Genomic DNA, 57671 nt, shown 5'->3' with positions numbered 1-57671 from the left:
CTTTCTCGAAATTTCCATTGTTATATGAGGATTGGACCAGATCACGATATCGGCGTAGCCAACAGGCTGGGCTTGCCGCAACTGCAGATCATGATGACGGTTGTTGGCTCCATACATCAGCAAGGGCTTTAAACCGAAGCCACTATCTATACGTTTGGCATCAAACAAGGCAAACAGTTGCTCTGCACTGTTAATATCGACAGAAACGCTATGCTGATCCTGATCCGTCTTATAGCCATGCATGACATCCAGAGGGCGATTGGTCAGTTCCAGCTCAATAGGGCTGTCCTCCCGCAGGCTCAGGGCTAATATTTCAACAGACTCAAGAAGCTTCACTGGATTCATGTAATGATGGATACGCCCATCGTCCAGGGCAATGGCAATATCCAACTGACCCTTTTCGGCCATATAGTTGAGACGTTTGCTTGGAAGGACCAGAATTTTGTGCTTAATCTGAAGCTGATTGAATAGCTGTCTGGCGTAAAGGACTAGAGATCCTTTCGGGGTGTAGGAAGAGCCTTCAAGATAAGCCCAGGGTGCGGCTTCTATAATACCGATCTTCAGGGGGCTGGAATCCAAAGACTTGGAATCCAAAGGCTTGGAGTCCAGAGGATCGGACACTGCATTTCCGGCAATCATCATGAACAGAAATACCAGGCAGTATTTGATGGTGCGTACATCTGGGCTTTTCATTGTTTTTATACTTCTCAATTTGACTACGCTCCTGCCAGAAATGGCAAGCTGGCATAGCTTGCCAAATTGGAGGAGGGGTTAACAATTAGCCTAAAAGCTATATTTAGCGGAAAATTGCAGATAATCGTCGTCGCCTGATTCTGTTTCGTAGTTCCCGAACTCCCCCCCTACAGTGAAGCCGGGCCTGATATCCTGCAGCAGGTTAACTGCCCAATGAGACCTGTCGACGCTTGTGTCGTCAATCTCAATGTGGCCGTAGTATAAACTGCTGCGCAAGGAATCAGTCCAGAAATGGCGGTAAGCGGCCGTGTAGGCTTCTGTATCGAGAATATCTCCATGGGCGTCTGCGGTATCCGCAATATTGGCACCGGGGCCAGTATAACGTCCCTGAGCTCCGCCGTTGTAGGAAAAGCGAAAATCATCTTTTCCGAAGGTACTGATTTTTCCGTGGAGGTTGTATCCGAGCTGTAAACCGTCTGCGCCACCATCGTTATTTGAATCTTCCATACTGCGGAGCAGGGCGGCTACACCTATCTGCCCCCAGGTTCCTTTGAAGGTATATCTGGCGACTGCATCTGGAATAGTCTGGCTTTCACCGCTGAAAGTGGAAGGATTTTCCAGGGCAAGTTCCAGGCTGTCCCGGGAATATCTGATCTGTGATTGACGCACAAAGGTTTGGGCAACATGCGGCCCACCAAAATCCAGGGCCTCTGGAATACTGGCCAAAGGCATAAATGTGGACCATGTCTGTCCCAGCAGCCAGTCTTCGTATTTGAAAAATGCATGTCTGAGTCTGAGAGAATGTCCGCCTGTTACACTCTCCGTTGCGCCAACAGGTTGCTGATCATCATAGAAGTCCCACTCGAGAGTTCCTTGGAGGTCCCCTTGATCATAGTGAATATTGAAACGTGATTCTCTGATATTCAGCCGGGTCTCTTCGGTATCTTCTGCCGGGGCGTTGTTACTGATCCAGAAGTCCCGGTATGCCAGGTCACCATTGACATGACGAAGATCGAGTTTGAAATAGCCTCCAAAACTCAGTTTGGCATCGTTGGGCAGATCAACGACCAGTGTGGAGTGAGCGGAGGTTGCACAGGCCATGCTGCCCAGAAGAAAAATGGCAGGGATATTATTCATGTTTTGTTCCTGTCAGAGAGTTATGCTTGTGCCGGCTACCAGAGATGGTCGCCAGTCAGTCAAAGCTTCCGGCAATCAGTCATCGGTCGACTGTGCCGGGAGCTTTTTTTAGGTTGATCCGACATGGGGCTGCTCAGGCATCCGTTAATGCACGCAAACCTAATCAGGGTTTGCACTTAGGCCAGGGGGGGAGATTCGAACTGAGTTATGAGAGGAAAGGCTGAAAGGGATAGGGATGAGTTGGATTGGACTAAGAGCTAATAGGAGTAGTCTGATGTCATTTGGTAAAAAGTGGTTAGATTGGCAAGCGCTTCTGTGTTTGAATCAGGCTGCTGCTGTTAAAAGCCTTTAAGCTGGTTATTGCTAAAAGCCCCTAAGCTGGCAAAAACTACGTACTGCTGAATTCTTGACATAAGTCCTTCAGGCGCTCGTTGCTCCACAGCTACCTAGGTACAAATACCTACCCTCCCCAAACATCCTTCTAAGTACTTCCTGCGCAAATTTTGGTCATTCATACGGATTGTTCCTGGCTGCTCGAATTGTGACCATGAGCTGCGAATGACAAAAACGTGATTCGACTGAATCTAAAAAATAAATATAAACAGGTAGGTCGTATATGTATCCCGTGCAAGTTGGCAAACTGAATGCGTTAATTCTCTCTGTGTTGATTGCGGTCTTATTATCCGGCTGCAATGATTCCACTTCTAAAGCCATCGCTTCTGATGTGCCTGTCTCTAATAAAGCGCCTGAACCGACGGTATATAAGCTTTCCCTGGCCCAGTCCTGGACGCAGAAAGCCCCAATATTTGCCGAAACAACCGCAAATTTTGCGCAAATGGTGAAAGAGCTGTCGGATGGCCAACTGATCATCGAGATTACTTCTGCTGATCAGCATCACCAGCCATTCGGCATCTTTGATATGGTGAAAGACGGCAAATACGACATGGGGCATTCCGCCTCATACTATTGGAAGGACATTGATCCCAATACCCTCTTTTTTACCACCTTACCTTTTGGGATGCTGGCTCAGGAGCAATATGCCTGGTTCTATCATGGCGGTGGCATGGAGCTGATGCAGAAAGTATACGGTAAACACCATTTGCTTTCTTTCCCTGGAGGAAATACCGGCAATCAGATGGGTGGCTGGTTTCGTAAGGAAATTAATTCACTGGAAGATTTTCAGGGCGTTAGGATGCGAGTGCCGGGCTTTGCCGGTGAGGTGTTGCAGAAGCTTGGTGTCGAGCCGGTGAATATCGCCCCGAACGAGTTATATGCAGCCATGAAGGAAGGACAGATTGATGCGTTGGAGTGGGTCGGACCATCTCTTGATCTGGGGATGAGGTTTCATGAAATTGCCCCCTACTACTACACCGGGTGGCACGAGCCTGGTACTGAGCTGCAGTTTCTCATTAATAATGACAGCTGGAACCGCCTGCCCGGGCATCTGCAGAAGATACTCAAAGTTGCCATGCGTACAGCGGCGTTTGATATGTACGTGCAGTCAACCTATGAAAGTGCTCAGAACTGGTCCACCATCCAGGTGGAATACCCCGGCGTCAAGATCCGTACCTTTCCTCCCAAGGTGATTGAAGCCATGTACGATGTTACGGAAGAATTACTCAAAGTACGGGCTGGACAGGATCCCCTTGCCAAGGAAATTCTGGATTCCCAATCCCGTTTCCAATGGAAGGCCCGCCGGTGGACCCGAATTTCAGATCAGGCATACCTCAATAGTCAACCCAGAGGTTGAATTTCAATCGTTGTGAGTCTGCTTAGACGGCGAATCATTCGAGCACCTTTGATTCAACGTTATCTATAGACACTCACACACCATCTGGCGGTCGCCGATATGCCGAACCATTGGTGGCCGCTACCTATTCATCGAAAAATACGGGGTCACAGGATGATTAAAGTACTTCTTGTTGATCACCACCCTATTTTCCGGGAAGGGCTGGCTGCAAGGATCGATCTGGATCAGGACATATATATTGTTGGAGAAACCGAATCCGGGAGCAGGGCACTTGAACTTATTCGTAGTGCAATGCCGGATATCGTCATTATGGACCCCAGCACCCCGGATAAACCAGGGTTAGCCGTGCTTGAATCCGTCACTGCAAAAATGGATCAGGTACGGTTCATCTTTCTCTGTATCAGCGACGATCCCGAGGGCATATTGGACCTCATTCGCGGTGGAGCAATGGGATACCTGCTGAAAGATATCAATGGCCAGGATCTTATCAGCGCCATTAAGCGTGTCTACCACGGAAAAACAGCCTTTTGTGAGATAGCGCTCTCGGTTCTTCATGAGTTCAGTTGCCATCCCAACGGCCGCTTTCTGACCGATCGTGAAACCAGGATCGTATGCCTGATTGCCAACGGATTAAGTAACAAACACCTGGCAAGGGAGTTGAATATCAGCGTTAGAACCGTGGAAAGCCATAAGCGCAATATCATGCAGAAGATTGGTGCCCAGAGCTCTCTTGGAATTATCCGGTACGCATTCGAAAAGGGATTGGCCAGATAGCTGGATAGAGGACTGTCAGCAAGCCCTGAACACCTGAAGATATTTGAGGTGATGATCATGACTATTAAGACCAAAATTATTACTCTCGCGATCGCGACAATTATGCTGAGTACCTTGGGATTCAGTATTCTCAATTTGATCAGTATGCAGCAGTTGTTTGAGCGTAGTCTGGCTGATACCCGACAAAGCCTCATGGCCGCAAAGAAAGCCGAACTCAAACAATATACCCAGCTCGCCCAATCAGCGATTCAGCAAATGCTGGCAGAAGGGAAAGGGAAAGTAGAAGGAAAAGGGGAAGGCAAAGGAGAAGAGGCGACGTTGGGGGAGCGAATCAGTTCGCTCAGATTCGGCAAGGACGGCTATTTTTTTGCATATTCTGAAGACGGTACGGTGACTGCCCACGCCAAGAAAAATCTTATTGGCAAGAATCTGATCGGGCTGAAGTCGAAAAAGGGCGTGGCCATCATTCAGGAGTTGATAGCAGTCGCGAAAAATGGCGGAGGGTATGTTGAGTATGATTGGCCCAAGCTCAAGCAGGAAGGGCAATTTCCAAAATTAAGTTATGCCGTCTGGTTACCTGATGTTCAATGGATGCTGGGAACCGGTTTTTATATTGATGACATCGATGACACGATTGCTGCGCTTGAGCAGGAGCAACGCCAGCAGCTAGCCTCGATAATCCGGTCTGCACTGGTACTTGGAATTGCGCTGGCGATTGTTTTGGTTGGGCTGTCATTGGCAGTGACCCGAACCATTGTCAAACCCCTGCAGAAAGTCACTGACAGGCTTAACGATATTGCCAGTGAGGATGGTGACCTGACCCAGCGGCTTAATGTGGATTCCAACGATGAGTTGGGATCATTGGCGGCAGCCTTTAACCTGTTTGTCAGCAAGGTTCATGCATTGGTTTGCAAGACCTCAGAGACAGCAATGAAAGTCATCGAGGCGGCTGAAAAAGGCACTGAGCTGTCCGGACAGATATCCCGGTCAGTCAGCCTGCAACGACAGCAGACGGACATGGTATCGACCGCCATGAATCAAATGTCGGCTTCCGCCCTCCAGGTGTCGGGCAATGCTGTTGAAGCAGCCTCAGCGGCAGGCTCTGCCAATGACAACTGTGGCCAGGTCAGGGACGTGGTGGCCAGAGGAGCCGAATCGGTGCAATCACTGGTAGATTCAGTAGGTAAGGCATCAGGAGTGATTGAGCATCTCAAAGGGCATGTGGGGGAAATTGTCTCCGTCCTCGGCGTGATAAGGGGAATTGCCGAACAGACCAATCTTCTGGCTCTCAACGCCGCGATTGAGGCTGCCCGGGCGGGTGACCAAGGGCGCGGGTTTGCTGTTGTGGCTGATGAAGTCAGAACTCTTGCCAGTCGAACCCAAAGTAGTACCGAAGAAATCCAACTCATGATTGAGAGGTTGCAACAAGGGTCCGAAGAAGCCGTTGAAGTTATGTTATCCAGTCAGTATGTGGGCGAAGAGACCGTGTCGCATTCGCAAAGTACCGCAACTTGCCTGGATGATATCCTCCAGGCGGTAGGTCTTATCAATCATCTCAATGCTCAGGTTGCCACCGCTTCAGATGAGCAGTCCCAGGTCAGCGAGAGCATCAATCGAAATCTGGTCAATATTCTGGCCGAAGCCGAAACGACGGCAGAGGCGACGCAGACGAACCAGCAGATCGCTTCGGAGCTTTCAGCCTTGGCGGCTGAATTGAATGTATTGTTGAGGCAGTTTCAGGTCTGAGGGATAGGCAAAGCTTCAGGACTGAGAAATAGCAAAGCCAGGACTGAGAAATAGCAAAGCCAGGACTGAGAAATAGCAAAGCTTCAGGATTGAGGAATAAAAGAGGGACCATCTTGTTTGTCCCTCTAAGGTGGACTTTTAGGAGACGGGGTAGTGATGATCGTGCCAGTGACGGGCAATGTCGACGCGTCGACAGACCCAAACGTCCTGATGCTGACTCACATAGTCCAGGAATCGGGACAATGCTGCCAGCCGTCCCGGACGACCTACCAGGCGACAGTGTAGCCCGACACTCATCATTTTTGGGGCGGTGGCTCCTTCCTCGTAAAGAACATCAAAACTGTCCTTGAGATAGGTGTAGAACTGGTCTCCGCTATTGAATCCCTGGTTAGTGGCAAAACGCATGTCATTGGTGTCCAGGGTGTAGGGAACCACCAGATGAGGTTTTCCAAAGTCATGCAGCCAGTAGGGCAGGTCATCTGCGTATGAGTCAGCATCATACAGAAGTTCACCGGTTTCCACTGCCAGACGGCGGGTATTAGGGCTCATTCTGCCGGTATACCAGCCCAACGGGCGGGAGCCCGTGACCCGTTCATGGATGTCTATCGCCTGCAGGATATGGCTGCGCTCTTCCTCTTCAGACATATATTGATAATCAATCCATTTAAGTCCGTGGCTGGCAATTTCCCAGTCTGCTTCCAACATGGCGTCGACCGCTTCAGGATTTCTCTCTAAAGCCGTGGCCACGCCGAATACGGTCACCGGAAAGTTAAACCGGGTGAATAACCTGTGCAGGCGCCAGAATCCTGCCCGACTGCCGTATTCATAAATGGACTCCATGTTCATATGGCGCACACCCTGGAGGGGCTGTGCTCCGACGATTTCAGACAGGAAGGCTTCCGAGGCTGCATCACCGTGCAAGATACAGTTCTCACCCCCTTCTTCGTAATTAACAACAAACTGTAGTGCCAGCCTGGCATTGCCCGGCCAACGGGGATGGGGCGGCTGATTGCCGTAACCGATCATGTCACGAGGATAGTCCATAAAGCCTCCTTGAATGGGAAAAATATTTGACAGGTTTGTCAGATATTACTCTCATATGGCTGGCAGAAGAAAGTCGTTTGTAACCCTCTACCTGCTGTCGTAGATTAGAGAACAGACCCATTGAATAGATAGGTTGAAAGGACATCTGAATGGAGATTGAACGGACAGGAATCATATTGAGAGTCGAACGATTCGATGAGTGTGTAAACTTCTATCATCAGCTGTTCGGCCTGCCGATTCTGTTTGAATCCCAGGAGGGCGATTTCAGGCTGGCTTGTCTGGACTTTTACGGCGCATACCTGATGATTGAAACTGGCGGTATGACAAAGGATGGAGAAAAAAAAGATGGAGAAAAAACGATGGCAGAAAACCCCACTCGTCTTCGTTTTAACGTCAGAGATATTGAACAGGCAGCGGTGTCATTGAAGAATTGGGGAATTGAACCCAAGATCAATCGTTACCCCTGGGGGACGACCATTAACATCACGGACCCGGATGGTAACAGTGTCGGAATCCGCGATGAGCAAACCTTCCTTAAGCAACTCGAAAACTGATTGACGGGGACTATATAACAATGTCTTCGCATCACCATCATCATTCCCACGTGGACGACGACGCAAGCAGCGGGCGAATTGCCTTGGCGTTCTGGTTGAATGCCACATTTGCCCTGATCGAGTTTGTGGGGGGCTGGTTAACCAACAGTACCGCTATTATGGCTGATGCCGTACATGATCTCGGTGATGCTCTGGCCATCGCGTTTGCCTGGATAATGCAGAAGCTAAGCGGCCGGCAGGCAGATTCCAGATTCAGTTATGGGTACCGGCGATTCTCGCTGCTGGCGGCTTTGGTTAACGGCGGCATTCTTATTATTGGCTCTGTATGGGTATTATCCATGGCCATTCCCCGATTAATGGCTCCGGAAATGCCTCATGCCCAAGGAATGTTCTGGCTGGCCATTCTGGGAGTCGCGGTAAACGGATTCGCCGCGTTGAAAGTCAGTAAAGGCAAAACCCTGAACGAGCAGCTGTTGAACTGGCACTTGCTGGAAGATGTGCTCGGCTGGCTGGCGGTGCTGATTATCAGTGTCGTATTGTTGTTCGCCGATTGGCCGATTCTCGATCCGCTTCTATCGATCGTTTTCACGCTGTTCATCCTGTCCAATGTGGTGCGGCATGTGATTAAAACCCTCTTTCTGTTTCTGCAGGCGGTGCCAGATCGGAAGCTGCGCCAGGAGATCATGGATAAATTGCTGGAAATTGAACATATCAGGGCCATCCACCACCTTCATTTGTGGTCTCTGGATGGCGAAAAGCACGTACTGACCGCCCATCTGGAGCTGGATAAGCCCATATCCACGGAGGTTCAAACGGCGATCAAAGGAGACATAGCAGATACACTAAGCGGCTATGCACTAGCTCACACGACGTTTGAGTTTGAGCAGATCTCCGAGAATTGTCGAGATATAGAGCACCATCATTGAGCTAAAAGGATTCATTCCCGCCCGCGACTCTCGAATTCGTATGAACAAGCGCCTCATTATGACTGTATAGATTTCGTTACCGATTACTTATGTAAGTATGTTTGTGAGTGGTCAAGGTGACCAGGTGTTCAATTTTGCAATATCCGCCGATTTTAAGTGGCCTTATCGAGGTGGGCAGTACGATAATTCAGAGATGAGGTTAGACATCCTCTACATCATGGATCTAACCAAGGGTCTTTGTCGTAATAACGTCCTTCATGAGCTAGCACCATGGGGCGAGAAATTGGATGGCGTTATCACTGAAGAGTAAGTGAAGTACGTTCCGGTTTTGCCTGAACTGGTGAATTATCAGAGGACGATGATGAGTAATCTGCAAACTTTCCGGCTCCCCACTTCTATTTCCACGACATCATCCAATATCAAGCTTGGACGGGACATGATCCAGGCTTGGCGGCAGGATGGCATATTTCAAATCAACACAGAGGCTGAACAGAAGCAGATAACGAAGCGGGCTTTTGAGGCCAGTAAGCGGTTCTTCAGCAGGCCGCTGACGCAAAAAGCGGCCTGTATCAGCCAGTATTCCTTTTCTGGTTACGTCTCTCGTGGCGAAGAGATCACAGCAGGGAAAGTAGACCAATCAGAAATTTTTACCATCTGTCCGGATATTCCGAAAGACGATTGGCGGGCGAAAGCCCAGTGGCCCTGTCATGGACCGGTGCCTTGGCCTGATTCGGAGTATGAACTCGCCATGAAATCGTTTATGGGTGGATTAGGGTCTATAGGTGACAAGCTTCTCAGGTTGATTGCGCTGGGACTGGGGCTAAGTGATCTCAACGCCCTGGCAGATCTTGCCCAAAATGGTTGGCATCATATGAGGGTTCTGCGGTTTGCAGCTGCCGGGACGGATGCGTCCAGTCGGGGAATTGGTGCCCATACTGATTATGGAATGTTGGTTATTGCTGCTCAGGAAGAGGTGCCGGGGCTCTATATCCGTCCACCGGTTGAAGGTGAAAAAAGAAATCGCAACTGGCTGACGACGGAAAGCACTGCCGGGATGTATGGCGACAAACAACCCTGGAATCTGGTGATGCCGATGCCTGGTGTATTGACGGTATTTCCCGGCGACATTCTCCAATTCCTGACTGATAGCTACCTTCTTTCGACACCCCATAAAGTTGAACTTGATGCCGTCAGGGAACGTTATGCACTGGCCTATTTTCATGAACCCGGTTTTGAAACCATCGTCAGGCCTCTGAATGGGAAAAGTGGCGAGTCCATTCATTACGGCACTCATTTTACCAATATGTTTATGAGGTGCTACCCGGAGAGGGAGGCAACCAGGCGGATCATCAGCAACGGTTCTCTCGCTTTGCTGGAAGCAATGCGAAGTGGGGAGAAACAACATCTGGTCGAGTCAGTAGCCGAAATGTTCTGAACGATTGACTAAAAATTAGTAAATTTTTCTTGTAGCGACATTTTCTGTCGTTCCTATCCATAGAATGGCTCCTGTAAACAGAAAAAAACACAGGAGAACGTACTATGTTTCGTATCAACGCATTCACTTCCAAAGGCACCAAATTTCGTTTCCGTATCCAGAGCGAAAGCGTGGCAGACCTGCAAAACGTACTCGATAAAATCTTTGCCGGCCGCAGTATGCGTCTGGTGTTGGTGGAGCCTATTAAGTGATCTGGTGGCTGTATAAGCCGGATGACTATTTAGCTTCACAAGCAAGCCAGGATTCACACACGAGTATTTTTAGTTTCGGTTCAGTAGTTTTTTTGATCTCTTTAATCTGCCGGGACTGTGTTGCATATCGAGAGACGACAATCGGCCATGGAAGGACAGGGATGATTGAAGGAACGTTAGTTGACCATGGAATGTCAATTCAGGACAAAGGGATGGTGATTTGCGGTTAATGGAAGGCGGAAATAATGCCAGGAAGGCTAAATAAATGCTTGGCTTTACAATTTGTGCTATCAATCCAGGTACTGGATCTGTACAATAAGCGACCATTTTTTAACCGCCCGCAGTCACCAGACGATTGTCGTCTCTCGATATGCAGCACAAATCCCTCGCAGGTTTTTTGTTAATGTCCGACGATTCACTAGATTTTGCTACTCTTGGTCTTTCCGCACCTATTTTGTCCGCATTGAAAGATGTGGGCTATGAGCAGCCCTCTCCCATTCAGGCCCAGAGTATTCCCCTTTTGTTACAAGGCGAAAGCATTCTGGGCGTCGCCCAGACCGGTACCGGTAAAACGGCTGCTTTTGCTTTGCCTTTGTTGAATCGTCTGGACCCATCGATCAACTCACCCCAGATTATTGTTCTGGCTCCTACCAGGGAACTGGCCATCCAGGTCGCAGAAGCTTTTAAGAGCTACTCAAAGTATTTGCCTGAATTCAGCGTGTTGCCCATATATGGCGGGCAGGACATGCGCGGACAATTGCGTTCATTGAAACGCGGTGTTCAGGTTGTGGTGGGAACACCTGGCCGGGTTCTGGACCATTTGCAGCGTAAGAGCCTTGATTTGTCAGCAATCAGTGCAGTGGTACTGGATGAGGCTGACGAAATGCTTCGCATGGGCTTCATTGATGACGTGGAAGAGATTCTTTCCAACGCGCCGGGCGATTGTCAGTATGCCTTGTTCTCGGCGACCATGCCGCCGGCAATCAAGCGGGTTGCAGAGCAATATCTCAAGGGCGCTAAAGAAGTCCGTATTGCCGCTAAGACTTCAACCGTAGAACGAATCAGTCAATTTGTATTGATGGTAGACAATTCCCACAAACTGGATGCCCTGACACGGGTTCTTGAAGTGGAAACCTTTGATGGCATGATCATCTTCGTGCGCACCAAGTCTGCTACCGTGGAACTGGCGGAAAAGCTGCAGGCACGTGGCTATGCCGCTGAAGCCCTGAATGGGGATCAGACCCAGAAGATCCGTGAACAGACCATCGACCGTCTGAAGAAAGGTCTGCTGGATATCGTTATCGCCACGGATGTCGCAGCTCGCGGATTGGACGTAGAGCGTATCAGCCTGGTAATGAACTACGATATTCCATACGACACTGAAGCCTACGTACACCGTATCGGTCGTACCGGACGTGCCGGGCGGGAAGGGAAAGCCATACTGTTTGCCGCGCCCAAGGAACGCAGATTGCTGCGCGATATTGAGCGGGCTACCAAGCAGGCGTTGACACCTTACGAAGCGCCTTCTGCTGAGCAGATCAGTACGAACCGGATTCAACAGTTCCAGGATAATCTCCTGTCCACTCTGGAAAACCAGGACTTCAGCCGAATCAAAGACATCGTACTGACATTTGCCCAGGAACACGAAATGACGATGGAAGATGTCGCAGCGGCTCTGGCATTTCAACTGCAGGTTGAACAGCCTCTGTTCCCGATCCTGAGAGAACTGCCCAAGCACGACAAGGATTTCCGACGCGATGGTGGTGACCGTAAATCCCGTCGGCGCGAGCGTGGCGAAAGGGGAGAGCGCGGTGGCCGTGGTCGCGATGAAGTGCCGATGCAATGTTACCGTATTGAAGTTGGCAGAAAGCATCATGTGACTCCGGGCGATATCGTGGGAGCCATTGCGAATGAATCAGGAATCGAATCCCGTCATATCGGCCATATCGCTATTCACGAGAATTTCTCATTGGTAGACCTGCCACAAGGTATGCCGGGCGATGTGCTGCAGCATATGCAAAAGGTCCGGGTGAAACAGCAGCCCATGAAAATGAAGCCGGATACCCGTGGGGGCAGTGGAAGCAGCAGAGGTCGTGGATCGGATCGTCGTCCGCCACGCAAGCCGAAATCCCGTTAATACCCTGCCAACTGCGCTTATAGCGCAGTTCTTTTCTGATGTTCCGGGGGCGTTACTCCAACGCTTTCGGGACATGCAGATGATAACCCTGCATAAAGTCCACTCCTATTTCTTCCAACGCGTTTTGTATCCCCTCGTTTTCAACAAACTCTGCAACGACTGAAAGTTCCATAAGGTGTGCCACCTCGGTAATGGAGCGGACCATGGCGTGATCCACAGGATCTATCAGAATGTCTCTGATAAAACTGCCGTCGATCTTAACAGAGTTGACCGGTAAGGTTTTCAGGTAGGAATAGGATGAAAATCCGCTGCCAAAGTCGTCAAGGGCAAACTGTACCCCACTGGCCTGCAGACGCCGGATAAACTTGGCGGTCTCCACCATATTGGCAATTGCCGTCGTTTCCGTGACTTCAAAACATATCCTGGAAGCCGGTATGCGGTATTGGTCCAGGAGTTTTGTGAGGAAGGGTTCAAAGTCTGCTTCCCCGATGGTCTGGCTGCTGAGGTTGATATTCGCCTGATGCAGCTCAAATAAATGGCCGGGGTGTTCATGCAGCCATTTGAAATAGGATTGGATCACCCAGCGGTCAACGGCCCTGATCATGTTGTAGCGTTCTGCTGCGGGTAGAAAGGCTCCCGGACTGATAATGTCTTCATTCTGTCTCAGGCGTACCAGAATTTCATAGTGGAGCCCTTTCACCTCCGGGCGAGTGGAGACTATGTTCTGATAATATAATTGCAACTGATCAGACTTGATGGCTTCCAACAGGTTGGTGGCTACCTGCATTTCATTTTGCCGCTGTGTCAGATCATGGGCTTTCTGACTATGTACGATGACCCGGTTGCGTCCGGCATCCTTGGCGGCATAGCAGGCGGTATCCGCCAGACTTAACACTTCTTCCACCGATGCAGCCTCTCCGGTGACGGGCACTATGCCGATGCTGGCTCCCACGTTAAATACCTTGCGACCCCAGAAGAAACGATACTCGGATACTTCAGAACGTAGCCGTTGTCCTATTTCGGTGGCCTTATCGATATGGCAGTTTTTCAGTAGCAGGGCAAACTCATCGCCTCCCAGCCTGGCGAGGGCGTCGTCTTCCCTGGTGTGAGAATGAAACAGTGAACCGATCTGCCGCAGCAGCTCGTCTCCGGCCACGTGCCCACTAGTGTCATTAACGATTTTAAACTGATCAAGGTCGACAAATATCAAGGCATGCTCTGAACCTGACTCCCGTGAGGTGGCCAGTGCTCTTCTCAGGCGTTTTTCAAATTCGTTGCGATTGAGAAGATTGGTCAACGGGTCGTGGGCTGCCAGATAACTGAGTTGCAGCTCATTCTCTTTTTTGTCGGTGATATCAACAATAGAGCCTTCAATGATCACATGATGATCCGCATCTTCCAGTTTGTTGGCAAAAATAGCTCCCCAGAATTCAGAGCCGTCCAGCCTTCTGCATTTGGTCTCGAAACCAAAAATATGGCCCTGTTGATTAAGTTGGGTGATTAATTGATAGCCGGCTTCTTCACTCGCAGGAACCAGGCTGACAGTATTTTGTATGGCGGAAAGCAATTCTTCTTCGGTCTCAACTCCGAGCAGTCGTGCAAATGCGGGATTGCAGGCCAGTAGCGTTCCATCGGGCAGAACCCGGAACATGCCTTCCAGGGACTTTTCGTAAATCGCCCGGTATTTCTGCAAATTATCTATCGCACTTTGCTGAGCATTTTCCCGTGTCTGACGTTCGTAATGAATTCGGTCCGCCATAGCAAAGCTGAACAGGACCACGACGCCCACCGCCGACAAATGAATGGAGTACTCGGTAAGGAAGTTGCGCGGAATGATACCACTTTTGCTTAAGGTAAAGACTGCGGCGGAGATCACAAAGAACGTAAAGGCGATGGCATAGTAATAAGCGGGTTTATGGCGCCGAAACGTCATGATCAAACTCAGGACATACCCCAGCACCGGCGACAGTACCACATTGGCAGCGGTAATCTGGATCATGGTTCTGTAGGGCGCAACCAGTGACAGGATGGCCAGGCCATAGCCGACAAGTGCCATCAGGTTGAACCCTTTGTAAAGTCGGGGGAAGGACGCTCTGAGGGCAAGAAAGTCCCGGGAAAACAGCATCAGGGAAGCCAGTGCCATATTACCGAAAAACGTGAGGCTGGTGTCGTTCCAGTAGGGAAGATTGGGCCAGGCATATTGGAAGGCAAATCCCGTCAGAACACCTTCCACTACCGCGTAACTGATGAGGGTGACGGCAAAGTGCAAAAAACTTTTTTCCCTCAGGCTCAGAAATAGAAACAGATTATAGGCGGCCATGACGCCGATCATGCCAATGAGTCCGCCAGTGACGCCGGACAAGGTCTGGTTTTGTTCGGTGAAGCGATCGGGAGTCCATATCCGAATAGGGAACTGCGCCGATGAGGCTGTTTCTATGCGGATGTAAACATTGAAACTTTGACGCGCTTCGAATCTGATTGGGAGGACAAAGTTGGAGGCTTTCAGTGGGCGCATGGAGAAGGGTTTCAAGTCGCCACTGGCAAACTCTGTGACCACGGCACCGGTATTCGGTTGGGTGACCTGGAAATAGACATTGTCCAATCGGTTATATGCAACTTCCAGGTAGTAAGTGCGGCTCAGCTCCTGCTCATTTGTGACGCTGAAGCCGACCCAGAAAGCTGAGCGGGAATACCCGTAACTCGGTGCATCGGCCAGGGTGATCGATTGTTCTTCAAGCCGCTTTCTAATGGTGGTCATCGGTTCCGCAAAGTCAGGATCATTGGGCCTGAGTTCCAGTATTTTTACCTTGGGAATGTAGCCCTGTGACCAAAGGCTCTGAAAGGTGTCGTCCAGACGATTGCTCACTTCGGCGGCTGCCGATAAGGAAAACGTCAATAGTATGATGATCAGATTAACGGGGATAAGTATTTTCAAAGTCCAGTTCTTATCGGGAGTGGAACCATTCACTAACAGGTCTCGACCGGATCAGTTGCCAATTATCAGTATAGACAGAAAAATTTTCTGAGCAGGCACTGCCGGGACTTTCCGCTAGTGCCTGAGGACAAGTGCCTGCGACAACGGCAAGGTGAAGGAGGAGGGGGAATGAAGGGGCGCCAGTGCCAGAGTCGCTGCAAGAACCAGAGCTCTAATAACTAGAGCTATAAGAACTAGAGCTACGGCAAGGCCCCGAGGAACAGGGCTTTCCCCGCTAGAATCGATATTGCCCGGCTTCGATATCCCTGATCAGAGCTGATGTTAACTCCTGATAATGATGGGTGCCGGGAAGATAGACATATACCTGATCACCTTCACGGTTCAATTGGTATCCGGCTTCTTTCAGATCGACTTTTCGGTATTTAAAGGTCCCGGTCTTCTCAATGGATTGCGTAAGTCGGATAAATACCGGAATTGCATAGGCAGGAAGCTCTTGTTGCAGGTAGGTCAGCAGCTTTTCCATGTCCATCTGTTGTGAGCCGTCCCTCGACACAATGGTGGCCATCCCTGCTTTTCCGTTGGTGCCTGGAATTTCAACTCCATAAACGATGGCTTCACTGATATCGCCAAAACGATCAAGCGTGTTTTCTACCTCGGTGGTGGAAACATTTTCTCCCTTCCAGCGAAAGGTATCGCCCATCCGATCGACAAACTGCAGATGGCGGCAGCCGATTTCCCTCAACACATCACCGGTATTGAACCAGGCGTCATTGCGATCAAAGGCCCCGCGCACGATGGCTTTCTCTGTTTCTTCCGTCTGTGTGTAACCCTCAAAGGCCCATTGATCGGTAATTTTCCCGAGTAGCAGGCCGGGTTCCCCTTTAGCCACTTTTTCCAGTTTGCCTTTGGCATTTCGGATCGGCTCACGAGTACCTTCATGGAATTTGACCAGAGCAAAAGGCGCTGTGGAAAAACCGACGGTATTGTCCAGATTCAGAAAATTGCTGAAACCAATATTTCCTTCGCTGGCGCCGTACAATTCGGAAATCTGTTCGATGCCAAAGCGTTGCTTGAACTGCCGCCAGATGGAGGGACGTAAACCATTTCCAACCATTTTCCGGAGCGTATGATGGGGGTCGTCCTTTTGAGGGGGCTGGTTTAACAAATAGCGGCAGAGTTCTCCCACATAGCCGAAGCATGTTGCCTGGTACTTGCGGATGTCTGCCCAGAATTCTGAGGCGGAAAACTTGCGGCGAATAACAATCGAAGCGCCTGTCAGCAGTGTGGCGCCCCAGCACACCACCAGTCCTGTTCCGTGATACAGCGGTAAAGTGATATACATGACGTCATCGGGAGTCAGGGAGAGGGACATGTGACCCAGTCCGCCCATGGCCCGGAACCATTTGAGATGACTGCACGGGGTTGCCTTGGGGAGTCCGGTGGTCCCTGAAGTAAACAAATAGACGGCGGTATCACCGGCTACAGGGCGATCATCGACTACCGGATTGATCTCGGAATAGTGTTCAACGGCTTCGGCTAAGTTGATGAATCCGGCAGGGGCGGTACCCGGATCAACTCGGGTGTCGCGATCTGCAAGATACAGGAGATTATCGGATGTTATAAAGTTGACTTCGTTCCTGGCGGATTCAAAATGGCTAAGCTGTTCCTCTCCAACGACGATCAGCTTGGGTTTAGTGAGCTTCAGGCTATGGGCCAGTACATGTCCTCGTTGAGAGGTGTTGATCATGGCGCAGGCGGCTCCCAGCTTGAGAGCGCCAATGAGAACGGCCAGAAGCTCAGGACGGTTTTCCACCGCCAGAGCAATGACATCTCCTCTTCCGATGCCTCTTGCGGCCAGATAGTGTGCGACCTGGTTGGCCCAGGCATTCAGCTCCCGATAGGTGAGTACGGAATCCTGATAGTAAACCGCAGGCCGGTGCCCGTATTTGTCGGCATTCTGTTCAACGATGTTTCCCACCGCGAGAGGTTTATCGGCCTTCAATAGAGCATAAAAGTAATACCCCTTGGCAATAGAGGGGAGGCGCTTGGTAATAAAAGGCAGCTGTCGGACCACATCCAGCGGGGAAATGCGATCTGACTGCTCCTGTGATATTGCGGCAGTCATGTGTATACCTTTTTTCGCTTTTATATTTATAGGTTGCTTTGTATGCGAAGCTTTTATTATTGGTAGCCGTCATGATTCGTCAGGACAGATTCATTGTCCACCGAACAGTATTATTCATCAACAAACAGGTCTGTCATCAGGGAGTCTGATGAATCCGGCTGATAGCGGTAGTGCTCAAACTCGGTCATGCCATGTTGTCTCAGAATCTCTTCATCAATCAGCCATTCGCCGGAATGTGGCGTTTCTGAAGTGAACAGAGTGTAGGCGGCATCCGCCATCATTTCAGGCTTACGGGCGCGATCCAGCGCCTTTTTATTGCCTGCCTCGAACTCCACTGCTGCAGTGGCTATCAGCGTCCGTGGCCAGAGGGAGTTCACGGAAATACCATATCGTTTGAATTCCTGAGACATGCCCAGTGTCAGCATGGACATGCTGTATTTCGTCATGGTGTAGGGGGAATATTGGGCGAACCATTTTGGATCCAGATTTAGCGGCGGTGACAGGTTGAGAATGTGTGCATCCTCAGACTTTTTCAGCCAGGGCAATGCTGCCTGGGCGGTGGCGATAACCGCTCGGGTATTGATCTGATACATCAGGTCGACGCGCTTTAAGGGCGTATGTTCAACACCGCTTAGCTTGATGGCACCGGCGTTGTTGATTACCACATCAATGCCGCCAAACTTTTCAGCGGCGGCCTGAGCCATGGTTTTCAGACTTTCTTCATCGCGAACATCAATCTGTATTGGCAGTGCCTTACCTCCTGCTGCCTCGACTTCCTCTGCCACGCTGTAAATGGTGCCGGGGAGCTTGGGATGGGGCTCTGCAGATTTAGCTGCCAGAACGATGTTAGCGCCGTCTGCTGCAAACTTCAGAGCCATGGAACGTCCGATGCCGCGGCTGCCGCCAGTAATAATGATGGTTTTGTTTTTCAGGTTTTTCATGGGGTATACAAATCTTTGGGTTATCTGGGGTTGGGAACATTTCCCGGTTCTTTTCGCCTATCCGGCTTTTGATGAACTCTATCCGGACTCTGACAAACTTATATCCTGATTCTGACAAAGCTATATTCGGACTCTGACAGAGCCATATCCGGACTCAGGTAAAGCTATAAAGCCGGCTCTATCTCGATTAACAGCTCTCTGACCCTGACCTGATCGCCGGTTTTAATATTCACCGTACCTATTGTGCCGTCGGTATCAGCTTTCAGGGGATGCTCCATTTTCATGGCTTCCAGAATGACCAGAGTCTCTCCTTTACTGACCGCCTGGCCTTCAGCGACAAGAACATCCACGATGGAACCGTCCATGGAGGCCCGGACTTTGCCGTCACCGGCAACATCACCGGCCTGCGCGGCTTCCAGGGTTAAATCCTGATAGCAATAGGTGCATCCCTGCAGATTCAGGTATACCTTGTCCTGGTCGCATTGGTAGCGGACCTTACGGCGGATATCGTTGGTGACAAAGACCAGCTCATTATTGGTACAGGCAATGACACTCACGGATAGCTCTTCTTCCTGCCGGCGGATAATAAACTCGCGCTCTCCGGTGGATTCCAAAGCTATTTCCACGATCAGATCTCCCAGCCTCAACTCGTAGGGCCAGGGTGCCCGGTTGGCAGTCCACCAGTTGAAATGCCGGTTATCACCATGTTTCCCGTGATAAAGAATGATGGCAGCCAACGCGTGGCTCAGCATCGTTCCCGAGGCTGGCAACATGGAGTCATCCTGCTGCAGATGTTCCTCGATAAAAGCGGTAGTGGCTTCACCGCGAATAAACTCCGGATGAGACAGAATACTGGTCAGAAACTGCTGATTGGTGGTGACACCAAACAACACGGAATCCTCCATGGCTCTCGATAGCCGGCGACGGGCTTCTTCACGGTCCGCACCGTAACTGATGATTTTGGCCAGCATAGGATCATAGTGAGGGCTGACGTATTGACCGTTAACGATGCCGTCATCAATGCGAATACCTTTTGTTTTTGTCGGCTCCCAATGGAGGATTTTTCCTGTCTGCGGCAGGAACTGGTTGGCGGGATCTTCCGCATACAAGCGGACTTCCATGGCATGGCCAGTGAGCTTGATCTGGTCCTGGGATACTGGCAAAGGCTTCCCGCAAGCAACATTTAATTGCCAGTCGACCAGGTCATAGCCGGTCACAAGTTCCGTTACAGGGTGTTCTACCTGTAGTCGGGTGTTCATTTCCAGAAAGTAAAAGTTCTGATCCTGATCGACCAGAAACTCGACAGTGCCAGCGCCCACATACTGACAGGCCAATGCAGCATTGACCGCGGCCTGACCCATGCGTTGGCGAAGAGATTCGTCCACAAAGGGGGAGGGGGCCTCCTCAACGACTTTCTGGTGACGCCGTTGTATCGAACAATCCCGTTCTCCCAGATAAACCGCCTGTCCATGCTGGTCAGCGAACACCTGTATTTCGATATGCCGGGGTTGAATCAGCGCTTTTTCCAGAATCAGCTCGCCGCTTCCAAAGGCACTAAGGGCTTCTGAACGTGCGGTTTTTATCTGCGGGAGGAGCTCGCTTTCTTCAAACACTAGGCGCATGCCGCGCCCGCCGCCGCCTGCGGAGGCTTTGATCATTAAGGGAAATCCGATGTTCCCGGCAGCACTCTGCAGACTCTCGTCATCCTGTGCTTCACCCTCGTAACCGGGAATGCAGGGAACGTCCGCTTTCTGCATAGCAATCTTGGAGAGTCGCTTGCTTCCCATCAGTTCGATTGCGCCGGCAGGCGGGCCGATAAAGGTAATACCAGCCTGTTTACATTGATTGGCAAATTCGGCATTTTCCGACAGAAAACCATAGCCGGGATGAACGGCATCTGCTCCGGTTTTACGGCAGGCTTCCAGTATCTTGTCTGCCACCAGATAGGATTCCCCTACGGCTGGCCCACCAATACAGACGGCCTCATCGGCCAACACCACATGAGGGGCAAACTGGTCCGCACTGCTGTAAACGGCGACAGTACGAAATCCAAGATCTTTGGCCGTACGAATGACCCGAGAGGCAATTTCTCCCCGGTTGGCAATCAGGATTTTGCTGAACTTGGCACTCAGGATTTTGCTGGACATAGTGTGCTATACCTCATTCGGCCCATTTGGGATGACGTTTTTGCATGAAAGCCATGGTGCCTTCCTTGCCTTCCTCACTTTGTATAGCCTGTCCGAACTGGCGTGCTGCCTTATCCAAGAGAGATTCCAGAGGCTCGTGGTCCACCGCCAGAAGCAATGCTTTGGTTGTGGCATTGGCCTGGGGAGCACAACGTTTTACGATGCTCAGGACTTCCTCAACGGCTTCCTGTAGTGCCTCTTCGCTTTCTGCTACGTCGTGGACCAGACCGAGGCGTTCTGCTTCGTCTCCATTGAACCTGATACCTAATAAAGCAAGGCGTCTGGCCTGGGTGAGACCAATCCGTTTGACGACGAAAGGGGCAATCTGTGCAGGGGGAATGCCCAGGCCGGTTTCGGGCAATCCAAACTGAGCATTCTGATGTGCTATGGCCACATCACTGACACAAGCCAGTCCAAACCCACCTCCCAGTACGGCGCCTTCCACGGCGGCGATTACCACTTGGGGTGCTGCGTTGACCATGGTGATCATGCGACCGAAATCCCGATTTAGCAGTGCGAAAGGATCTTCTGAGGATTGTCCGAGAGCGCTTCTGGCATTGGCCATGTCGCCGATGTCACCGCCGGCACAGAAATTTCCATCGGCACCTCTTAAAACCACGGCACGGATAGTGCGGTCAGAGTGAATTTCTTCAAAAACCGTCATCAGTTCATGCACCATTTGAAGAGACATGGCATTGCGGACCTGGGGACGGTTCAGAGTAATGAACAGGGCATGGTCCTGTTGCTCCAGCTTAAGCGTTTCTGTGTTGGGTAATGTCATATCGTTTCCATTAAATTCTTTTTGTTTATTCTTTTTATGTATTCATCTTATTTTTAGGCTTGCCTGAAAAGGTCGCGGAGATGTCGCGGAAACTTATTTCGGTGCGCCATGTCCATCTCAGAATCTGGCGACGCCGAAAGTGATTTCACGTAGGGAGCGCCGCTCCGCTTCATAGCAAACATCCAATACAAAAGCCAAAACCTGCCGGGTGTCACGAGGATCAATCAGACCGTCGTCCCATAGCCGTGCCGTGCCGTAGAGTGCCGTGGATCCCTTGTCCAGTTTCTCCGCGGTGGCCTGTTCAATGGCGTCCAGCATTTTGGGATCCGGCGTCATGCCCATCTTGGCTTGCTTTTCCTCGGTTACGATGCGCAGTACCTTTCCTGCCTGGACTCCGCCCATAACCGCGGTACGGCTGTTGGGCCAGGCGAAAATAAAGCGGGGGTCCAGTCCTCGGCCACACATAGCGTAGTTGCCGGCGCCATAGGAGCCGCCCACGACCATGGTGATGCGCGGCACTTTGGCGTTTGCAACAGCCTGAATCATTTTGGATCCGTGTTTGATGACACCATTTTGTTCTGAGTCGGTTCCCACCATAAAACCAGTGGTGTTATGGAAGAACAGAATGGCCGTGTTGCTTTGTTCACAGAGTTGGATGAACTGCGAGGCTTTGGCAGCTCCGTTAGGGGTGATGGGGCCGTTGTTTCCGATAATGCCGCAGGACATGCCATGAATTTTGATAAAGCCGCAGACTGTTTGCTGATCAAACAAGGGCTTGAAATCCAGGTATTCCGATCCATCCGCAATCCGGGCGATAATCTCCCGCACGTCATAGGGTCTTTTAGGATCATTCGGCACAATGCCCAACAGGTCGGAGACCGGGTAGAGTGGTTCATTCCACTGAAGTGTTGCGTTATTTTGACGGCTTTCATTCCAGGGAATCTGGTGCAGAATTTCCCGGGCGATGCGGATACCGTCAGCATCATCCTCTGCCAAAAACTCTGCTGTTCCGGCGACGGAGGCATGCATCTCTGCGCCGCCCAAATCCTCATCGGTCGCAACTTCCCCGGTGGCAGCCTTCAGCAAGGGTGGACCGGCAAGGAACAGTTTGGACTTGTTTTTCACCACCACACAGTAGTCGGACAAACCGGGCTGGTAGGCTCCACCGGCCGTCGCATTCCCATGTACGACGGTGATCTGGGGAATCCCGGCAGCGGACATTCTTGCCTGATTGGCAAATCCCCGGGCCCCGAGTACGAAAATGTCGGTCGCATAGTTCAGGTTGGCCCCACCGGACTCTGCCAGGGTAACTACCGGAAGCTTGTTCTCCATGGCGATTTGTTGAATCCGCAGGGTTTTGTCCAATCCTGCGGGAGAAATGGTTCCGCCTTTGATTGCACTGTTGCTGGCGACAACCAGACAGCGAACTCCCTGTACATAACCGATCCCGGCGATAACGCCACCACCGGCCATGGAGCCGTCTTTGTCGTCATGCATCTTAAAGCCTGCCAGGGAGCACAATTCCAGAAAGGGGGTTCCCCGATCCAGTAACAGATTCAAACGTTCCCGGGGGAGCAGTTTGCCCTTTTTATGAAATTTCTCTTTGGCTTCCCGGGCCTTGTGCAGCACCTTTTCCTCTATGGTTCGGAACTCTGCCAGGGCCACTTCCATGGATTCCCGGTTTTTGGCGAATTCTTCTGAATTCGGGTTGATGAGCGATTCAATCACCGGCATGGCTGGACTCCGTTACTTCTTTTTACCGGGCAAGGTGCCCATCAGTTTGCAGATAATGCCCAGCATGATTTCATCGGCGCCGCCACCGATGGAAACCAGACGGACATCCCGATAGGCCCTGGAGACATTGTTGTCCCACATGTAGCCCATGCCGCCCCAGTACTGCAGGCAGCAATCGGTCACTTCCCGGCCCAGGCGACCGGCCTTGAGTTTGGCCATGGAGGCGAGATTCGTGACATCTTTGCCGGCCACATACATCTCGCAGGCCCGGTAGGTGAGGGCCCGCAACGCTTCAATTTCGGTCTGCAGTTCGGCCATGCGAAAGTGGATCACCTGATTGTCGATCAAGGGCTGACCGAAGGTCGTGCGTTCCCGGCAATAGCTGATGGTTTCGTTGACACAACGTTCCAGTGCCTTGATGACATTGGCGGCGCCCCACAGGCGTTCTTCCTGGAATTGCATCATCTGCATCATGAATCCCATACCCTCGGCGCCAATACAAAAACGCTGGGGAACCCGCACTTCATCGAGGAATACCTGGGCTGTGAGTGAGCTGCGCATCCCCAGTTTGTCGAGCTTGGGGGCCACTTCAATCCCCGGCAGATTCATGGGAACCACAATGAGGGATTTATTGCTGTGGGGTTTGCCTTCAGAAGTGTTGGCCAGAAGACACATGAAATCGGCTTGTGGTGAATTGGTAATCCACATTTTCGAGCCACTGATCACGTAGTCGTCGCCGTCCTTGCGGGCGACGGTCTTCAGACCGGCCACATCGGAACCGGCAGTGGTTTCGCTGACGCCGATACAGCCGATCATCTCACCTCGAATGGCGGGAGCCAGGAACTGTTCTTTCAGCTCATCAGAGCCGAAGCGGGCGATGGCCGGGGTGCACATATCCGTCTGCACCCCGATGGAAAGAGCAACACCTCCACTGGTACAGGTTCCAAGTTCCTCTGCGGCAATCATGTTGTAGCTGTAATCGAGCCCCATACCGCCAAATGCTTCCGGTTTGTGGATGCCCAGCAGACCGAGATCGCCCAGTTTTTTAAAGATTTCGTGCATGGGAAACTCACCGGCTTTTTCCCACTCTTCGGTATGAGGATTCAACTCGTTTTCGACGAAGTTTTTAATCGTACGACGAATTTCGTTGTGTTCCTGGGTAAACAACATGATGTCAGTGCCTCGTTTTATTATTCTGTTCGGTTTTCTGTTCTGATATTGAGACCCGTCGCGAGGAGGAGGTCTGCAAGTCATTAGTCATCCAATAACATCTATTCATCCACTAAGACCTTATTCATCCAATAACACTTTATTCATCCAATAAGACCTTGGGAGTCGTGGAACGGTGGAACCCGTTGTACTCTTCCACGTGATTGGCTTTTGGCAGTGGCCAATGACGACCTCCCAGCGGAGCCGCACCATCTATACGGATCGTTTCGCCGCTGATGAAGCTGGCGCCGGGGCTCAGTAGGAAACAGATAGTGCTGGAAACTTCAGCTTCAGTCCCGAGTCGTTTCAGGGGAACGGCATTCTGCAGGGATTTGATCATCGGTTTCATGCTGGCATCGTAGTTATCCATCCCGCTGGAGGCGATCCATCCTGGAGCCACGGCATTGACTCTGACACCGGATACCGCCCACTCCACGGCGGCGGTTTTGGTCAGGTTGTCCATCCCGGAGCGGGCTGCCCCGGAATGTCCCATGCCCGGCATGCCGCCCCACATATCCGCTATGATATTGACGATAGCCCCCCCATGTTTGCGCATGGATTGGTTATAGATTTCCCTGGCCATCAGAAAGCCGCCGACCAGATTGGTGCGTACCACTGTCTCAAAGCCTTTTTGATTGATAGCAGCCAGTGGCGACGGATATTGCCCTCCGGCATTATTCACCAGGCCATGGATTTCTCCGTGGCTATTGAGGATTTCCTTGATGGTGGCAGTCACCTTTTCCTCTTCCCGGATGTCACACACGTAAGAGGAGATAAGGCCACCGTCTTCCCGGATTTCCATCTCTACCTGATCAAGCTTTTCCTGTTTGCGGCCGATGATCACCACATCCGCCCCGAGAGAAGCCAGTTCGTGGGCCGTACACCGGCCGATACCACTGCCTCCGCCGGTGACAACCATCGTTTTGCCCTGAAACAGTTTATCTTTGAAAATCGAGTTGTATGTCATGGAGTAGCCTCTGCTATAGCCGGTCAATCATGGATTGGGGAACCTTGACCGGCATATCCAATAGTTGTTGAGCAAATGCTTTACCTTGGGGGTCGATGCGCAGGCTGGCGACACCGCCACCCCCAAGACTGTTCCGAAGCAGGAAGTTCAGCCCGTTGATTTCCGGTAGCTCCCAGCGTTCCACCTTGCTTTCCGGTGCATCAAGTACATGGGCCATATAGCGTTTGACCGCAGACTCGGTGAGAGCTTCGCGAATGTATGGGAGAAATTCAGAACGACGTGCAATAACACCAATGTTGGCGTGGTTGCCCTTGTCGCCGGAACGAGCCCAGGCCAGCTTGATCAGGGGAACTTCGGCATCGGAGGTGTTTCTGTCCGCATCCAGACCCGTATCCATGTCTGTATCAATGTTTGTATCGATGCTTCTATCTAAGGACAGTTGAGGCTGTACCATGTCACTGGTGAATCCTCCATCGGTGGCGACGTTGACCGGGGTTCGGGTATCTCCGGCCACAACGCTGACGTCGATACCGGCTTTGGGAACCAGGCAGGAAAACAGCCGGATCTTGGGCCAGACATCAGGCCGACCACCTACAATGCCGGTGAGGCCTGGAGCCATCCCGGTAGCGGCTTGGGCTATTTCCCGCGAAAAGGTGACCAGGGCATCCTTTTTCGGGTGGGTGCAGGAGATCTTTACCACTACTTCCCGGGTTTGTCCTGCCTGGCTGTGTGAGCCATAAGTGGCTTCTGACCCCAACAGCTCAATGCTGGTATCAGTGAATGGTGGGAGGTCTTTCTCAGCCAGAATACGCTGGGTTCTGGCAATGATGGCGTCGGCTACTGCCTGACCTTTACGGACAGCGTCAATGCCGCCGATCAGAAAAGTGGCTGTGCATTTGAATCCATCCGGGTAAGTGGCCGAGACTTTGTATTGGTCTGTGGGGGGCAGTCCTTTGGCACCAGTGACCTGGACAACATTGTCCATTAACTGCTCAAGCTTCACCCCGGTGAAATCACAGACCACATCCGGCAGGAAGTAAGCGCGGGGGTCGCCAATTTCGTAAACCATTTGTTCGGCAACAGTGGCGCAACTTACCAGCCCTCCGGTTTGTTCCGGTTTGGTCACGATAAAATTCGCATCGGCGCTAACTTCGACGATAGGAAACCCCATATCTTCATAACCGGGGATCAATTCCCAGTCGGTAAAGTTCCCACCGGTGCATTGGGTGCCACATTCGATGATATGGCCCGCCAGGCTACCCTGGGCGAGCTTGTCATAATCATTCATTGCCCAGCCGAACTCGTGTACCAACGGGGCGAGAACCACGGCACTGTCGACCACCCGGCCGGTAATGACGATATCGGCTCCGGTTTTAAGGGCGGCAACGAGTCCGGGAACTCCAAGATAGGCATTCATGCTCACACACATGGGAGGCAATGGAGCGCCACTGTCCAGTTCCCGAATATCCTGCTCGGCATACTGTTTTTTATGGGGCAGTAGATCGTCACCCAGGACCACGGCCACTTTGATTTCGACGCCTGCAGCTTCTGCCGCGGCCAATAATGCATCCCGGCAGGCCAATGGATTGACTCCGCCCGCGTTGCTCAATACCCGGATACCTTTGGCTTTCAGCTGTGGCAGCAGGGGCGCTATTACGTGTTTTACGAAGTCCACCGCATAGCCCGCGCCAGGGTCTTTCATTTTCTGGCCGGCCATAATGGACATGGTGATTTCCGCCAGATAGTCAAAAACCAGATAGTCCAGGTTACCCTTTTCCACTAGTTGGGATGCGGCAGAATTGGTGTCACCCCAGAAGGCTGCTGCACAACCGATTCTGATGCTGGATTTTGCGTTCATATACCCGCCTGTCATTGTGCACGTTGTTTTTCTTGTCTTATTTGTCGTTCTTGTCCCTTTTTTTTTCTTGTTCTGGATTCCCTGTCTTTCAGTTCTTGCGCTTGTGTTTCTGTTCTTTTCTTTCATTTCTGTTCTTCAGTTAGGTCCGCAGTCAGAGCGGCTACTTCAGTGTTTGGTCGAAGCGGATAGTCGTCTCGCGAACCTGGCTGAACTAAGGTTGAAAAACGATACCAAGCAAGCGCTTGGTTTGTAAAGTGGGAATTTTAGGATAAACTAGCCGCCAGCAATGAGAACCTGAGAGTTTGCGTGGCCTCTAGGGCCAGGCTTCCATGTTGGTTTTTGTTGACGAGGTGGTGGCTAAGGTTAGCAGAAGGCTGATGGAAGAGCAGGGCGAACACGCAGGTTCGCCCCTACGGGGGATGGGTGTGAAGGACCATAGATATAAAAAAGGTAAAAGATAAAAGATAAAAGGATTTAGGGATATGAAAGATCGTGGATATAAAAAGCATATGCGTGTGGATGTAATTTAAGAGGCTGTTCTATATATGAATCAACTTGCACAATTAATCCGGGACGGTAGGGTGACGGATCCTGATAGTGCCCGGGGCAGGCTGTTATCCAAGGCGGCTCACCTATTCAAAGAGAAGGGGTATGAACGCACAACGGTAAGAGATCTGGCAGCCTCCGTGGGGATTCAGAGCGGCAGCATCTTTCATCACTTTCGTAGCAAGGAAGAGATTCTGTTTGCCGTGATGGAGGAGACCATTCTCTACATCACTGCCAAAATGGAAGAGGCGTTATCCAAGGCTAGTAGTCCGAAGGAGTCCCTGCTCGCATTGATTCGCTGTGAGCTTGAATCGATCCTGGGAGGAACCGGGGAGGCCATGACCGTTCTGGTATATGAGTGGCGCAGCCTGTCGGAACTGAATCAGAAACGCATTCTGAAATTGAGGGATCATTACGAGAAGCTATGGCTGGACACCCTGGATCAGGCCAAAGAAGAGGGCTTGGTAAATGGGGATGTGTTTATTCTGCGTCGATTTCTGACAGGTGCATTGAGCTGGACGGTGACCTGGTATAACCCTGAAGGGCCTTATAGTTTGGACCATCTGGCGGAGCAGGCCCTGGCGCTGGCAGTCAAAGGATAGAGGCTAATTCCTGACGGTATTTTCAAAGTTTTTTGAATCGGCAGAGCATACCTGGTTTCTGCCGTTTTCCTTGGCCATGTAGAGGGCCTCATCAGCCAATTGCAACAATTGGTTGCCGGACGCCTGTGATTCCGGCTGCAAAGTGGCCACGCCGAGGCTGATCGTGATGTTCGGTTCGATACTGTTCGGATGAATACTGCTTGTATTAAAAGCATTTGTAGTAAATGCATCTGCATAATTTGCATTTGTGTTAGATGAATGAGGTACATCGTCCGGGTGCGGTGCTCTGGCATGTTCCACCCATCCTCGAATTCGCTCCGCGACAATCATGGCGCCTTCCAATGGGGTGACAGGCAATAGCATGACGAACTCTTCGCCACCATAACGGGCGACCGTATCACCGGGACGGTGTTTGCCCTTTTCCAGAATCAAGGCCACATGTCGCAGGCAAAGGTCACCAAACAGGTGACCGTAGTTATCATTGAGTCGTTTGAAATGGTCGATATCAATCATGATCAGAGATAATGGCGTTCCATCCCTTGCGGCTCGTTTTACCTCCATTTCATAACGCTGATTGAAGTAGCGGCGGTTAAAAACATTGGTCAACTCATCAACGTGGCTCTGTTTTTCCAGGCTATGATTGGCTTTCTCCAGCAGATGGAGAGTTTTCTGCAGTTCATTGGTGCGTTCATTGACCTGGACTTCCAGCTGTGCGCTGTACTTTTTCTCCGCCGCCAGCGCATCTTCTTGTGCCATTCGAGCCAGAACCTCCATACGCATGGATTCCTGCTGGGCCTGGGCTCTCGCCCGACGTTGTTGGGCGACATACTCTCCCAGGGCAAATGAAATCAACACCACTTCGATTGCCGTACCAATTTGCAATGCATTCTCGGTAGCAAAATTTCGGGGGATCAGATGGATTTTATTCAGGGCCAGAATAATGGCGCCCATCAGGGAAGAGAACCAGGCAAGCGTGAAATACTGTGCCGCACGATCTTTTTCCATCGAGCGCTGGATACCCAGGATCAGCGCCAGAGTGATGTTCACCATTGAAATAGCGATCATGAACAAGATCATGGAGCGGTAGCTGATCGTCGTGCTTAGCAAGGCTCCTGCGAGGGCAAGTATGGCCCCGGAAATCAACAGTCGACCGGCCCAGGGTTTGTGCTCCGGGAGATTCAGGAAACGATTGACGAACATCGCCATGAAAAACAGTGTAGTGCCGAGGAACACGGGTAATGACAACTGATTCCAGCGCACTGATTCCGGCCACAGGTACTGATAGGCAAAACCGCTGAGAGATAGCTGGAACATGGAAAAGCAGCAGATAAACGCCACATAGTACAGGTATCTGGATTGCTTGATGGAGAAATACAGGAACAGATTGTACAGCGCCATGATCAGCATGAAGCCGTAGTAAATTCCTTCGACGAAGGTTGCTTTGTTGTCCAGTGTGTGGAATGCCGTGGGACTATACAGCTTCAGGGGAACTTGTATGGAGGTCTCTGATCTGACCCGAAGATAAATCTTCAGCGGCTGGCCACTCTGGAGATTGAGTGGGAATACAAAATTTCTGTGGGGATACAAACGTGAGTTGTAGGTCAGGTTGTCCCCTGAGTTGAACTGCTGGAGCAGATGTACGCCTTCAGTAATGAAGATATCCACTTCATCCAATACCGGATAGCCGACTTCCAGAAACCATTCACTGTCATTGATATCAATATTTTCCAGATCCACGACCAGCCAGTAGGTGGCATCACTATAGCCGAAGGAGAGGGTTTCGTTGTCCTGGGTTATCCAGTGAGGTGATACCTTTTGCAGGAATATGTCATAAAAACTCAGCCGGCTGTCCTTGTCTTCGTAGTAGCTCACATAGGGGGCGAGGTTATAAACATCTCTTTCGGTAGAAATGGGTAGCCTTGCGGCAGAGGTCGTTACCACTGTAGAGGTGGGCTGCGTTGCGGCTGAATCAGGCTCTGCAGCAAAGGCCTGGATATCAACCAGCATTAGCCAGCATAACAGCATGCCGGCCGTGAGGTGGAAACAGCTTGCGGTTCGGTGGCCAAAACTGAGAGTAGCCCGTGATCTCATTGTTATTGTGTTAATAGTTGAGTGTATTAAAGGTTGAGTGTATTAAAGGTTGAGTGTGTTAAAGCTTGATAGCGTTAAAGAATGATGGTGTAAAAGTTATGAATCTGTATTCAAAGCCTAGCTGTCTATACCCCAATCACGCCAGCCGAGTCGGTAGCATTTCTGTAACATCCTGTGGGGGCTTTGTGGAGGAGTGTGTTTGGTTGTTTTCTGATCAATGATGACGCACTGTCAAATAAGCGGTTTCGATACAAAAATCCTCAACACCGCGATGCTTGGATACTAATTCCGGGCTGTACATCATCTATACTGATGAAGGTCACCAAGCAGGTAACGATAAAGACCGGCAGAAAAAGGACAAAGAGGAGCCGTGTTGAGGAGATCACCTGAAGGGAGCTTAGGCTTCGCCCTGACAGCCCTGCTGATTCTGCTGTCCAGCGCACTCAATGCATATGCCGAAACCCAGGGTAGGGTATTGCTGCGGGACTCCAGTGATAGCGTCGAGCTGAGAGATGTCCTGATTCTGGAAGACCGGGACGGTTCTCTTGATGTCGATGACCTGCTGGCCGGCAGGTATGCTGAGCGCTTGGAGCCCGCCTCTGTCAATGGGCTGACCCGTGGATTTTCACCCTCGGTTTTCTGGGTCAATTTCACTTTAAACACAGATGCTTCCGTCAAATCCGATTCAATCTGGTGGCTGGAGGCTGCCTATCCGTTGTTGGATCAGGTCGATGTATACTGGCGTCTGCCGAATGGCTCTCTTGAGCATAGAGCTCTTGGCGATCACCGCCCGTTTGCCAACAATGGTATTGATCTTCCCCGCATTACGACGCCCCTCAGGCTGTCACCGTCCGAGAGTACTGACGTATGGATTCGCGTGGACACCGACAGCTCAGAAAACCTGCAGTTCTTTCTGTTCTCCGATACTTACTATAAGCATCATCTGGTGTCCGATGTTCTTTTTCTGGCAGCTTTTTATGCCGCCATGTCGGTCATGCTGCTTTATAACCTGTTGATATATTTTTCGATTCGGGACTCAGCCTATCTTTATTATGTGGTGGCTATTGGTCTTTATCTGCTGGCTCAGGCAAGCCTGGATGGCATTCCCTGGTCGTTGGAGCTTTTCAGTAACCTGAAATTCAATAGTTTACTGTTGCCGCTGAGTATTTCAGTCACCTGGGTATTCCTCTTTCTGTTTTGTCGGCAGTTTCTCCAGACCCGTGATCGTGCTCCGCTGGCCGACCTCTGCATCAAACTGATGATTGCGGCTGCTATCTGGTTTGCCATCATGACGCCGATTGCCGATTACGCAACGGCGATTGAAATGAATCTCTATCTGACGGCGGTTTGTGCGCTCATCCTTTGCATACTGGGGATTCTTGTATGGCGCAAAGGGCATCGACCCGCGCGTTACTACGTTTTTGCCTGGAGCACCTATGTGGTGGGGGTGCTGATTACTATGGCGTATACCTACGGGGCTTTTGACCTGGGGATCTGGGCAGGACATGGTTCTCAGCTGGGAAGTGTGGGCAACGTTTTGCTTCTGTCTCTGGCATTGGCGGATCGAATCAATACCCAGAAGCGGGAAATGGAATTGGCTAAAAGCCGGGCGCTTTCCGCCCAGCAGGAAGCGCTTGAAGCCAATCAGCGTTCCCAGGGGAGCCTGCATAAGTTCCGGCGGCTATGGTCCAACGCCAGTGAAGGCATATTTCAATGCTCGTTGGATGGTCGTTTTCTGTCAGCCAATCCATCTTTGCTGGCAATTCTCGGGTATGAAAGCCAGCAGGATCTGATCGATTCCGTGGCCAATATCGGTGAGCAATGTTATCTGGACCCTGAGGATCGTAAAAAATTTGAAGTGATCATGTTGAAGCACAAGCGGGTGGTTAACTTTGAGTGCCAGTTGGTACGTAAAGACGGCTCAGTATTCTGGGGCACCAGTTCTGCTCATCTGGTTCTGGATAACGACGGATCGGAACCTTATTTTGAGGGGACCCTCACCGACATTACCGAGCGTAAGGATAAAGAAAAGGCCTTGCGTGAGCGGGAGGCGGCGGAAGCGTCGGCTTCTGCCAAGAGTGAGTTTCTGGCCAATATGAGTCACGAGATCCGGACCCCGATGAACGCCATCATCGGATTTTCCGGTTTAGCTCTCAAAACCAGCCTGGATGACAAACAACGCGGTTACCTGTCCAAGATTGAAACCTCTTCAAGGTCCCTGTTGGGCATTATTAACGACATTCTGGATTTCTCTAAAATTGAAGCCGGCAAACTGGATCTGGAGCATGTACGTTTTAACTTGAATGACGTCATTAATGATCTGGTGGATTTGTTGTCTCACAAGATGGCGGACAAAGGTTTGGAGCTGTCTGTACTGCTCAGTAAGGATACTCCCACTCACTTGCGGGGGGACCCGCTAAGGTTGGGGCAGATCCTGGTTAACCTGACCAACAACGCCATCAAGTTCACGTCCGAAGGCGAGATCGTTGTCAAAATCAAGGAAGTGCAGCAGATGGAAAGCCGTCTCTGTCTGCAATTCCAGGTATCCGATACCGGTATCGGCATCACCAAAGAGCAGATCGCCAAGCTGTTTACCCCATTTACCCAGGCTGATGGCTCGACCACCAGAAAATTCGGCGGGACTGGTCTGGGCCTCACCATCAGTAAGCAGCTGGTGGAAATGATGGGGGGCGAAATCTGGGTGGAGAGTGAGGAGGACCGGGGGAGTACCTTTACGTTTACCGCCTGGTTTGAACTCTACTCCGCCGATACCGCCGGTATCTATGAAGTCAGGGATTTGCAGGGCATTCGGGTTCTCCTGTTGGATGACAAGGATATTGGCCGGGATGTTACCGTGGAAATTCTGTCATCGTTCGGGTGTCAGACGACGGTATTATTGCCGGACTATAACCTCAGGAACACGCTTGAGACGGTGATCAAAGGTCCTGATTTTGATGTGGTTCTGGTGGATCGCCAGCTTTCCGCGATGCGGAGTGTGGATGCTGCCTTGATGGTCCAGTCCATTCCATATATGTCTGACATTCCGCTGGTGATGATGGCTCTCAGCAGTGAAGAGCACCTGATCGAGGAAGCCGAAGGTCATGGCTTCGCAACCCTGATCAAGCCGGTGACTCCGAGCATTATGCTGCACACGCTGCAGAAGATATTTGGTCATGTGACCACTGCCAGCAAGACGGACGGGGAACAGAGTGACAGTGCCAATATTGCCTTGTTAAATGGCCGCTGTGTTCTGCTGGTCGAGGATACACCGTTCAATCAGGAAATTGCGCTAGAGTATTTAAGTCAGGCGGCAGTAGAAGTCTGCATTGCTCAAAATGGCGAGGAAGCACTCAAAGTATTGCGCGAAGGCGCAGGTCGGTTTGATGCGGTCCTGATGGACGTGCAGATGCCGGTCATGGATGGGTTTGAAGCCACTCGGCATATTCGATCCCAGTTGGGATTGAAGGAATTACCCATCATTGCCATGACAGCCAATGCCATGAAAGGTGATCGCCAGAAATGCCTGAATGCGGGTATGAACGACTATATCAGTAAGCCGGTGGTGCAGGCGTCGCTTTATTCCACTCTGGCGCGTTGGCTGGAGCATCCTGAAGATGCCTCCGAATACGACGAAGATGATGTTCCAATTGAAAACTCTGAAGGTGTAGAACATAAGCATAAATCCGATCACCTTGATTCCGAGTACCATGAAACCGTTACGCAACCAGTAAACTTTGCTATAGCCCGGCAACACTTTCCCGATTGTCGGATGTTGACTCAAATGCAACATCGATTCTGTGTGGATTTTTCCCAGGCGGTTGATGAGATCGTGGATGCCTATGATCAGGGGGACTTTGAACAGGCGCATCGCAAAAGTCACAGCCTGAAAGGAGCTGCAGCATCACTCGGGGCGAAGATACTGGCTGAGAAGGCTGAGGAACTGGAGCAGGCCCTGGAAACCGGTAAGGTGGTGCCCACCCATTTGGAACGAATGTTTTATCAGACCGATCTTGCGCTGCAGGATGTCATTAAGGTTTTTGCCCAGGAACAGGAGGCGAAAGTATGAATGCATTTAACACCGGCCCCCAGGCGGCCAATAGCGACGATGCGATTTCCAATTCCAACTCCAGTGACAGGGCCGCAGCCAGTGATCGTCGCGATGATTCTATAGCCCGTGAAGAGCGTGACATTAATGTGTTACTTGGCAGTTATGCGGACATCCTGTTTGTACTCATGCCGTTTACCGTCATCGGATTATTCAAGGCATGGCAGCATGGGATACAGGGCTTTCTGCTGGGATATGATTTATCTGTGGCTGCTGCCATTCTGGCGGGCCTGGCGCTGGTGAAATTTATCCTGGGTTTGATCTCGGATGCGAGGATGTCCAGGTACCGTGAACGGCTGGTGTTTCTGGTGGCCGGGACAGTATTTGTGGTGTTGGTGCCGAGTCTGATGCTGAGTATTCTGGTTTTGTTGAGTGCGGATGCGCCCCGCTTTGTGATGTTTGTGCAACCGGTACTGCTGATCGCAGGCATCATGGCTTATTCCGGTGCGGTGACATCTACTAATCACCTGTTGCGTCATCCAGGTGCCTGATATTTCACCTATTGACGATACAGGTCTACACTTTGTAGGAAGTGTGAAGGTAGAAAGTGAGAAAGTGAGAAGGTAGGAAGTGTGAAGGGACTAATGGCGTAATGACACCACCGATTCAGAAAATCGTTTACGTGGAAGACGAACCCGATATACAGGCTATCGCCCAGATGGCGCTGGAATCTATAGGAGGGTTCAACGTGATTTTATGCAGTTCGGGTAAAGAGGCGCTGGATATCATTCCCGTGGAAAAACCTGACCTGATTCTGATGGATGTCATGATGCCGGAGATGGATGGTCCCTCCACGATGGAAGCTCTGCGTCAGGACCCGTTATGTCAGGATATACCGGTCGCCTTCATGACGGCGAAAGTGCAGAAATCAGAGATAGATGAGTTTGTTCAACTCGGAGCTATCGGAGTGATCCCCAAGCCATTTGACCCTATGACGTTATCGGATGAGGTTCGCGGTCTTTGGGCTAAGGCACATAAAGATTAACGGGATAGGAAGTGTTTCGGGAAAGGTGTGCCCGAAATTGTCCCATGCCAAGGAAAATTTAACCTGAAGGAGGTAGGGTCTGATGATATGTCAGAGGGCCCTAAAACAGATGTTGCGTTGATGGTTGATGGATAGATAAGGCTTTTTGCCACCAAGGCAGGAAGGCACAGGAATGGATGAAGTAGTTAAAGAAAAATTGTCCTCGATTCGGGCCCGGTACCAGGCTCAGTTGGAACAAAAGGCTGAACAGCTGGAATTGTTCTGGCAGCAATCGAAAATCCCTCCCACTGTTGCCGTTGGGGAAACAGCGCTTAGTGAGCTGTTGCACCTGCTGCATCGTCTGGCAGGTTCCGGCAGGACGTTCGGATTTCCTGATATTTCCAGTGTGGCACTGGAACTTGACCGGTCCATCAGGGATATGGATATCACCGAGTACCGGAGCGATCCCGAAGCGCTTCTTCCTTTAAAACAGAAACTACTTAAATGTCTGGCCCAACCGGTTGAGGGTGACTACGGAGGAGCTGACCGGCACTTCCGGAAAGATACAGAATACCTCGTGTACGTGGTGGAAGATGACCCGGCCATGGGGGAGTGGTTTCATCAGGCCCTGCATAGTCACGGTTATGATGTCTGCATGTTCCGCTCTCTTGCCGAAATGCGGGAACGCTTTCTAAAGCAAAGACCTCGTTTGGTGATTATGGACGTGATACTACCTGAAGACGTATCTGCTGAACTCCGCGTCTGCGAGGATATGCGCCTGTTTAATGATGCCAATGTGCCTGTGGTGATCGTATCGAGCCGGTCCGAATTCAATACACGGTTGATGGCGGTGCGCGCGGGGGTACGTGCCTACCTGACCAAGCCGGTCAACCAGACCACGATGATTTCATGTCTGCACGAAATTATCGAGGAACAGCCCTCAGATCCTTATCGTATTCTGTTGGTGGATGACGATGAGGATCTGATCAACATTTACCGCCTGAACCTCGAAGAAGCAGGTGTCAAAGTCTACGGACTGACGGAGCCCCAGCGAACCCTGGAAGTGCTTGAGTCATTCCGGCCGGAACTGGTGGTGTTGGATTTGCACATGCCGGTTTGCAGCGGCCTTGAACTTGGGCAGGTCATCCGCCAGCAGGTCCGGTACGCCAATATTCCAATCGTGTTCTTATCGGCGGACAGCAGCGAAGATATTCAATTGGAAGCCATTCGCCTGGCCGGTGACGATTACATTAACAAGCCTATCGAACCCTGGCGTTTGCGTACCAATCTGCTGGCCCGCCTGAAACGGGCCCGAATGGTAAACCAGTATGTCAGTGAACTGGTTAAGGAAATTTCCTTTAAGGAGCAGCATGATGCACTGACCGGTCTGCCCAATAAAATGCAGCTGGAGAGCCGCTTGAAACTGGCGATGCGCAATGTCCGGGAAGGCGTGCGCAAGCATATGGCATTGTTCCTGGTGGATATTGATAACTTCCAGCAGGTGAATGATGCCTACGGCCATGAGTTGGGGGATCAGTTGCTGGTGGATATGGCCAAGCGTCTGGAGTCTTCGTTGCCGCACAGCTGTATTGTCAGTCGTCCTGGCGGAGACGAATTTGCCATTCTCTTCAAGTCGATGACCGGTCCTCATCAGGTGGTTCATTATTCAGAACGCCTGCTGGAACTATGCGACCTCCCGTTTGTGGTCGGGGCAGATGAAGTCAAGTTAAGCTTCAGTATCGGCGTGGCGCCTTATTCGGCCCATATGCGTGCAATTGACAGTAAAACCCTGTTTAAGCAGGCGGATACCGCCTTGTTCCGTGCCAAGGGATCCGGTAAGAACGACTATGTGATTTTCGAATCGCGCATGGAATCTGAATTAATTGCGCGCGTTACCCTGGCCAGTGACTTACGAAAAGCGCTGCAGAATGATGAATTTCATCTGGTCTTCCAGCCTCAGGTCAGGCTGGATAACAATGATATCGTCGGCGCCGAGGTGCTGATCAGGTGGGAGCATCCCCGTAGGGGGTTGGTGCCGCCCTGTGAATTTATTCCCGTGGCGGAAAGCCATGGGCTCATTGAGAGGCTCGGGGAATATGTGCTGCGTTCCTCTATACGCTATCTGGCTAAATGTTTGTCGAGCTTCAGCCGTGCCATTCCACTGGCAGTGAACGTGTCCCCGCGCCAGTTTGCCGCTCCCGAGTTTGTGGAACAGATTGCTGAACTGCTGAATGAATATGACGTGGACGGAGGGTTGTTGGAGCTGGAAATCACTGAGAGTGCTCTTGCCCATGATATCGACACGGCGGTTAATAAGCTCAATCGGTTGCGGAAGCTGGGGGTTCGTGTGGCGGTGGACGACTTTGGTACGGGCTTTTCCAATATGGCTTCACTGAAGCGCTATCCTGTCGACATGATCAAGATAGACCGGTCGTTTATCCGTGACCTTCCTCATGATGAAGATGACTTGGCAATTGTCACAGCCATTATCGAAATGGGGCACGCTCTTGGTCTAAAGTTACTGGCAGAAGGGGTGGAAAATGAAGAGCAGATGCAGATGATGAGGGAGCGTAAATGCGATCTCGTACAGGGCTTCTACATCTCCCGTCCCATGCCGGCCGACGCTTTTGAATCCCAATACATCGAAAATCTGCATGGGAGTTCAAAACTGACGCGCTAACCGGCACTTGTTCCGGGATAGTTGTTATTCCATTCCTCTGCTTTATATTCGATCTTACTGCCTCATATTCTATCCTCCGGTTTCATCTACTATTTACGCTTCATCTACTGCTTGTTCTTCATATACTATTAGATCTTCATATACTATCTCATCGTCGTCTGCTTCCGTCCCAATGTGGAAACTCTGAATTCAGGTGGCCGGCCCAAGTGTTCATTCATCCGCTGATTGAGTATTTATGCTTCAATACAAAATTGTTCCCGTGACCCAATTCCAGCAGAACTGCAGTGTTATCTGGTGTGACAAGACCCGACAGGCTGCCGTGGTCGATCCTGGAGGCGATCTCCCCAAGATTGAAGAGGTGTTGAAAGCCAATGATCTTACTCTGGAAAAGATTCTTCTGACTCACGCCCACATCGATCATGCGGGTGCGACGGCCGATCTGGCTGAGCAGCGTGAGTTGCCGATTGAAGGACCTGAGTGGGAAGACAAATTCTGGATAGATGCTCTGCCACAACAGAGTGCGATGTTTGGGTTTCCCCAGGCCAAACCATTTACTCCTGATCGATGGTTAAAGGATGGGGACACGGTGACTGTGGGAGAGGAAACTCTGGAAGTTTATCACTGTCCGGGACACACCCCTGGTCATGTGGTGTTTTTCCATCCGGGAGCCAAGCTGGCGCTGGTGGGCGATGTCTTGTTTAACGGTTCTATCGGTCGTACCGATTTTCCTCGTGGAGATTACGACACCCTGATTCATTCCATCAGAAGCAAGCTCTGGCCATTAGGGGATGATGTGTCCTTCGTGCCGGGTCATGGCCCCATGTCGACATTTGGACAGGAAAGGCGTTCCAACCCATTTGTTAAAGATCTCTAATTGGTGAAAGAGCTGTCTTTAGATAAAAGGTCAGAAGTGGGATAGAGGTCAGAAGTGGGATAGAGGTTAGAAGTGGGATAGAGGCCGGAAGCGAGATTGAGGCCTGTATCGGGATAAAAGTCAGAAAAGAGATATAAGAAACAGTGGCCGGGTAGAAGGGCGCACACGCAGGTGCGCCCCTACGGGTTGGTTCCGTGATTTTGTGATAGGTTTTAGCGCAGCATATTGAACGAATAAGCCGCCCGCTTTCGTTCGCAGAGTCCTTCCAGTGCTTTGCCGCAGCGCAGAAGAAGGTGCTCACTCCAGGCCTTACCCATTAGCTGCAGACCAATCGGCAGCCCTTTCTCATCATAATCGACCGGCACTGTCAGCGCGGGAAGTCCGGTAAGATTCGCCGGGAAGGCAAAACGCATGAGTTCTGTCAGTACCTGGATATTGCTTTCTGCGCTGTCATCCGATTCCTGCTGCACCGGCGGAGCGGTGATGGCCGTGGTCGGTGTAACGATCATGTCCACATCCTGCAATACCCGGTTAAATTCATTGATCGCAAGTGTACGGACCCGCTGTGCCTTGACATAGTCGGTGCTGGAAAACACTTTGGCCAAAGCCAGATTGAGCCGGGTATCCAGGGCAAACACTTTACTGTTGTGGCGATGTTCCATATCCACAGCCGCCAGCATTTCTGAGCTGATGGTCAGCGCGTGGGCAATGCGCTGCAGATCAAGATCTTCAATGTTGATGGTCTTGACCGTCACACCCAGGGATTTCAGCTTCTCCACAGCTAGCTGGCATTTTTGGACTACTTCCCGGGAGGCATGGCTGAACCATGAGGAAAATACTCCGATGGTTAAACCGCTAAGGTCTTTATTGCGATAGTCGCTCAAGTGAGGCAGAGGTTGTTCAACACAATAAGGATCCAGTGGGTCCGCACCGGCGATGAGGGCATAGGCCATGGCGACATCGTCGACTGTCTGGCCTATAGGGCCGATATGGGCAACTGACCAGCATAGGGGAAAGGCGCCGTGTTCACTGACCCGTCCCCAGGTAGGCTTCAGTCCCGCCAGTCCACAGAGGGAGGCTGGGATGCGAATGGACCCTCCGCCGTCGGCGCCGATGGCCACCGGGCATAGACCTGCAGCAACGGAGGCTGCACTTCCGCTGGAAGATCCCCCGGGATAGTGGTGCAGGTTATGTGGATTGCGGCAATGGCCGTGATGGCTGTTGGCACCGGTCACGCCGATACCGATTTCCTGCATGTTGGCTTTGCCGATGATCACAGCTCCCGCCGCACGCAGACGGGCCACCACGGTGGCATCATGCTCCGCTGAATTGTCGTTGCCGTATACCCTTGTTCCCACGGTTGTGGCGTAGGGGACTGCATCAATTTCATCTTTAATGGCGACGGGGACACCATCCAGCAGACTTAACGGTTGTCCATTGGCTAGGCGCTTGGCACTCTCGCTGGCCTGATGTCGGATGTCCTGGTCAAAGGTAGTGATGATGGCCCGGAGCGGCGGTTGTTTGCGGTCACTTTCGGTGATGGCGGCGATTACTTTATCAGCGATTTCCTCCGGGCCGATCTGCCCGCTACGGTAGGCCCTGGCATAATCCATGACACTGGGTAGTGGTGATTCGCTCGCCTGGAAATCCGGTTCCGCGAAAATTTCCAGGGTGGACTTGGCTCTTTCTGCCGATAACTGCCGGCCGTAGGCGTGTTTGGGGAGAAAGGTAGGCAGTGTATTAAGTCTGGTACTACGGATTTTCGAAGCCCCGGTTTCCTTCATCAGCGCCGGAGATAGCAATGTGCGGGAATAGTTGTTTTCCATCAGTGCCACGATGGATTTCAGTGGAGCACCCGCCAAACGCGGTACCTTCAGGGATTTCAAATCATAGGGCATATCTTAATATCCGCGACATAATAATGAGTTCTTGTTGTTTTCCTGATATCGAACAGTGTAGTTCACAAGGCAGGTTTGGGCTCTAAACGTCATCTCAGGGAGATAATTCTAAAATGACCGCTCGTATTTCTAAAGCGTCTGAACCGAATTTTTGAAACAGAATGAAACACTTAACTTAAGGTCGGTCTGGATACAGATGTTCTATACTGAGTATATTGAAATGCTTTGTTTCGTTCATTAAGGATTGCCGCATGCCTCATGGTTTCCAACGCCTGCTTTTAATCGTAACGACGACAGTGACTTTGGTCGCCTGCGGGGGAGGTGGAGGCGGCGGCAGCAGTGATGGTAGTGACGATAGCTTCAGCGTCAGCGGCCGGGTCACCATTCCTGAGTTTGTCTATGTTGATGCGGATACTTCAGATACCGGTGGTACGGATATCTCTCCGGAAAATAATTCCTCCAGCGTTGCCCAAAGAGTGCCAAACCCCTCGATAATTGGTGGGTATGTCAGCAGCTCATCGGGAATCTACAGCACTGGGTATCCCTATTTTGTTGACACCACGGATGTCTACCTGACCACACTGATTGCCGGACAGGAAGTGATGATTTCTGCCTATGATGCGGATACGGGGCTTACATCTATTACTGCTTCATTGTATCGGCAAGCTGACCCCGATATTGCTGTCGACACTGGAGTTATTGCCGATAATTCATCAGTAACGCTCACAGCTCCTGATTCTGGTAACTTTTACATTGAAGTAATTAACTCCGCCGGCCCGTCTACTTACATACTGAATGTAGCCGGTGATGCGGATATCGCGACATTGGCTGCATCAGAGGACAGCGCAGAATTTGTTCCAGGGGAGGCAATCATTCAATATGTGCCGGGAATCTCAGCGACCAGTGTCGCGGATGTGCCTTTACCGGGTTATTTTATCGAACGGATGAATGATGAAGGAACCCATGGCCTGTTTCGCTTTAGTTTCACTGAGTCCAGCGGAACAAGGCAATCAGCAGGGCTAAGTAGTAGTGAGCTTCGCGAAAAGACATTGGAAATGATCAAGTCTTTGAAGTCCCGGCCGGATATCCTCTTGGCAGAACCTAATTACATTCGGAAGTCGCTTGAAGTGACCCCTGTTGATCCGGATTACCACTTGCAGTGGAACTATCCTCAGATCGGGCTTCCTGCGGCTTGGGAGGATAGTAATGGTATAGGGGTGGTTATTGCTGTAATTGACACAGGTGTGCTCTTGGATCACCCTGATTTATCAAATCAACTGTTGCGCAACGGAATGTCAGTGGTAGGTTATGACTTTGTTAGTTCTTCCTCTTCTTCTAGTGATGGGGATGGTATAGATTCTGATCCATCAGATCCTGGCGGTGGTAGTTTTCATGGTACTCATGTGGCAGGCATTGTTGCCGCAGAGAGTAATAGTATTGGTGGAATTGGAGTAGCTTATAAATCTAGGATAATGCCAATTCGGGTATTGGGGTCAAACGGTAGTGGTAGTGATGCTGATTTGATTCAAGGGATTCGTTATGCCGCCCAGCTCTCCAACAGCTCTGGTACCTTACCTTCCAAAAAAGCTGACGTTATCAATATGAGCCTTGGTGGTCCCGGATATTCTTCTTCCCTTGGTCAGGCTGTTATTGATGCTATTGATGCTGGAGTGATTGTTGTTGCAGCAGCGGGGAATGACAAAACCAATATTCCATATTATCCAGCGGCTTATAATGGCGTGATTTCAGTATCAGCCACTGATCTCAACAATCAGAAAGCCCACTATTCCAATTTTGGATCAACAATAGATGTGGCAGCTCCTGGAGGAGATGAATTCTCACAAATATATTCTACTACTGGGGATAATTATAATGGGACAGTGCTGAACTCATACGGTTTTAAGATTGGAACTTCTATGGCAACGCCCCATATTGCGGGGGTTATGGCGCTTATGAAGCAGATAAAAAACGAAAACTTTGAATCATTTAATTCAGCTGACGCTAATAGTTTGCTGCAGAGTGGCGATATAACTGTCGATCTGGGAGAGGTTGGCAGAGATGATATTTATGGATATGGGTTAATAAGTGCCCCCAAAGCCATCCAAGCCGCAGGGGCTATAACTTTCCCTACTATCAGTGCTAGTGACAGTAGTATTGTCTTTACTAACAGCGGCACTGAAACGCTGATTTTGACAATCCCGGACGGAGTGGTTCTGGATGGTTTCAATTTTGAATCTGAAGGTACTGCGTCGTGGCTAACGGTAGCTGAAAGCGGGCCTATGGATGGAACTGCCTACAACGTCGTAGTGGATGAAACAGGCTTGGACTTGGGCGGCAGTTACTCTGGGGAAATTGTATTTAACTACACCTCAACTAAGGATCCGGGCACTGGTCCAATAGTAGAGAATAAAACCTTAACAATTCCCATTACTCTGGTTTTGGTTGACCCGTCGAACTCTCCTGACGCAGGTCGTCACTATATATTATTAACGGATGAGGACTCCGTTGTGACGATCCAAGGAACCCCTGCAAAGGATTATTATCAAGCGACAGCTGTTGCTAATAATGGTAAGTATACTTTTACTATAACCAATGTTCCTGCTGGTAAATATATATTGAATGCGGGGAGTGACAATGATAATGATGGAACTATCTGCGATAAGGGTGAAGCCTGCGGCTTTTATCCATTTACCAGTCAGCCGGAAGTAATCGAAATCACTGGAAACCGCAGTGGTTTGACATTTGCCACAGGATACAGTGGAGCCGTCTCCACCAGCAGCACGGCAGTCCAGGTGCCCCTGGAAGGATTTCCCCATCACTGAGGTTTTTTCCGGAAATAAGAATTTTCCCGGAAATTAGATCTTTCCCGGAAACAAAATGCACTCCCGGCGTTGCCTAAAAGCCGGGAGGTTCCTGACGGAGTTCGCATTTGACCATTGAAACAATTCTCCGGGCTAGGTACATTTTGCCAATTCGCAGGTTCTGATCAGTTCGCGCAGGCCTCACGATTACGTAAGTTTTCAGGAGTTTTGACTTGTCCAACAACTATAATGCTGATTCTATTGAAGTTTTAAATGGCCTTGATCCTGTTCGCCGGCGGCCCGGGATGTATACCGATACCACCCGGCCGAATCACCTGGCTCAGGAAGTCATCGATAACAGCGTGGATGAAGCGTTGGCCGGCCATGCCCGGCAGATGGATGTGGTGTTGCATAAGGACGGCTCTCTGTCGGTGACTGACGATGGGCGTGGGATGCCGGTAGACATCCACAAAGAAGAGGGTATACCCGGGGTCGAGCTGATCCTGACCAAACTGCATGCCGGCGGTAAGTTCTCCAACAAAAACTATCAGTTTTCCGGTGGTCTTCACGGGGTTGGGGTGTCAGTGGTCAACGCTCTGTCGCTGGATCTCGAAGTGACCATACGTCGTGACAGCAAAGTCCATCGCATTACTTTTGCCAATGGTGACAAAACCAGCGACCTGGAAGTGATCGATACCTGCGGCAAGCGCAATACCGGTACAACCGTTAAATTCCTGCCTGATCCCAAGTACTTCGATTCACCCAAGTTTTCACTGTCCAGATTGCGCCATATCCTTCGAGCCAAGGCCGTGCTTTGCTCCGGTCTTAAGGTGACCTTCCGGGATGAGAACACCGGAGACAAGGAAGAGTGGTATTACGAGGACGGATTAAGAGATTACTTGCGTGGCACTACACAAACACTGATTACTTTGCCGGAAGAGCCCTTTATCGGTCAGATGGCGGGTAATACGGAAGCGGTCGACTGGGCTGTCCAGTGGTTGCCGGAAGGCGGTGAAATGATCACTGAGAGCTATGTGAACCTGATTCCCACCGCTCAAGGCGGTACTCATGTGAATGGTTTGCGTACCGGCCTGCTGGAAGCTCTCAGGGAGTTCTGTGAGTTCCGTAATCTGATGCCGCGTGGCGTCAAGCTGACACCGGAAGATGTCTGGGACAAGTGCTGCTACGTATTATCGGTCAAGATCCAGGAGCCCCAGTTCTCTGGTCAGACCAAAGAGCGTTTGTCCTCTCGCGAATGCGCCACCTTTGTTTCCGGGGTGGTCAAAGATTCCTTCAGCCTGTGGCTGAACCAGCATACTGCGGATGCGGAACAATTGGCTGAACTGGCCATCAGCAATGCCCAGCGGCGTCTGCGGGCGGCGAAAAAAGTCGAACGTAAGAAAGTTACCCAAGGGCCTGCACTACCCGGTAAGCTGGCCGACTGTAGCGGCAGCGATGCGATGCAGAGCGAGTTGTTCCTGGTGGAGGGTGATTCTGCAGGCGGCTCTGCCAAACAGGCTCGTGACCGCGAATATCAGGCCATCATGCCGTTGCGGGGTAAGATCCTGAACACCTGGGAAGTGGATTCTGAGCAGATCCTGGCATCTCAGGAAGTCCATGATATAGCCGTGGCACTGGGTGTCGACCCGGGTTCCACCAATCTTGAATCACTCCGTTACGGCAAGATCTGTATCCTCGCCGATGCGGACTCTGATGGTCTTCATATCGCCACCTTGCTGTGTGCGTTGTTTACCCGTCACTTCCGTCCTCTGGTCGACGCCGGTCATGTCTTCGTCGCCATGCCCCCCCTGTACCGTATCGATATCGGCAAGGACGTCTACTACGCCCTCGACGACTATGAAAAACAGGGTATCCTCGACCGTATCGCCGCCGAGAAGAAAAAAGGCAAACCCAACGTCCAGCGCTTCAAAGGTCTGGGTGAAATGAACCCCATGCAACTCCGCGAAACCACCATGGCCCGCGACACCCGCCGCCTCGTTCAACTCACCATCGAAGATGACGACGGCAGCACCAACGAGATGCTCGACATGATGCTGGCGAAGAAACGGGCAGGGGATCGCAAGAGCTGGCTGGAGACGAAGGGTAATCTGGCGGAGATTGCGGTTTAGTTGTGAGTCTTGAATAAAAAGCCCGCCTCACATGATTGAAGCGGGCTCGTAGCGTTAATATCAGTCTGTGTCAGGATGATTACGCATGGTAAGTCCTGTGTACAGCTGACGCGGACGGCCAATTCGAAAGCTTTCGCTGATCATTTCATGCCAATGAGCAACCCATCCGATAGTGCGGGACACGGCAAAAATGACGGTGAGCATCGGCAGGGGAATGCCAATGGCCTTCAATATGATGCCGGAGTAAAAATCCACGTTTGGATAAAGCTTACGCTCAATGAAGTACTGGTCTTCGAGGGCAATCTGTTCCAGTCGTTGTGCCACCCTGAACATTGGATCGTCCTGTAGTCCCAGTTCCTGTAGGACTTCATGGCAGGTCTGGCGCAGAATTTTGGCACGAGGGTCGAAGTTCTTGTAGACCCTGTGACCGAACCCCATCAGCCGGAAGGGATCGTTTTTGTCCCTGGCTTTTGCCAGGTATTCATCGATGCGTGACTCATCGCCGATTTCCTGCAGCATGCATAGAACTGCCTCGTTGGCTCCTCCGTGAGAGGGCCCCCACAGGGCGGCAATGCCGGACGCAATACACGCGAATGGGTTTGCCTGGCTGGATCCTGCCAAGCGCACGGTGGCTGTGGAAGCATTTTGCCCGTGGTCGGCGTGGAGAATAAAAATCTGGTCCATTGCCCTGGCCAAAACAGGAGACACCTTGTATTCCTCACATGGTGTGGCAAACATCATATGGAGAAAGTTTTCCGCATAGCTAAGGTCGTTGCGGGGATTGATAAACGGTTGGCCCAAGGTGTACTTGTAGCACATGGCAGCCAGTGTAGGGATCTTGGCAATCAGGCGGAAAGCTGCAATTTCACGTTGGCGTTCGTCTGAAAAGTCCAAATTGTCATGGTAAAAGGCTGAGAGCGCTCCCACTACGCCACACATGATTGCCATGGGGTGTGCATCACGACGAAAACCCTTAAAGAAGTGCCTTATTTGATCCTGAACCATCGTGTGGGATTTGACGGTGTCGTGAAACTTTTCGTTTTCCTCCGGGGAGGGGAGTTCTCCGTGAAGCAATAAGTAGCAAACTTCGATGAAATCAGAGTTTTCAACAAGTTGCTCAATAGGATAGCCGCGATGCAGAAGAACCCCATTAGCGCCGTCAATGTAAGTGATCTTTGACTCGCAGGATGCTGTCGACATGAAACCAGGGTCGAAGGTGAAGAGTCCTTCCTGGGCAAGGCTGCGAATATCGATGACATCTGGTCCGATGGAGCCGGAATAGACGGGTAGCTCTATTACTTTGTTACCCACCGAAAGTTGTGCTTTCTTGTCGGTCATGAGGTTCTCCTTTATCAATATTCAAGCCCTGAGGCCCGCGTCTGTAAATCCCTGGAGGGATTTACATGGTTGTACTTTGAACTTCTCCTACTCTGGCAAGTGCAAGTATCGGAGACCGTGAAGGGGGCTGGCAAACAAATAGAGGCAGGGGATAGCCCGGTCCATCATTAAGGCGTTTACACATTATGCACCCTTATGCCTTAACGATCGGACAGCGGCCAACTATAGGGAGTTATAGATGCTTGTCAATGTGCTGAATGTAATCGAGCCAATGTTCGTGGAGAAGAATGTGAGGCTGCTGAGCGAAATACCGTTACCGGTATTTCGCCGCAATCTTCTCAATCACTCCCTCTTCCTTCATTTCCCACAAGATGCCGTTGAGTTTGTCGATGTATGCATCCGGAGTGTCCTTGTTCATGGCCAGGTACAGGTTGGTACTGCGGATAGTGAATACAGGTTTGATATTGGTGATTCCTGCTTTCCGAGCATAGTAGTAGCCTGATACCGTGCTGCTGATCCAGAGATCGATTTCCTTGTCGCGCAGACGCTTGGGGTTCAGGCCGTCGTCGTCCAGTTCGGCAGCTTTGAAGCCGCTGTCTTTCAGGAATTGAGCCCGGGAATCATCTTTATAACAGCCGATACGATAGGCTTTGGCATCTTCCAGTGTCTTGAGCTGGATTTTGCTGTCTTCCAGAGCAAACAGAACCCAGTCATTGTTTGCGATGGGACCGACCCACTTGAACATTGGCTGCCGGGCTTCGGTCAGTTCGGTACCAAATACTCCCCGATAGGGATTACGCTGCACAAAGTTGTAGGCATAGTTCCAGTTTCGCAGTTTCATTCGATAGGGATACTTCGCCCTGTGGAATAACTCCTGAACAACCTCGGTGCTGAGACCTCCAATGTATTCCTCGTCATGTTCAAATTCGTTGCCATTCAGGCTCATATTAAAAGGAGGGAAATTCTCAGTAACCAGATTAAAAACTTCCGGGTCTGCCAGAGCCGTCTGAGATAAAAGCAGCAGTAAAACCCATGCGCTAATCGACTTCATAAATGCCTCAAGAAAAAGAGCGTATTTTAAGAAAGCCCGTAAGCCTAGTTGGATACGTGTGAACCACCATAGGCATAAACCGAGTAGTGGATAGCACTTATCCTTATCGGCTATCGAATTTGAATCGAAATGTTGCCAAATAGCACTGTTTCTCAAATAGAAAACAACATCTAAATGAAAATTGATAACATTAATAATTGATTGAAATATAAGGAAATTTTTGTGATTTTCCGCAAATGTGGCTAAACTGTCCCGACTTATTTCGCGTACATTCTGTTTTAAACACTCACTTTCAATACGTCGGTGCTGCTCCATGAAATCGAACGATCAGATTATTACCGCTCTTAACGGCGTGCTCACTTCTGAGCTGACGTCGATCAACCGCTACTTCCTGCATGCGAGGATGTATCGCAATTGGGGCTTCGAAGAACTCAATGAAGCCGCCTATAAGAAATCTATCAAGGATATGAAACAGGCTGATGATTTGATCGAGCGTATTCTGTTCCTTGAAAGTATGCCGAACCTGCAAAAACTGGATCTGCTGCATATCGGTGAGAACACCGAGGAGATGATGGAGTGTGACTTAAAATTCCAGCTTAAGCAGATCAAACAACTCAAGGACGCCATCGCACTTTGCGAACAGGAAAAGGATTTTGTCAGCCGCTCGATGCTGACGGAAATTCTGGAATATGAAGAAGATTACGTCGACTGGCTCGAAACCCAGCAGTATCAGATAGCCAATATGGGTATCCAGAATTACTTGCAAGCTCAAATTTCAGATGGTGATTGATTATGAAAGGTAATAAGAAAGTTATCTCAGCCCTGAACGGGTTGCTGGCCTACGAATTGGCCGCGATGGACCAGTATTTCATTCATTCTGAAATGTATGCTGACTGGGGATTGAATAAACTTTATGAGCGTATTGCCCATGAGTTTGAAGATGAAAAGGGACATGCCCAGAAGCTGATTCAGCGTATTCTCTTTCTGGAAGGCACCCCGGATATGGTGACCCGGGAGGGGCTGAGCATCGGCAAGGATGTTCCTGCCATGCTGAAAAGCGATCTGGATGTTGAGTATGCGGTTGATGATGCTCTCAAGAAAGCGATCAAACTGTGTGAAGAGGTGCAGGACTATGTCACCCGTGAAATGCTGGTGACCTTGGCTGACGATACCGAAATGGATCATGCCTACTGGCTTGAGCAACAGCTGGGGCTGATTAAAAAAGTCGGCCTGGAAAATTATCTGCAATCTCAAATGTGATCCTTTAAGACCGCCTCTCTTACGGGGCGGTTCTTTCTTTCCCTTCCTTCACTGTCTCTTTCTTTTACTATTCAGTTTATTTCGTCTCCCTAAGATTTCAGTTTTATGAAACGCCCGTGGTAATTAACGCAGGTCAACAATTCTGTCATCTCGATTCGCCACACTGGAACAGGCAGTTGTCCGGGAGAGCGAAAATGTCTGTACTTGAAAAAATCATTGGGGAACTCGAGTCCATTCTGACAGAGATGGAGCAGTTTCGATCTCGCTATGCTTCTATCCTGGCCAGTGTAGATAAGCGCAATATTCACCGTGCCTATAATCTGATCGATTACATGGCTTTTCGATGCTCAGACCGCTCAGATCTCCAACAGCGGTTGGCGCAATTGGGATTAAGTTCGCTTGGTCGTAGTGAAGCGGCGATTCAACCCCAGATTCTCCGAGTGAAAGCGTTAGTGGAGATTCTGCTTGGACGGCAGGTTAATTTGCAGACCCTGCTTGAAGAAGATCCTGTCAGTCAGGGGAGATACTTGCTTGAACACCACTGCAACCGGCTATTTGGACCCACGCCGGAAGGACGCCATACCCGAATCATGGTCACCATGCCTGATGAAGCAGCGCGTAATCTGCATACGGTGAAACAGCTGTTGGAAGGGGGGATGGGCGTGGCTCGGATCAACTGTGCCCACGGAACCTCCTCTGAGTGGCGGCGTATGGCTGATAATATCCGTAAGGCATGTCTGGAAACGGGCTTATCCTGCAGTATATTGATGGATCTGGCTGGGCCCAAATTACGAACCGGACCCATGCCACCGGGTGAAAAGGTCGTAAAGGTCAAGGTTCTCAGAGATCCCTCCGGACACATCATGATGCCGGGCAAGGCGATCTTCTATAGTCAGGATGTGACGCCGAAGACAGTCAGCAATACCGTCTCGGTTCCAATACTGTTGAACTCTCCCGAGTTGTGTCCAGGCATCGACCATCTTCTGTTGAAGGATGCCCGCGGCAAACAGCGCCGCTTTAATGTCATTCATCAGTCCCAGGGAATGCTGACAACCACCGTCGATGGTTCTGCCTACCTGGCCACCGGATTGGAGGTGGTCTTGACTCATGGACAAGGAAAACTCCTTTCACGCATTGGCGAATTGCCTTGTAAGGAAAGCTATTTATCTCTGCAGGAAGGAGATTTGTTGCGTCTGGTTTCCGACAATGTGGCGGCCAGTCATGCGGTGTTGGACGAGGACGGCAATCTGTTGCACCCCGCGAGTCTGTCCTGTGGTGTACCTGAAGCACTTGCGGCACCTGAAATCGGCCACAGGATTAAAATGGATGACGGCAAGTTTACCGGCATTGTGGAAGGTAAATCTCCCGGCTCTCTGCTTCTGCGTATTACCGAAGCACCTGGGGGAGGGGGGAAATTGCGGGCAGAGAAGGGGATCAATTTTCCGGATACGGATTTGCCCATTTCCGGCCTGACCAGCAAGGATATTCAGGACCTCGACACGATTTGTGAACTGGCAGACTTGATTGCGCTCAGCTTCGTGAATACGAGGACTGATGTGGACGACTTGATTCATGAACTGAAAATTCGCAATCGCCACCGTTCAATCGGACTGGTACTCAAGATTGAAACCCGCCATGCCTTTAACAACCTGCCGGAACTACTGTTGAGCGCGATGCAATCCAGGGAGGTTGGTGTCATGATCGCTCGGGGAGATCTTGGGGTGGAAGTCGGTTGGCGCCAGATGGCGGAAATCCAGGAAGAGATTCTATGGTTATGTGCCGCCGCCCACATTCCCACGATCTGGGCAACCCAGGTATTGGAATCACTTGCCAAAACAGGGCAGCCAACCCGTTCAGAGATCACCGATGCGGCGATGGCGCAAAGAGCTGAATGTGTCATGCTGAATAAAGGGCCGTATATTCACAAGGCGATAAAAATGCTGGCGCGTATTATCCGGACCATGGATGCCAGACAATACAAGAAAAGCGCGCGGTTGCCCAAGCTGGCTTGCCGCTATCCGGATGTTGATAAGCGGGAACAGGCGTTATTGCTCGGCCAGGTCTAGTGTACAGAGATACCGGTTGTGCTTAATCCCGGCCTTTTACCCTCATTTGTATGGCATCGTGAAGCCAGTACTCTCTCTCGAATGCAATAGTCTGATTATTCGATGTGACTTTTCGTTCCAGCCGAAGCGAGGGGCATCCTTCCCGGACTTGCAGGTGCTGGGCATGCTCAATATCCAATGGCGCAGACGAAATATTGATGTCCATTTCCCTTATACTGAAACCATAGGTTTCCCTCACCATGACCGTTAGCGATGCCGCCAGCGGTTGTTCCAGCAGACCGGGAAAATATTCCTCCTTGAAGTAACAGATTTCCAGCAGAACCCATCGCTTGTCGACAGCCCGACGCCGGGTAACCACATAGACTGGTTGGGTCGGGGAGATCTCTAAGCCCCGGGCCACTCTGGTCGGGGCGACCTGCAGGGAAGCGGACAATAATTCTGTACTCAGTTCGCGGCACTGGCGGTGTGCCTCTTCCTGAATACTGCTGCTGCGAGTCGGGTCATAGATAAAGACAGGTGGTGAGACAAACCATCCCAGCCGATTCAGGCGATAGATCATCCCCTGGGCCTCCAGCAAATGTAAGGCGTCTCTGGCACTGACCCGGGATACCTTGAACATGTCACATAAACTTCTTTCCGAGGGGAGTTTGCTTCCTGCGGCGAGTTCTCCATTGCCGATTCTGTGCTGAAGCCTGGCTGCCAACGATTGATAAGCGGTTGTCTGGTTCACTGGATGGGCCTTTTCTCTTTTACCTTAATACCTTATTACCTTGAGAACGCCACTCATAAGATCTTCTGAAGAGTTTATGGTTTAAGATCGTCTGTCACGGGCTCTCTGTTACAAGATCGTCATTAAACCCCAGTCGCGTGACAAACTTGTGACAGTATCTGGTACGTACCAGATGAAATAAAAATGTATTTAATATGCAATGAACAGTAAATCTGGCTGAAATAGTTCGCTCCTAATCTGGTTCGAACCAGAATAAAGGAGAAAGGAATATTTTATGCCTCACAAGAAACAATGGTGGCTCGCGCTCAGTATGTCGGCCGTATTAATGGCCGGGTGTGCCGGGGACGAGAACAACCCTAACGATGATTCCTCAACCGAAGATCCTGATGCTTCTGTCGTGGACGCTCCGACCAGCGATCAGGCTCCTGCTTTTATTGTACGTCCTTATTTGCAATCCCCCATGCCTGACCAAATGAGCGTTATGTTTGAGACGGAACAAGCCGCTCCTGAGGTTTGGGTGCGGCCATTTGATGGGGAGGGAGAGTTCAGGCAGGTCGATGCGACCACTCATTCGTCGGATGGTCTCGTCTATCGAGCTGTCATTACCAGCCTGGAATCCAACACCCTTTACGAATACTACGTCATCACACGGGTCGGGGAAGAACCACAGGTCTCCCAACGCTTTGCCTTCAAAACCTGGCCTAAAGCGGGAGATGATGTTTCACAGACGAAAATTATTGCCTTGAGTGATACCCAGTTGGACCGGGATATTTACGTGAATGTCCTGAGTAATGTGGTGGCTGATGGATTCCTGCAACATGAATGCGATGGAGATCAGCCGGAAACCTGTGCTGAAAACATTGCGGCCATCACTATCTCGGGGGATGTGGTTCAGGTTGGCGGTAATCGCACTCACTGGCGTGAACAGTTGTTTGGTCGGCTGGCGGCGATTTCACCTTACGTCCCATTGGTGACGGTGCCTGGCAATCACGACTATTACAGCGATGCGGAGCTGAGTCTTTATCGCAGTTATATGTCTCCGCCGGAGACCGGTTCCGTTGACTACAACGGTCACTGGTATTATCTGGATTATCTGGATTTGCGCCTGGTTGGATTGGACAGTTATCCAATCTCAGGCGCTCATGGATCATTCAACCGTGAGACACTGGCCATACAAAGGCAGTGGCTGAAGGAAACACTTTACGATGCGGAACTCCGGGGAAAAAACTTTGTGATGGGAATGTTCCATCATGGTTGTCTGTCGGAGCTGTGGAATGTGGGGGAGAGTATCGGCAGTTGTGAAATGGTGTCTGAGCTGGAGGATTTCAGTTCCCGCACAGGGGCCATTACCGGCCATCTGTTTGGACATACTCACGCCTACTCCCGCGGCCAATCTCGTGATGTGAATCATTTATGGCTGAACGCTGCCAGTGCTTCCGGTTATATCGAACCTCTGGACAATGCGGACCACCAGAACAATCAGGTTCGGGATTACGATACGTTTGAGGTCAGTCGCAGCGAGTTCGGCTATAACCTGCTGACCTTTGAATTTGGCCCATCACCGAAATTAACCCTTGAGCGCAAGAAAGGTGGCTTCGATGGTGACACGAATTTTGACGTGGTTGATCGAGTAGTGTTTGAAGCAGACAACAATGTCAATCTGCCGCTGATACTCGCCGGTACGGGTGAACAGAGTGCTGCTGCGTTGGAGCTGGCCATTCAGGTGGGAGCCCCGGAACAAGTGCATTCTGTGCAATGGCAGTTATCGGAGGACGCGGATTTCAGTGGCATTGTATATGACGTATGGGGCAATAACACAAGACGCCAGAACCTGTTCTATGCGAATGCCGATCAGGTAGGCGGCGATGGCGAGTCAGGCTATGAAGCGGTAAATACCCAGGAAGGCGTCGATATTTTCAGTCTTGATCTCAGTGAATATCTGAGTACCCACTCGCTACGAGTAGGAGGCGATGACTATTACCGCTGGACCAAGCGCTATGCTGAACAAAACACCCATGTATCCAGCTATGACAAATATGCCAATCAGCCACGTCCGGAGTTGAGTTTGCGCCCGGGAACCACTTGGTACTGGCGGGCCAGAGTCCGCGATGAAAATATGAACTGGTCAGTCTGGAGCGATACTGTGAGCTTTGATATTGCAGGCACCCGGACGGAGAATCTGCTGGTGAACGGCGATGCCGAAACCGGAAATATCGACGGCTGGACGCTTGAAATGGGGCTGATGAGCGCCATTACCGCCGGAGACAATGGGAACTTCGGCGCTTCCGAAGGTGACTATTATTTTGCCGGTCGCGGATTTGGCAAAGGCGCGCCGTCTGATTGCTGTGAAGAGCGGATCATTCAGAACGTTGACCTATCCATATACACCGCTGACATCGACGGCGGTAATGTCTATGTGGAATTCAGTGCCATGCTCTCCACCTGGAGTGGGGCGGATACCCCGGCTCTCCAGGTGATAGCACTGGACAATTCCGGCGATGAGATTGACTGGGACGGCGATGATGTTCTCAGCAGTAGCAGTGCCCAGTCCTGGGAATCCCGTCAGGTGTCAGGACGGCTGCCGGAGGGTACCCGCACGCTGAGAATCCGGATGGGAGGCACCCGTAAAGCTGGCAATGATAATGACATTTATTTCGATGATCTGAAGTTGTATCTCTACTATTAGTTATTTCGACATCTGAGAGATGTAGTGAGCTCGACTCTGAGAGATGAGCCTTACCTGGCGGGCCTTGCATGATGAGAAACGCCGATAGCCGATGTGCCGGCTATCGGTGGATAGTCTCGAGTTCAGAATCCTGATAACCAAGCATGATCAGAATGTGTTTTTGCGCCGCAGAGAGAATGCGGCGCCTTTCTTCTTCCTGGCTGATACTCTTGGCCACGGCCACCGCACCAACCAGAGACGCGACGATCAATCTCGCCTTTTCTGAGATCGCCGAAACGCCATCCATGACGGGCAGGCGATTGAGTCGACGTAAGGCTTTGAGTCGTTTTTCCAGCAGCTTGACCAGACGCAGGTAGGATTCTTCATAGACCTTTTTGATCTCCGGATTGCCGCTGTCGATATCGTTAAACAGAATAGATTCCGGGCCAGGATCATTTCTCTGTGCCAGATCCCTCAGATTCAAGTAGTTGCTGACCAGCTCCGTCATGTGCTTCAGGGACAGAGGATCTTTCGCCAGCCTGACGGCTTTACTGCGCCGGATCGTGTCCACGATTGACGCCCGGTACAAAGCTTCCTTGGAATCAAAGTGAGAATAAAAAGCGCCGTGGGTCATTTTGGCCGAAGCCATGACCTGCTGGATGGACACTTTTTCGAATCCATAGCGGCAGAACAAATCGGTTGCCGATTTCAGAATCCGGTCTTTGGTCCGTAATTTATGTTCCTTTGAATAAGGCATGGGAATCTACCTCTCCAACCGAGTCGAAAATATTATCTTGATCATATATTAATTCAAATTAGTGTGTCCCTTATCGAATAGGTGTAGACCGGCAACTGAATGGCTGTAAACGGGTCATTGAGTTGATGTCAGTAGAAATTTACGCATGGTTATGGGAAGGAGAAACACTATGACTTCACCAATTGTGGTTACCGGAATGGGCGTTGTCAGCCCGTTAGGCTGTGGAGTTGCATCAGTATGGAAGAGATTGTTGGCAGGTCGATCCGGAGTTGGGAACATAGACCGCTTTTATATTCCCGACTTCCCTATCGGTATTGCCGGAGCTGTACCTTCCAGAGAGCAGGATCCGGAAGCGGGCTTTGATCCGAATGAAGTGATCAGCCTGAAAGAACGGAAAAAGGTCGACTTGTTTACACTGTATGCGCTTGCCGCGGCAGAAGAAGCACTTACCCAGGCGGATTGGTTTCCAACCTCTGAAGAGGACTGTCGATCAACGGCAACGATCGTTGCCACAGGGAACGGTGGGCTGCCAACGATTACAGGTGCGCAGAAAATCCTGGACAGCAAAGGCGTTAAGCGCCTTTCTCCCTTCGTGGTACCGGCGTTCCTGGCCAATCTTGCTGGCGGAAACATCTCCATCCGATATGGGTTCAAAGGACCGATTGGATGTCCGGTGACGGCCTGTGCTGCGGGCCTTCAGGCCATAGGAGACGGCTTGCGCATGATTCGCAGCGGGGAAGCCAAAGTGGCTCTGGTCGGTGGGACTGAGGGCTGTATTGATCCGCTATCCCTGGGAGCGTTTCATGCGATGAAAGCACTCTCCGCCCGAAATGATGAGCCGGAGCGGGCCTCACGTCCGTTTGATCAGGCTAGGGATGGTTTTGTCATGGGGGAAGGGGCTGGATTGATGGTGATTGAAACCCTTGATCATGCGCTGTCACGAGGGGCGACGCCGTTGGCCGTGCTCAGTGGGTATGGCACCAGCGCCGATGCCTATCATATCTCCGCCGGGCCGGCAGACGGTTCCGGGGCTGCGGCTGCCGTTCGCTCTGCCTTGGCCATGGCTGGCTTGCAGCCAGAGGATATTCACTATGTGAATGCCCATGCCACATCGACACCGGTCGGGGATAAGGCGGAAATTGCTGGGCTGAGAAGTGTATTTGGCGAACGGCTGCCTGCCATTCCCATTTCCTCCACCAAGTCGGCTACGGGGCATTTGCTTGGTGGTGCCGGCGGTATTGAAAGCATTTTCTCAGTGCTGGCGCTCCGCGATAACTGTTTACCGCCAACCCTGAACCTGGAACGTCAGGATGAGGATATGGAAGATCTGGATTTTGTGCCTAATCAGTCCCGCCCACACTCCGTGCAAAATGTGCTTTGTAACGGCTTTGGTTTTGGTGGTGTAAACGCCGCATTGATATTCAGTAAGCTATCTGATTGAGTTTCACTTTTCGGACTGATCTTTACCTATATCAGAATCGTCTTAATGGTCGCATTTCCGGGCGGGTGATCCCTGTGCCCGGTATGCGAACACTGATGAGGGCTTTATGATTGGCAAGGATGAAGCCTGGAGTTTTCAGCGTGGATAGCACATAGGGCTTTCTTCAGGAATGGGGTAATTCTGGGCAAAGGTGAACGCTTCTGGAGATGGACCCCGTGTCTCCAATATTTCCAGCTTATGTGCTCCCTCTTTAAGTGTGGGCCTGTGATTGGCGGGGACCCACCATAACGCCACTTGTGGGCGTTTCATCAGTTCGAACCACTCTTTTCGGCGTTTCACAAATTCCAGATGTTGGGTGTCGTAGACAAACGTTCGCAGGGATTCGATATCCTTCCAGACGGAAATGTTGGATATGACCTGTGGATTATCAAAGACCTGGAATGACATGGCATTGCCGGAATCATCTTTCAGACGCCAGATAAATCCCGGT

Annotated in this window: 40 protein-coding genes (2 of these 40 cut by a window edge); 21 read left to right on the top strand and 19 right to left on the bottom strand. The window is 50.9% G+C overall.

The annotated features are described in order from the left end of the window. Both BTA51_RS20325 and BTA51_RS20320 read right to left on the bottom strand, forming a co-directional pair. Window positions 1–693, bottom strand: the 5' portion of a protein-coding gene (locus BTA51_RS20325) for a hypothetical protein (RefSeq protein WP_094710640.1). The gene continues 33 nt to the left of window position 1, outside the view; 693 of the gene's 726 nt are visible here — the first part of the coding sequence; its start codon is at window positions 691–693; its stop codon lies beyond the left edge, outside the window. A 90-nt stretch (window positions 694–783) separates the two neighbouring features. Continuing rightward, window positions 784–1830 (bottom strand): DcaP family trimeric outer membrane transporter, encoded by a 1047-nt coding sequence (locus tag BTA51_RS20320; RefSeq protein ID WP_094710638.1) that lies wholly within the window; start codon window positions 1828–1830, stop codon window positions 784–786. 616 nt (window positions 1831–2446) lie between these two features. On the opposite strand from BTA51_RS20320, the gene BTA51_RS20315 reads away from it, so the two are divergent. From BTA51_RS20315 to BTA51_RS20305, 3 genes are all read left to right on the top strand, one after another. Next, a complete protein-coding gene (locus BTA51_RS20315; RefSeq protein WP_094710636.1) occupies window positions 2447–3580 on the top strand; it encodes a TRAP transporter substrate-binding protein in 1134 nt (377 codons plus the stop codon). A gap of 153 nt (window positions 3581–3733) precedes the next feature. Beyond that, the gene (locus tag BTA51_RS20310) at window positions 3734–4354 is read left to right on the top strand and encodes a response regulator transcription factor (protein WP_168188236.1); all 621 of its coding nucleotides are present in this window, start codon (window positions 3734–3736) and stop codon (window positions 4352–4354) included. A gap of 57 nt (window positions 4355–4411) precedes the next feature. Next, entirely contained in the window at window positions 4412–6100 is a 1689-nt protein-coding gene (locus tag BTA51_RS20305; RefSeq protein ID WP_168188235.1) for a methyl-accepting chemotaxis protein, read from the top strand. 138 nt (window positions 6101–6238) lie between these two features. On the opposite strand, the gene puuE is transcribed toward BTA51_RS20305, so the two are convergent. Further along, on the bottom strand, window positions 6239–7144 hold the full coding sequence (gene puuE, locus BTA51_RS20300) for an allantoinase PuuE (protein WP_094710630.1): 906 nt from the start codon (window positions 7142–7144) through the stop codon (window positions 6239–6241). A gap of 149 nt (window positions 7145–7293) precedes the next feature. Between puuE and BTA51_RS20295 the strand changes: the two genes are divergently transcribed. The 5 genes from BTA51_RS20295 to BTA51_RS20275 all read left to right on the top strand — a co-directional run bounded on the left by BTA51_RS20295 (window position 7294) and on the right by BTA51_RS20275 (window position 12447). Further along, on the top strand, window positions 7294–7698 hold the full coding sequence (locus BTA51_RS20295) for a VOC family protein (protein ID WP_094710628.1): 405 nt from the start codon (window positions 7294–7296) through the stop codon (window positions 7696–7698). A gap of 20 nt (window positions 7699–7718) precedes the next feature. Next, complete coding sequence (locus BTA51_RS20290; protein WP_094710626.1) at window positions 7719–8624, top strand: cation diffusion facilitator family transporter; 906 nt, start codon at window positions 7719–7721, stop codon at window positions 8622–8624. A gap of 358 nt (window positions 8625–8982) precedes the next feature. Further along, window positions 8983–10059 (top strand): 2-oxoglutarate and iron-dependent oxygenase domain-containing protein, encoded by a 1077-nt coding sequence (locus BTA51_RS20280; RefSeq protein WP_246841109.1) that lies wholly within the window; start codon window positions 8983–8985, stop codon window positions 10057–10059. Window positions 10060–10163: 104 nt separating this feature from the next. Beyond that, window positions 10164–10310 carry a hypothetical protein gene (locus tag BTA51_RS30245; RefSeq protein WP_168188234.1) on the top strand — a complete coding sequence of 49 codons (147 nt, stop codon included), beginning with the start codon at window positions 10164–10166 and terminating at the stop codon, window positions 10308–10310. A 403-nt stretch (window positions 10311–10713) separates the two neighbouring features. Continuing rightward, a complete protein-coding gene (locus BTA51_RS20275; protein ID WP_094710622.1) occupies window positions 10714–12447 on the top strand; it encodes a DEAD/DEAH box helicase in 1734 nt (577 codons plus the stop codon). Window positions 12448–12499: 52 nt separating this feature from the next. Here BTA51_RS20275 and BTA51_RS20270 read toward each other — a convergent pair whose 3' ends face one another. From BTA51_RS20270 to BTA51_RS20230, 9 genes are all read right to left on the bottom strand, one after another. After that, window positions 12500–15382, bottom strand: a complete 2883-nt coding sequence (locus BTA51_RS20270; RefSeq protein ID WP_246841108.1) for an EAL domain-containing protein — start codon at window positions 15380–15382, stop codon at window positions 12500–12502. Between the two features lie 274 nt (window positions 15383–15656). Beyond that, window positions 15657–17507: a long-chain-acyl-CoA synthetase gene (locus BTA51_RS20265; protein WP_094710620.1), complete on the bottom strand. Its 1851-nt coding sequence runs from the start codon at window positions 17505–17507 to the stop codon at window positions 15657–15659. Between the two features lie 110 nt (window positions 17508–17617). Beyond that, window positions 17618–18448 (bottom strand): NAD(P)-dependent oxidoreductase, encoded by an 831-nt coding sequence (locus tag BTA51_RS20260; RefSeq protein ID WP_094710618.1) that lies wholly within the window; start codon window positions 18446–18448, stop codon window positions 17618–17620. Between the two features lie 164 nt (window positions 18449–18612). Then, on the bottom strand, window positions 18613–20595 hold the full coding sequence (locus BTA51_RS20255; protein ID WP_094710616.1) for an acetyl/propionyl/methylcrotonyl-CoA carboxylase subunit alpha: 1983 nt from the start codon (window positions 20593–20595) through the stop codon (window positions 18613–18615). 13 nt (window positions 20596–20608) lie between these two features. After that, the gene (locus tag BTA51_RS20250; RefSeq protein WP_094710614.1) at window positions 20609–21415 is read right to left on the bottom strand and encodes an enoyl-CoA hydratase/isomerase family protein; all 807 of its coding nucleotides are present in this window, start codon (window positions 21413–21415) and stop codon (window positions 20609–20611) included. A 117-nt stretch (window positions 21416–21532) separates the two neighbouring features. Next, complete coding sequence (locus tag BTA51_RS20245; RefSeq protein ID WP_094710612.1) at window positions 21533–23149, bottom strand: acyl-CoA carboxylase subunit beta; 1617 nt, start codon at window positions 23147–23149, stop codon at window positions 21533–21535. A gap of 12 nt (window positions 23150–23161) precedes the next feature. Continuing rightward, window positions 23162–24319: an acyl-CoA dehydrogenase family protein gene (locus BTA51_RS20240; protein WP_094710610.1), complete on the bottom strand. Its 1158-nt coding sequence runs from the start codon at window positions 24317–24319 to the stop codon at window positions 23162–23164. Window positions 24320–24458: 139 nt separating this feature from the next. After that, the gene (locus BTA51_RS20235; protein ID WP_094710608.1) at window positions 24459–25325 is read right to left on the bottom strand and encodes an SDR family oxidoreductase; all 867 of its coding nucleotides are present in this window, start codon (window positions 25323–25325) and stop codon (window positions 24459–24461) included. Window positions 25326–25338: 13 nt separating this feature from the next. After that, window positions 25339–27183, bottom strand: coding sequence for an acyclic terpene utilization AtuA family protein (locus BTA51_RS20230; RefSeq protein ID WP_094710606.1), 1845 nt, complete (start codon window positions 27181–27183; stop codon window positions 25339–25341). A gap of 545 nt (window positions 27184–27728) precedes the next feature. Here BTA51_RS20230 and BTA51_RS20225 point away from each other — a divergent pair. After that, window positions 27729–28331 carry a TetR/AcrR family transcriptional regulator gene (locus BTA51_RS20225; protein WP_094710604.1) on the top strand — a complete coding sequence of 201 codons (603 nt, stop codon included), beginning with the start codon at window positions 27729–27731 and terminating at the stop codon, window positions 28329–28331. 3 nt (window positions 28332–28334) lie between these two features. Here BTA51_RS20225 and BTA51_RS20220 read toward each other — a convergent pair whose 3' ends face one another. Then, complete coding sequence (locus BTA51_RS20220; RefSeq protein ID WP_168188233.1) at window positions 28335–30338, bottom strand: diguanylate cyclase; 2004 nt, start codon at window positions 30336–30338, stop codon at window positions 28335–28337. A 454-nt stretch (window positions 30339–30792) separates the two neighbouring features. On the opposite strand from BTA51_RS20220, the gene BTA51_RS20215 reads away from it, so the two are divergent. The 5 genes from BTA51_RS20215 (at window position 30793) to BTA51_RS20195 (ending at window position 39045) form a co-directional block, all read left to right on the top strand. Further along, window positions 30793–34488, top strand: coding sequence for a 7TM diverse intracellular signaling domain-containing protein (locus BTA51_RS20215; protein WP_094710600.1), 3696 nt, complete (start codon window positions 30793–30795; stop codon window positions 34486–34488). Continuing rightward, a complete protein-coding gene (locus BTA51_RS20210) occupies window positions 34485–35018 on the top strand; it encodes a hypothetical protein (RefSeq protein ID WP_094710598.1) in 534 nt (177 codons plus the stop codon). Before BTA51_RS20215 ends, BTA51_RS20210 begins: the two co-directional genes overlap by 4 nt. Window positions 35019–35119: 101 nt before the next feature. Further along, window positions 35120–35512 (top strand): response regulator, encoded by a 393-nt coding sequence (locus tag BTA51_RS20205; RefSeq protein ID WP_094710596.1) that lies wholly within the window; start codon window positions 35120–35122, stop codon window positions 35510–35512. A gap of 172 nt (window positions 35513–35684) precedes the next feature. After that, entirely contained in the window at window positions 35685–38171 is a 2487-nt protein-coding gene (locus BTA51_RS20200; protein WP_094710594.1) for an EAL domain-containing protein, read from the top strand. Between the two features lie 235 nt (window positions 38172–38406). Then, window positions 38407–39045 (top strand): MBL fold metallo-hydrolase, encoded by a 639-nt coding sequence (locus BTA51_RS20195; RefSeq protein WP_094710592.1) that lies wholly within the window; start codon window positions 38407–38409, stop codon window positions 39043–39045. Window positions 39046–39257: 212 nt separating this feature from the next. Here BTA51_RS20195 and BTA51_RS20190 read toward each other — a convergent pair whose 3' ends face one another. Then, window positions 39258–40943, bottom strand: coding sequence for an amidase (locus BTA51_RS20190; protein ID WP_094710590.1), 1686 nt, complete (start codon window positions 40941–40943; stop codon window positions 39258–39260). A 251-nt stretch (window positions 40944–41194) separates the two neighbouring features. Here BTA51_RS20190 and BTA51_RS20185 point away from each other — a divergent pair, with 251 nt between their 5' ends. Further along, window positions 41195–43765: a S8 family serine peptidase gene (locus BTA51_RS20185; RefSeq protein ID WP_094710588.1), complete on the top strand. Its 2571-nt coding sequence runs from the start codon at window positions 41195–41197 to the stop codon at window positions 43763–43765. A 212-nt stretch (window positions 43766–43977) separates the two neighbouring features. Next, window positions 43978–45873 (top strand): DNA topoisomerase IV subunit B, encoded by a 1896-nt coding sequence (gene parE, locus BTA51_RS20180; RefSeq protein ID WP_094710586.1) that lies wholly within the window; start codon window positions 43978–43980, stop codon window positions 45871–45873. A gap of 60 nt (window positions 45874–45933) precedes the next feature. Here the strand turns inward: parE and gltA are convergent, their stop codons facing one another. After that, window positions 45934–47211 carry a citrate synthase gene (gene gltA, locus BTA51_RS20175; RefSeq protein WP_094710584.1) on the bottom strand — a complete coding sequence of 426 codons (1278 nt, stop codon included), beginning with the start codon at window positions 47209–47211 and terminating at the stop codon, window positions 45934–45936. Window positions 47212–47524: 313 nt separating this feature from the next. Further along, complete coding sequence (locus tag BTA51_RS20170) at window positions 47525–48262, bottom strand: ABC transporter substrate-binding protein (protein ID WP_094710583.1); 738 nt, start codon at window positions 48260–48262, stop codon at window positions 47525–47527. A gap of 313 nt (window positions 48263–48575) precedes the next feature. Here BTA51_RS20170 and bfr (BTA51_RS20165) point away from each other — a divergent pair, with 313 nt between their 5' ends. The 3 genes from bfr (BTA51_RS20165) (at window position 48576) to BTA51_RS20155 (ending at window position 51588) form a co-directional block, all read left to right on the top strand. Next, window positions 48576–49052, top strand: coding sequence for a bacterioferritin (gene bfr, locus BTA51_RS20165; RefSeq protein ID WP_094710581.1), 477 nt, complete (start codon window positions 48576–48578; stop codon window positions 49050–49052). 2 nt (window positions 49053–49054) lie between these two features. After that, complete coding sequence (gene bfr / locus BTA51_RS20160; protein WP_094710579.1) at window positions 49055–49522, top strand: bacterioferritin; 468 nt, start codon at window positions 49055–49057, stop codon at window positions 49520–49522. Between the two features lie 194 nt (window positions 49523–49716). Next, window positions 49717–51588 (top strand): pyruvate kinase, encoded by a 1872-nt coding sequence (locus BTA51_RS20155; protein WP_094710577.1) that lies wholly within the window; start codon window positions 49717–49719, stop codon window positions 51586–51588. Window positions 51589–51610: 22 nt separating this feature from the next. On the opposite strand, the gene BTA51_RS20150 is transcribed toward BTA51_RS20155, so the two are convergent. Further along, a complete protein-coding gene (locus tag BTA51_RS20150; protein ID WP_094710574.1) occupies window positions 51611–52318 on the bottom strand; it encodes a UTRA domain-containing protein in 708 nt (235 codons plus the stop codon). 274 nt (window positions 52319–52592) lie between these two features. Here BTA51_RS20150 and BTA51_RS20145 point away from each other — a divergent pair, with 274 nt between their 5' ends. Further along, window positions 52593–55004 (top strand): metallophosphoesterase, encoded by a 2412-nt coding sequence (locus tag BTA51_RS20145; protein WP_094710572.1) that lies wholly within the window; start codon window positions 52593–52595, stop codon window positions 55002–55004. Window positions 55005–55104: 100 nt separating this feature from the next. Here BTA51_RS20145 and BTA51_RS20140 read toward each other — a convergent pair whose 3' ends face one another. Beyond that, window positions 55105–55740, bottom strand: coding sequence for a TetR/AcrR family transcriptional regulator (locus tag BTA51_RS20140; RefSeq protein WP_094710570.1), 636 nt, complete (start codon window positions 55738–55740; stop codon window positions 55105–55107). Window positions 55741–55909: 169 nt separating this feature from the next. Here BTA51_RS20140 and fabF point away from each other — a divergent pair, with 169 nt between their 5' ends. Next, window positions 55910–57181, top strand: coding sequence for a beta-ketoacyl-ACP synthase II (fabF, locus tag BTA51_RS20135; RefSeq protein WP_094710569.1), 1272 nt, complete (start codon window positions 55910–55912; stop codon window positions 57179–57181). A gap of 135 nt (window positions 57182–57316) precedes the next feature. Here the strand turns inward: fabF and BTA51_RS20130 are convergent, their stop codons facing one another. Further along, on the bottom strand, window positions 57317–57671 hold the 3' portion of the coding sequence (locus tag BTA51_RS20130; protein ID WP_094710567.1) for a DUF3291 domain-containing protein. The gene runs 128 nt beyond the window's last position; only the last 355 of its 483 coding nucleotides appear in the window; its start codon lies off the right edge, out of view; its stop codon occupies window positions 57317–57319.

Source organism: Hahella sp. CCB-MM4, from assembly GCF_002260525.1.
Lineage (GTDB): Bacteria > Pseudomonadota > Gammaproteobacteria > Pseudomonadales > Oleiphilaceae > Hahella.
The sequence above is the reverse complement of the archived record's forward strand: the minus strand, read 5'-3'. Positions and strand labels throughout refer to the sequence as shown.

Excerpts from the sequence above, each read along its gene's own strand:
- BTA51_RS20320 (WP_094710638.1), bottom strand. The coding sequence starts at position 1,830 with ATGAATAATATCCCTGCCATTTTTCTTCTGGGCAGCATGGCCTGTGCA.
- BTA51_RS20315 (WP_094710636.1), top strand. The coding sequence starts at position 2,447 with ATGTATCCCGTGCAAGTTGGCAAACTGAATGCGTTAATTCTCTCTGTG.
- BTA51_RS20310 (WP_168188236.1), top strand. The coding sequence starts at position 3,734 with ATGATTAAAGTACTTCTTGTTGATCACCACCCTATTTTCCGGGAAGGG.
- BTA51_RS20305 (WP_168188235.1), top strand. The coding sequence starts at position 4,412 with ATGACTATTAAGACCAAAATTATTACTCTCGCGATCGCGACAATTATG.
- puuE (WP_094710630.1), bottom strand. The coding sequence starts at position 7,144 with ATGGACTATCCTCGTGACATGATCGGTTACGGCAATCAGCCGCCCCAT.
- BTA51_RS20295 (WP_094710628.1), top strand. The coding sequence starts at position 7,294 with ATGGAGATTGAACGGACAGGAATCATATTGAGAGTCGAACGATTCGAT.
- BTA51_RS20290 (WP_094710626.1), top strand. The coding sequence starts at position 7,719 with ATGTCTTCGCATCACCATCATCATTCCCACGTGGACGACGACGCAAGC.
- BTA51_RS20280 (WP_246841109.1), top strand. The coding sequence starts at position 8,983 with ATGATGAGTAATCTGCAAACTTTCCGGCTCCCCACTTCTATTTCCACG.
- BTA51_RS30245 (WP_168188234.1), top strand. The coding sequence starts at position 10,164 with ATGTTTCGTATCAACGCATTCACTTCCAAAGGCACCAAATTTCGTTTC.
- BTA51_RS20275 (WP_094710622.1), top strand. The coding sequence starts at position 10,714 with ATGTCCGACGATTCACTAGATTTTGCTACTCTTGGTCTTTCCGCACCT.
- BTA51_RS20265 (WP_094710620.1), bottom strand. The coding sequence starts at position 17,507 with ATGACTGCCGCAATATCACAGGAGCAGTCAGATCGCATTTCCCCGCTG.
- BTA51_RS20260 (WP_094710618.1), bottom strand. The coding sequence starts at position 18,448 with ATGAAAAACCTGAAAAACAAAACCATCATTATTACTGGCGGCAGCCGC.
- BTA51_RS20255 (WP_094710616.1), bottom strand. The coding sequence starts at position 20,595 with ATGTCCAGCAAAATCCTGAGTGCCAAGTTCAGCAAAATCCTGATTGCC.
- BTA51_RS20250 (WP_094710614.1), bottom strand. The coding sequence starts at position 21,415 with ATGACATTACCCAACACAGAAACGCTTAAGCTGGAGCAACAGGACCAT.
- BTA51_RS20245 (WP_094710612.1), bottom strand. The coding sequence starts at position 23,149 with ATGCCGGTGATTGAATCGCTCATCAACCCGAATTCAGAAGAATTCGCC.
- BTA51_RS20240 (WP_094710610.1), bottom strand. The coding sequence starts at position 24,319 with ATGTTGTTTACCCAGGAACACAACGAAATTCGTCGTACGATTAAAAAC.
- BTA51_RS20235 (WP_094710608.1), bottom strand. The coding sequence starts at position 25,325 with ATGACATACAACTCGATTTTCAAAGATAAACTGTTTCAGGGCAAAACG.
- BTA51_RS20230 (WP_094710606.1), bottom strand. The coding sequence starts at position 27,183 with ATGAACGCAAAATCCAGCATCAGAATCGGTTGTGCAGCAGCCTTCTGG.
- BTA51_RS20225 (WP_094710604.1), top strand. The coding sequence starts at position 27,729 with ATGAATCAACTTGCACAATTAATCCGGGACGGTAGGGTGACGGATCCT.
- BTA51_RS20220 (WP_168188233.1), bottom strand. The coding sequence starts at position 30,338 with ATGCTGGTTGATATCCAGGCCTTTGCTGCAGAGCCTGATTCAGCCGCA.
- BTA51_RS20210 (WP_094710598.1), top strand. The coding sequence starts at position 34,485 with ATGAATGCATTTAACACCGGCCCCCAGGCGGCCAATAGCGACGATGCG.
- BTA51_RS20205 (WP_094710596.1), top strand. The coding sequence starts at position 35,120 with ATGACACCACCGATTCAGAAAATCGTTTACGTGGAAGACGAACCCGAT.
- BTA51_RS20200 (WP_094710594.1), top strand. The coding sequence starts at position 35,685 with ATGGATGAAGTAGTTAAAGAAAAATTGTCCTCGATTCGGGCCCGGTAC.
- BTA51_RS20195 (WP_094710592.1), top strand. The coding sequence starts at position 38,407 with ATGCTTCAATACAAAATTGTTCCCGTGACCCAATTCCAGCAGAACTGC.
- BTA51_RS20190 (WP_094710590.1), bottom strand. The coding sequence starts at position 40,943 with ATGCCCTATGATTTGAAATCCCTGAAGGTACCGCGTTTGGCGGGTGCT.
- BTA51_RS20185 (WP_094710588.1), top strand. The coding sequence starts at position 41,195 with ATGCCTCATGGTTTCCAACGCCTGCTTTTAATCGTAACGACGACAGTG.
- gltA (WP_094710584.1), bottom strand. The coding sequence starts at position 47,211 with ATGACCGACAAGAAAGCACAACTTTCGGTGGGTAACAAAGTAATAGAG.
- BTA51_RS20170 (WP_094710583.1), bottom strand. The coding sequence starts at position 48,262 with ATGAAGTCGATTAGCGCATGGGTTTTACTGCTGCTTTTATCTCAGACG.
- bfr (WP_094710581.1), top strand. The coding sequence starts at position 48,576 with ATGAAATCGAACGATCAGATTATTACCGCTCTTAACGGCGTGCTCACT.
- bfr (WP_094710579.1), top strand. The coding sequence starts at position 49,055 with ATGAAAGGTAATAAGAAAGTTATCTCAGCCCTGAACGGGTTGCTGGCC.
- BTA51_RS20155 (WP_094710577.1), top strand. The coding sequence starts at position 49,717 with ATGTCTGTACTTGAAAAAATCATTGGGGAACTCGAGTCCATTCTGACA.
- BTA51_RS20145 (WP_094710572.1), top strand. The coding sequence starts at position 52,593 with ATGCCTCACAAGAAACAATGGTGGCTCGCGCTCAGTATGTCGGCCGTA.
- BTA51_RS20140 (WP_094710570.1), bottom strand. The coding sequence starts at position 55,740 with ATGCCTTATTCAAAGGAACATAAATTACGGACCAAAGACCGGATTCTG.
- fabF (WP_094710569.1), top strand. The coding sequence starts at position 55,910 with ATGACTTCACCAATTGTGGTTACCGGAATGGGCGTTGTCAGCCCGTTA.